General features: G+C 31.2%; 48 protein-coding genes, 1 tRNA gene, 1 pseudogene and 1 riboswitch (1 of these 51 only partly in view). Of the genes and pseudogenes, 15 read left to right on the top strand and 35 right to left on the bottom strand.

The window, feature by feature from the left end; all coding sequences use genetic code 11:
* On the top strand, positions 1-1,582 hold the 3' portion of the coding sequence (locus QHG34_RS09215; protein ID WP_282629883.1) for a flavohemoglobin expression-modulating QEGLA motif protein. Its footprint begins 425 nt before the window's first position; the window shows 1,582 of its 2,007 coding nt (coding positions 426-2,007); its start codon lies beyond the left edge, outside the window; it ends in the stop codon at positions 1,580-1,582.
* Positions 1,583-1,628: 46 nt separating this feature from the next.
* On the opposite strand, the gene QHG34_RS09220 is transcribed toward QHG34_RS09215, so the two are convergent.
* The 5 genes from QHG34_RS09220 to QHG34_RS09240 all read right to left on the bottom strand — a co-directional run bounded on the left by QHG34_RS09220 (position 1,629) and on the right by QHG34_RS09240 (position 7,917).
* Positions 1,629-2,915: an APC family permease gene (locus QHG34_RS09220; RefSeq protein ID WP_282629884.1), complete on the bottom strand. Its 1,287-nt coding sequence runs from the start codon at positions 2,913-2,915 to the stop codon at positions 1,629-1,631.
* Between the two features lie 68 nt (positions 2,916-2,983).
* Positions 2,984-5,374 carry a TonB-dependent receptor plug domain-containing protein gene (locus QHG34_RS09225; RefSeq protein WP_282629885.1) on the bottom strand — a complete coding sequence of 797 codons (2,391 nt, stop codon included), beginning with the start codon at positions 5,372-5,374 and terminating at the stop codon, positions 2,984-2,986.
* Between the two features lie 62 nt (positions 5,375-5,436).
* Positions 5,437-5,537, bottom strand: a riboswitch (SAM riboswitch).
* Positions 5,538-5,585: 48 nt separating this feature from the next.
* Positions 5,586-6,194, bottom strand: a complete 609-nt coding sequence (locus QHG34_RS09230) for an aminotransferase class IV (RefSeq protein ID WP_282629886.1) — start codon at positions 6,192-6,194, stop codon at positions 5,586-5,588.
* Positions 6,178-7,137, bottom strand: a complete 960-nt coding sequence (locus QHG34_RS09235; RefSeq protein WP_282629887.1) for an aminodeoxychorismate synthase component I — start codon at positions 7,135-7,137, stop codon at positions 6,178-6,180. Before QHG34_RS09235 ends, QHG34_RS09230 begins: the two co-directional genes overlap by 17 nt.
* Positions 7,138-7,152: 15 nt before the next feature.
* Entirely contained in the window at positions 7,153-7,917 is a 765-nt protein-coding gene (locus tag QHG34_RS09240; RefSeq protein ID WP_282629888.1) for a DUF2189 domain-containing protein, read from the bottom strand.
* A gap of 72 nt (positions 7,918-7,989) precedes the next feature.
* On the opposite strand from QHG34_RS09240, the gene QHG34_RS09245 reads away from it, so the two are divergent.
* Positions 7,990-8,562, top strand: coding sequence for a nitroreductase family protein (locus tag QHG34_RS09245; protein ID WP_282629889.1), 573 nt, complete (start codon positions 7,990-7,992; stop codon positions 8,560-8,562).
* Between the two features lie 56 nt (positions 8,563-8,618).
* Here the strand turns inward: QHG34_RS09245 and QHG34_RS09250 are convergent, their stop codons facing one another.
* Positions 8,619-9,233, bottom strand: a complete 615-nt coding sequence (locus QHG34_RS09250) for a hypothetical protein (protein ID WP_282629890.1) — start codon at positions 9,231-9,233, stop codon at positions 8,619-8,621.
* A 128-nt stretch (positions 9,234-9,361) separates the two neighbouring features.
* Between QHG34_RS09250 and QHG34_RS09255 the strand changes: the two genes are divergently transcribed.
* From QHG34_RS09255 to QHG34_RS09265, 3 genes are all read left to right on the top strand, one after another.
* A complete protein-coding gene (locus QHG34_RS09255) occupies positions 9,362-10,186 on the top strand; it encodes an alpha/beta hydrolase (RefSeq protein WP_282629891.1) in 825 nt (274 codons plus the stop codon).
* 54 nt (positions 10,187-10,240) lie between these two features.
* Positions 10,241-10,690, top strand: a complete 450-nt coding sequence (locus QHG34_RS09260) for a hypothetical protein (protein WP_282629892.1) — start codon at positions 10,241-10,243, stop codon at positions 10,688-10,690.
* A 78-nt stretch (positions 10,691-10,768) separates the two neighbouring features.
* A complete protein-coding gene (locus QHG34_RS09265; protein ID WP_282629893.1) occupies positions 10,769-11,839 on the top strand; it encodes a Kelch repeat-containing protein in 1,071 nt (356 codons plus the stop codon).
* Positions 11,840-11,874: 35 nt separating this feature from the next.
* Here QHG34_RS09265 and QHG34_RS09270 read toward each other — a convergent pair whose 3' ends face one another.
* Positions 11,875-12,372, bottom strand: coding sequence for a GNAT family N-acetyltransferase (locus QHG34_RS09270; protein WP_282629894.1), 498 nt, complete (start codon positions 12,370-12,372; stop codon positions 11,875-11,877).
* Between the two features lie 6 nt (positions 12,373-12,378).
* Positions 12,379-12,840: a DinB family protein gene (locus QHG34_RS09275; RefSeq protein WP_282629895.1), complete on the bottom strand. Its 462-nt coding sequence runs from the start codon at positions 12,838-12,840 to the stop codon at positions 12,379-12,381.
* A gap of 134 nt (positions 12,841-12,974) precedes the next feature.
* Between QHG34_RS09275 and QHG34_RS09280 the strand changes: the two genes are divergently transcribed.
* The 3 genes from QHG34_RS09280 to QHG34_RS09290 all read left to right on the top strand — a co-directional run bounded on the left by QHG34_RS09280 (position 12,975) and on the right by QHG34_RS09290 (position 15,262).
* Entirely contained in the window at positions 12,975-14,075 is a 1,101-nt protein-coding gene (locus QHG34_RS09280) for an Mrp/NBP35 family ATP-binding protein (RefSeq protein WP_282629896.1), read from the top strand.
* Positions 14,076-14,088: 13 nt separating this feature from the next.
* Entirely contained in the window at positions 14,089-14,382 is a 294-nt protein-coding gene (locus QHG34_RS09285; RefSeq protein WP_282629897.1) for a NifU family protein, read from the top strand.
* A 109-nt stretch (positions 14,383-14,491) separates the two neighbouring features.
* Positions 14,492-15,262: a DUF3108 domain-containing protein gene (locus tag QHG34_RS09290; protein ID WP_282629898.1), complete on the top strand. Its 771-nt coding sequence runs from the start codon at positions 14,492-14,494 to the stop codon at positions 15,260-15,262.
* Positions 15,263-15,294: 32 nt separating this feature from the next.
* On the opposite strand, the gene QHG34_RS09295 is transcribed toward QHG34_RS09290, so the two are convergent.
* The 3 genes from QHG34_RS09295 to QHG34_RS09305 all read right to left on the bottom strand — a co-directional run bounded on the left by QHG34_RS09295 (position 15,295) and on the right by QHG34_RS09305 (position 16,814).
* Positions 15,295-15,690: a DUF1398 domain-containing protein gene (locus QHG34_RS09295; RefSeq protein WP_282629899.1), complete on the bottom strand. Its 396-nt coding sequence runs from the start codon at positions 15,688-15,690 to the stop codon at positions 15,295-15,297.
* A 15-nt stretch (positions 15,691-15,705) separates the two neighbouring features.
* Positions 15,706-16,338, bottom strand: a complete 633-nt coding sequence (aat, locus tag QHG34_RS09300; RefSeq protein WP_282629900.1) for a leucyl/phenylalanyl-tRNA--protein transferase — start codon at positions 16,336-16,338, stop codon at positions 15,706-15,708.
* Positions 16,339-16,442: 104 nt separating this feature from the next.
* Positions 16,443-16,814, bottom strand: a complete 372-nt coding sequence (locus tag QHG34_RS09305; RefSeq protein WP_282629901.1) for a DUF3127 domain-containing protein — start codon at positions 16,812-16,814, stop codon at positions 16,443-16,445.
* 117 nt (positions 16,815-16,931) lie between these two features.
* Here QHG34_RS09305 and QHG34_RS09310 point away from each other — a divergent pair.
* Both QHG34_RS09310 and QHG34_RS09315 read left to right on the top strand, forming a co-directional pair.
* A tRNA-Leu gene (locus tag QHG34_RS09310) sits at positions 16,932-17,013 on the top strand.
* A 354-nt stretch (positions 17,014-17,367) separates the two neighbouring features.
* Positions 17,368-17,550 (top strand): annotated as a pseudogene (locus tag QHG34_RS09315) (CsbD family protein); the annotation flags it as partial.
* A 111-nt stretch (positions 17,551-17,661) separates the two neighbouring features.
* On the opposite strand, the gene QHG34_RS09320 reads toward QHG34_RS09315, so the two are convergent.
* The 14 genes from QHG34_RS09320 to QHG34_RS09385 all read right to left on the bottom strand — a co-directional run bounded on the left by QHG34_RS09320 (position 17,662) and on the right by QHG34_RS09385 (position 31,833).
* Positions 17,662-18,780 (bottom strand): GNAT family N-acetyltransferase, encoded by a 1,119-nt coding sequence (locus tag QHG34_RS09320; RefSeq protein WP_282629902.1) that lies wholly within the window; start codon positions 18,778-18,780, stop codon positions 17,662-17,664.
* 44 nt (positions 18,781-18,824) lie between these two features.
* On the bottom strand, positions 18,825-19,346 hold the full coding sequence (locus QHG34_RS09325) for a DUF4833 domain-containing protein (RefSeq protein WP_282629903.1): 522 nt from the start codon (positions 19,344-19,346) through the stop codon (positions 18,825-18,827).
* A gap of 48 nt (positions 19,347-19,394) precedes the next feature.
* On the bottom strand, positions 19,395-19,994 hold the full coding sequence (locus QHG34_RS09330; RefSeq protein WP_282629904.1) for a hypothetical protein: 600 nt from the start codon (positions 19,992-19,994) through the stop codon (positions 19,395-19,397).
* Entirely contained in the window at positions 19,994-20,638 is a 645-nt protein-coding gene (locus QHG34_RS09335; protein ID WP_282629905.1) for a DedA family protein, read from the bottom strand. The genes QHG34_RS09330 and QHG34_RS09335 overlap by 1 nt, the downstream gene beginning before the upstream one ends.
* A gap of 44 nt (positions 20,639-20,682) precedes the next feature.
* Positions 20,683-21,360 carry a DedA family protein gene (locus tag QHG34_RS09340; protein ID WP_282629906.1) on the bottom strand — a complete coding sequence of 226 codons (678 nt, stop codon included), beginning with the start codon at positions 21,358-21,360 and terminating at the stop codon, positions 20,683-20,685.
* A gap of 9 nt (positions 21,361-21,369) precedes the next feature.
* The gene (locus tag QHG34_RS09345) at positions 21,370-21,735 is read right to left on the bottom strand and encodes a YraN family protein (RefSeq protein ID WP_282629907.1); all 366 of its coding nucleotides are present in this window, start codon (positions 21,733-21,735) and stop codon (positions 21,370-21,372) included.
* Positions 21,736-21,744: 9 nt separating this feature from the next.
* On the bottom strand, positions 21,745-22,380 hold the full coding sequence (gene upp / locus QHG34_RS09350; RefSeq protein WP_282629908.1) for a uracil phosphoribosyltransferase: 636 nt from the start codon (positions 22,378-22,380) through the stop codon (positions 21,745-21,747).
* Positions 22,367-23,323 (bottom strand): S66 peptidase family protein, encoded by a 957-nt coding sequence (locus tag QHG34_RS09355; protein ID WP_282629909.1) that lies wholly within the window; start codon positions 23,321-23,323, stop codon positions 22,367-22,369. Before QHG34_RS09355 ends, upp begins: the two co-directional genes overlap by 14 nt.
* A gap of 90 nt (positions 23,324-23,413) precedes the next feature.
* Entirely contained in the window at positions 23,414-25,933 is a 2,520-nt protein-coding gene (locus QHG34_RS09360; protein ID WP_282629910.1) for a TonB-dependent receptor, read from the bottom strand.
* Between the two features lie 474 nt (positions 25,934-26,407).
* Positions 26,408-27,268 carry a carboxylating nicotinate-nucleotide diphosphorylase gene (nadC, locus tag QHG34_RS09365; RefSeq protein ID WP_282629911.1) on the bottom strand — a complete coding sequence of 287 codons (861 nt, stop codon included), beginning with the start codon at positions 27,266-27,268 and terminating at the stop codon, positions 26,408-26,410.
* Between the two features lie 6 nt (positions 27,269-27,274).
* Complete coding sequence (locus tag QHG34_RS09370; protein WP_282629912.1) at positions 27,275-27,997, bottom strand: hypothetical protein; 723 nt, start codon at positions 27,995-27,997, stop codon at positions 27,275-27,277.
* A 135-nt stretch (positions 27,998-28,132) separates the two neighbouring features.
* Positions 28,133-29,698 (bottom strand): L-aspartate oxidase, encoded by a 1,566-nt coding sequence (gene nadB, locus QHG34_RS09375; protein ID WP_282629913.1) that lies wholly within the window; start codon positions 29,696-29,698, stop codon positions 28,133-28,135.
* A complete protein-coding gene (gene nadA, locus QHG34_RS09380) occupies positions 29,698-30,702 on the bottom strand; it encodes a quinolinate synthase NadA (protein ID WP_282629914.1) in 1,005 nt (334 codons plus the stop codon). The genes nadB and nadA overlap by 1 nt, the downstream gene beginning before the upstream one ends.
* A 12-nt stretch (positions 30,703-30,714) precedes the next feature.
* On the bottom strand, positions 30,715-31,833 hold the full coding sequence (locus QHG34_RS09385) for a C1 family peptidase (protein WP_282629915.1): 1,119 nt from the start codon (positions 31,831-31,833) through the stop codon (positions 30,715-30,717).
* Between the two features lie 269 nt (positions 31,834-32,102).
* On the opposite strand from QHG34_RS09385, the gene QHG34_RS09390 reads away from it, so the two are divergent.
* Positions 32,103-33,458 (top strand): orotate phosphoribosyltransferase, encoded by a 1,356-nt coding sequence (locus QHG34_RS09390; protein ID WP_282629916.1) that lies wholly within the window; start codon positions 32,103-32,105, stop codon positions 33,456-33,458.
* Between the two features lie 61 nt (positions 33,459-33,519).
* Here QHG34_RS09390 and QHG34_RS09395 read toward each other — a convergent pair whose 3' ends face one another.
* The 8 genes from QHG34_RS09395 to QHG34_RS09430 form a co-directional block, all read right to left on the bottom strand.
* Positions 33,520-35,121 (bottom strand): class I SAM-dependent methyltransferase, encoded by a 1,602-nt coding sequence (locus tag QHG34_RS09395; RefSeq protein ID WP_282629917.1) that lies wholly within the window; start codon positions 35,119-35,121, stop codon positions 33,520-33,522.
* Positions 35,122-35,249: 128 nt separating this feature from the next.
* Positions 35,250-35,852 (bottom strand): PepSY-like domain-containing protein, encoded by a 603-nt coding sequence (locus QHG34_RS09400; protein WP_282629918.1) that lies wholly within the window; start codon positions 35,850-35,852, stop codon positions 35,250-35,252.
* 87 nt (positions 35,853-35,939) lie between these two features.
* A complete protein-coding gene (locus QHG34_RS09405; RefSeq protein ID WP_282629919.1) occupies positions 35,940-37,319 on the bottom strand; it encodes an alpha-amylase family glycosyl hydrolase in 1,380 nt (459 codons plus the stop codon).
* A gap of 93 nt (positions 37,320-37,412) precedes the next feature.
* Positions 37,413-38,432, bottom strand: coding sequence for a LacI family DNA-binding transcriptional regulator (locus tag QHG34_RS09410; RefSeq protein WP_282629920.1), 1,020 nt, complete (start codon positions 38,430-38,432; stop codon positions 37,413-37,415).
* 133 nt (positions 38,433-38,565) lie between these two features.
* Positions 38,566-39,282 carry an LOG family protein gene (locus tag QHG34_RS09415; RefSeq protein WP_282629921.1) on the bottom strand — a complete coding sequence of 239 codons (717 nt, stop codon included), beginning with the start codon at positions 39,280-39,282 and terminating at the stop codon, positions 38,566-38,568.
* Positions 39,283-39,353: 71 nt separating this feature from the next.
* Positions 39,354-40,058, bottom strand: a complete 705-nt coding sequence (locus QHG34_RS09420) for a Bax inhibitor-1/YccA family protein (RefSeq protein ID WP_282629922.1) — start codon at positions 40,056-40,058, stop codon at positions 39,354-39,356.
* Between the two features lie 66 nt (positions 40,059-40,124).
* On the bottom strand, positions 40,125-40,808 hold the full coding sequence (gene pnuC / locus QHG34_RS09425; RefSeq protein WP_282629923.1) for a nicotinamide riboside transporter PnuC: 684 nt from the start codon (positions 40,806-40,808) through the stop codon (positions 40,125-40,127).
* An 89-nt stretch (positions 40,809-40,897) separates the two neighbouring features.
* The gene (locus QHG34_RS09430; protein ID WP_282629924.1) at positions 40,898-41,527 is read right to left on the bottom strand and encodes a 4'-phosphopantetheinyl transferase family protein; all 630 of its coding nucleotides are present in this window, start codon (positions 41,525-41,527) and stop codon (positions 40,898-40,900) included.
* Between the two features lie 75 nt (positions 41,528-41,602).
* Between QHG34_RS09430 and ahcY the strand changes: the two genes are divergently transcribed.
* Together ahcY and QHG34_RS09440 are read left to right on the top strand one after the other, a co-directional pair.
* Positions 41,603-42,916 (top strand): adenosylhomocysteinase, encoded by a 1,314-nt coding sequence (gene ahcY / locus QHG34_RS09435; RefSeq protein WP_282629925.1) that lies wholly within the window; start codon positions 41,603-41,605, stop codon positions 42,914-42,916.
* A gap of 118 nt (positions 42,917-43,034) precedes the next feature.
* A complete protein-coding gene (locus QHG34_RS09440; RefSeq protein ID WP_282629926.1) occupies positions 43,035-44,177 on the top strand; it encodes an acyltransferase family protein in 1,143 nt (380 codons plus the stop codon).
* A gap of 117 nt (positions 44,178-44,294) precedes the next feature.
* Here the strand turns inward: QHG34_RS09440 and trmB are convergent, their stop codons facing one another.
* Positions 44,295-44,972 (bottom strand): tRNA (guanosine(46)-N7)-methyltransferase TrmB, encoded by a 678-nt coding sequence (gene trmB, locus QHG34_RS09445; protein WP_282629927.1) that lies wholly within the window; start codon positions 44,970-44,972, stop codon positions 44,295-44,297.
* A 136-nt stretch (positions 44,973-45,108) separates the two neighbouring features.
* Between trmB and QHG34_RS09450 the strand changes: the two genes are divergently transcribed.
* Positions 45,109-45,522 (top strand): hypothetical protein, encoded by a 414-nt coding sequence (locus tag QHG34_RS09450; RefSeq protein WP_282629928.1) that lies wholly within the window; start codon positions 45,109-45,111, stop codon positions 45,520-45,522.
* A gap of 177 nt (positions 45,523-45,699) precedes the next feature.
* Positions 45,700-46,173, top strand: coding sequence for a DUF6702 family protein (locus QHG34_RS09455; protein WP_282629929.1), 474 nt, complete (start codon positions 45,700-45,702; stop codon positions 46,171-46,173).
* A gap of 50 nt (positions 46,174-46,223) precedes the next feature.
* Here the strand turns inward: QHG34_RS09455 and QHG34_RS09460 are convergent, their stop codons facing one another.
* Positions 46,224-47,132, bottom strand: coding sequence for a D-alanyl-D-alanine carboxypeptidase (locus tag QHG34_RS09460; protein WP_282629930.1), 909 nt, complete (start codon positions 47,130-47,132; stop codon positions 46,224-46,226).
* Positions 47,133-47,306 lie beyond the last annotated feature (174 nt).

Below are 47,306 nucleotides of genomic sequence, written 5' to 3' on the forward strand. Positions count from 1 at the left end.
TGAAACTAAATTTAAGTCGTGTTTGGTTTATGATATTCATTCGTACAACTGGAAACGTTGGGATCGTCCAGTTCCTGTATTCAATATTGGTGCTGAACGAGTTGATAACGAACGTTACGGAAATTATGTAGAAAGTTGGCGCGATGAATTGGCGAATATTGAGTTAGAAAATATTCACAATTATTCAGCGATTAACGATGTATTTTATGGACGTGGATATTTGTTAGAATTTGTCACAAATCGATTCAAAAATACATTGGTTTTAGCCACAGAAGTTTCAAAAATTTATTGTGATGAATTAACAGGAGAATCTTTTCCAGAGATTATTAACCAAATAAAAGAAGGTTTCAAATCGGCGATTCTTCATCATGCATACGAATTTGTAAAGACGGAAACGACGTACAAAGTAGGCTCTAAACAAGTGAATATTTTGCACAATGAATTAGAATCTGATTTGGTAAAAATTGATAAACAATTGTATCAATTGGTTCAGAATTTTGAGTTATTAAGTGTAATCAATCCGATTAATTTAGAGTTTGAGAAGAAAAAATTCTTAGCTTCAAAATATACATACGAACCTCAATTTAAGTACAATCCACTTAACATTGATCCATTCGAATTTAAACGAAAATTATCTAATATTAAGGTTGAAAAAATAAATGATATCAGTATTCAAAATATGTATGTTAACACGATTAACGCTTATTTTGATAAGGTAGATTTGTTAGCAAATCTTGGTACGGATAAATTTTTGTACAATTCGTTGCGTTATTTTGGTGAGCCATCTAAAAAAGATATCGAAAACGCAAACTTTATCCTTTATTGTCCTGAGTTTAGAATGGATAAACAAGGAAATTATACTGAGGAAGAAGTGGTTAATCTTTTTAGAAATGCAACAAATGATTACGGTTTCAAATTTGATATAGAAGTTTCTGACGATATTGCATCAAAAGCTCTTGTAATTAACAGCAAAAGAAAAGTTGTGATTAAGCGCGGTGTAAAGTTTGACAAACGTTTTACAAATGGATTAATCGAGCACGAAATCGGAGTTCATATGGTTACTACGATGAATGCGTTGGATCAACCATTAAAAATCTTTAGTGTTGGTTTACCTGTTAATACGTTAACGCAAGAAGGTTTAGCTATTTTAAGCGAGTATTACTCTGATTCTATTAATCATAGTCGATTAAGAGAACTTGGTTTACGTGTAATGGCGGTTCATATGTTGACAAGTGGAAAATCTTTCAACGAAACATTTATGGTCTTGATGGAAGAATATAAAATGACGCCAGAAGATGCATTTTATCTAACAACTCGCGTTTATCGCGGTGGAGGTTTCACGAAAGATGCGCTTTATTTGAAAGGATTGAAAACAATTCTAAATTATGTTGATCAAGGACGTGCATTAGACAATCTTTTAATTGGTAAAACTTCTGTTGAATACATTGATACAATTGATGAATTAGTTGAACGTAAAATGATTAACAAACCAAAATATTATACCAAAATTTTCAAGAAACATCTTGAAAATCCAGAAATAAACCCATTATTACAATACATCTTTAATGGAATAAAAGATTAAAAATAAAAACCCACTCAAATTTGAGTGGGTTTTGTGTTAGTATAAATTAATTTTCTTTCTCAATCCGTTTATCAAAATAGAATAAAATAATTCCTAATGCAATAATACCTAAACCAAATAAACTTTCTTTTGGTTTCTGCATCAAAACGAAATAACAGATATATAAACTAAAAGCTAGAAAGATCGTAGGTAATACATAAAAGAATTTACTTTTAATAATGGTTAATTGATCTTGTTTAATGAAGAACGCTGTGCAAACTGCCAATGTTGCTAATATTTGTAAAACAAAAGATGTGTAAGTGAAAATCACTTCAAAATCTCCAGAGAAAATGAGTAAAATACTAATTGTTGTATGTACCCAAATTGCTCGAACCGGAATTTTGTTTTTGTTCTCTTTCGCCATAAAATTCCATAACTTATTTTCGCGCGCTGTAGCTTGCGTCAAACGAGAACCAATCCACAAATAACCACTAATTGTCGCAATTAATTGTAAAGCAATAAAGCAACTCACCCATTTCACATTATTTCCAAGTAGATTACCAAACGAAATATTCGCTACATTTTCTTGTCCAGCTAAAGATGCTGATGACGTATGTTTCAAAAAAACATAATTTAGCAAAACATAGGAAACTGTCACAAAGATAACGCCTATAAATAATGCTTTTGGTAAGTTTCGTTTTGGTTGATCGATTTCTTCTACAATATAAGAAGCCGAATTCCAACCTGTATAAGCGAAAGTTACATAAACCAAAGATGTGGCAAATGCTGGAAGTAATAATTCATTTTTCCAAGTCGAGTCAATAAGTATCGCATTCGGCTCAACTGCTGGAACAAAATAAAGACCTAAAGCAATTAAAACAATGATAAATACAACTTTTAAAATGGTAAAAATATTCTGAAATTTACTACTCAAATTTAGGCTGAATGATTGAAAAACTGCAACAATCAAAATCATTGCTATTGCAAATTCTTTTCCTAAATCTAATCCAAAAACATTGAGGTATTTTCCCATTGCCAAGGCTGCTAAAGATATTGGAGCAGAGAAACCAACGAATAAAGAAATCCAACTTGATAAATAACCAAAAACGGGATGAAATGTCCGAGATAAATAAATATAATCTCCACCTGATTGTTTGAATTTTGACGCTAATTCCGAATAAATGAATGCACCAATCAACGCTAGTAATCCTCCTATTGACCACAATAATAAGATCGAAGTTGTGTTTTTAAGATCAGAAATTTGATAACCCAAACTGGTAAAAACACCTGTTCCGATCATATTCGAAATAACTAAAGCTGCTGCGGTTTTCCAACCAATTTTTGAATGTGCCATACACAAAAAAGTGCCAATTAAATGTTGAATTTACATTAAAATTGACACTTTAAATATTTTATTAATGATTAAAATTTAAAACTAGCTCTAGCAAAATAATACGCTCCTGTCATCCCCATTTGAACCGGCGCATACGAAAAAACTCCATAATAAGAATTTTCGTAAACTTGCTTATCTGGAAAAACATCGAACAAATTATTTGCACCTATCGTAAAGTTGAATCTCTTTGTGATATCATAACCAATCGAAGCATCCGTCACCACTTTTCCCGTGTGCTCTTGGATACTTCCCCAAGGATATCCATCTTTAGTCACTTTTCCAAAATACGTGTTACGTACCATAAAATTGAATCCAGAAATGGCATAATTCAATCCTAAAGTTGCTTTTGTTTTTGGGCTTAATGATTCGATAATATTGACTTGATCAGGACCAAAAAATTCTTTCGTTGGAATTGTTAAAGCAGTTGGAAAATGATAACCGACAATCTTCGTTTCGTTGATATTTCCTGATAAACTTGCATTCAATTTTCCTCGACCTAAACGTGTATCATAGGAAATAACTAAATCCAAACCTTTGGTTTCAGTATCAATTGCATTTGTAAAAATACGCGCTGTCGCAACATTATATTTTTCTAAAGCAGGATCTGTAATATCAGAAGTCAAAACAATTCGGTCATCAACTTTTATAAAATATCCATCTAATGTGACGAATAATTTTGAAGTCGGACGAAATGTTAAACCTAAACTTGCATTAATTGATTTTTCTTCTTTCAATTTATCCAAACCAATTTCTTTCGACAGTTCAGACTCATTTCGGATAATTCCTTTTGTTACCAATACTTGATCACCATTACCATTTAAGAATAAATCAGTATATGAATTACTGAAGTATTTTTGTTGTAACGAAGGCGCTCTAAATCCTGTCGAAATCGCTCCACGAACCGAATATCCTTTTGCGTATTCATATCGCATTGCTAGTTTTCCGTTGATTGTACTTCCAAAATCTGAATAATTTTCGAATCGTCCAGCTAAATCAGCCGCAAAATCTCCAAATTTCAATTCTCCATCTACATAAGCAGCAACTGAATGACGATCTCCTTTTACAGCATTTAATGGAGAAAATCCTACAAAAGATTCAGATCCAGAACCTGCGTAAGAAGCTTCATCTCCAGCTTCGATTTTATATTGTTCAAAACGATATTCTCCTCCAAACGCTAAACTAACATTTTGGTTGATTCGTTTTGAAAAATCTAAATTGACTGTATTTTGTAAAAATTGATGTTTCCCTGCGTAAAAATCGGTTGGAGAATTTAAGCCTAATGATTGATTAATTGAATTTTCTAAATCATATTTGAATGAATTTAAACCAAAAGTATTACTCAAGTCAACTTTCCATCCATCATATGAATAACGTAAACCTGTCGAATTTGAATAATCATTTACATTAGATTTTAACGTTGCTTGAAAACCATTTGGATAAATTTTTAACGCATCTTCAGACAATTCGCTTGGCAATCTTCTAAAACCAAATCCATTCCCTTGGCGTAAAGAAACACCTCCAAATGAATAAAAATCTAATCGATCATTAATCGCCGTTTCAGCATTTACAAAAAATTGTTGATTTTTGATTGCCGCATCTCCAATTTGAAATCTAAAATCTTTTCTCGAAAGTCCTAAAGAAGCAATTTTTGTGTCATCCGCAGCTCTTGCTGCATCTGGATCATCTGCAAAATCGTATGCGAAATTATCTCCAAAAATATCTAAATTATGATCTTTTGAACGATTTGTTTTCTTGCGCTCACTTACAACTGCCGAAAAAACAATCGACCCCGATTGTCCTAATTTCGTTCCGTAACTTCCATTAATATTGTACGTTTCTCCATCATTTCGAGAAGTCTGACCGTATGTCAAAGAAGCGTCACCACCTGGTTTTGATTTCAAAACAATATTTACAACTCCCGCAATTGCATCAGAACCATATTGCGCGGCCGCTCCATCGCGTAAAACTTCAATTTTATCAATTGCTGAAATCGGAATCGCGCCTAAATCTGTTCCAACAGAACCATTCCCTACCGTATTTTGGTAATTCACCAACGAAGTTGTGTGACGACGTTTTCCATTAATCAAAACCAAAACCTGATCTGGTCCCATTCCACGTAACGTTACAGGATCGATATGTTCTGTTCCATCTGATGCAGATTGTCGAACTGAGTTAAAGGATGGAATAATATAATTTAGGATATCATTTACAGACAATTGAGGTGACGATGTTTTGAGTTTTTCGACATCAATAATATCAACTGGTACCGACGAGTTAACAACGGTACGTTCAGAAGTTCTCCCACCAATCAAAACGACTTCGTTAAGACTTGTTTCTTCTTCTTTCTCAACTTCTTGAGCAAATAATGTAGAAGTGCCTAAAATAGCAAATGTTGCAAGTAAAAATTTGTTTCTTTTCATTATATATAATCATAAATCCTCAAGAAACCAACGCAAAAAAGTAGAACAAAAGTGATTTGCTTCTCTCATCTTTTCCTTTATAATAGGTTGGATTTAGCACCTTGACAAGTGTCTGGTTGCTAAGGTTTCTTTGGGCCAATCCCTCCACCTTTCTTGATAAGTTATGCAAATATAATGTTAAATTTCAAGATTCAGAAATAAATCTCTATTATTATTGTAGAGTTTTAATCAACTGTCTAACATCAAACTCCTCACTTTCTTCCAAATTCATCATCGCATTGATTCGTTTGAAAGATCTGAAATTAGCTAAATCTGAAACTTTTATATTCTTCTGTATAATTTCGCCTGATTGTAACAGAGCTTCGCGCATTGTTCCTTTCAGGAGAAAAGTTCGTGGCGTGATCCATTGCGATCCATCAAAAAAAACAATATTCGAATAAATACAATCTGTAATGTAATTTGATTTTACCAAAACCAAATCATCAGTTTTTGACTCTTTTAAATATTCATCAAAAAACCAACGATCTAAGTATTTGTAAGTATAATTTATTTTGGGATCGATTTCAAAAAGTTGAATACTTTCAATTGGTTTAATTTGATAGGGTTGAAATTCTACCGATTGAATTTCGCGATCATACACAATTCTAACTTTATATTTTTCATCTGTTAAATCTGACGGAAACTTAATCATTTCGTCTAATAAAATCGGATTAATTTCGGTAAAATTATCATTTCTTGTTCGATCAAATCTCGCTTGATGAAATTCTAAATTTCGAAGTTGTTTATTCACACAACAAATCGATTCAATAAATTGGAACATAAACTTTTTGTATTAATTCTTCGTACTCCGCTTTCGCTTTGCTTTTTGCGGTAATTCCTCCTCCACTCTTAAAAAATAATTCTTCATCATTTTTCTCTATGAAACGAATCATCACAGCACTATCTAGATTTTCGCCATCAAAAACGCCGAAAACTCCAGTATAAAAATTTCGATGATACTTTTCGGCTTCTAAGATAATTTCGACCGTTTTCTTTTTTGGCGCACCACAAATAGAGCCAGCTGGTAAAAGTTGATCGAAAATCGTACCTAAATTCTCTAAATAATCATCATTTAATTCACCACGAATTTCCGAACTAATCTGCAACAATGTTTTATCATTCGTTTTTACCTCATCAATGTATCGGTAATTGGTTACCTCAACATTTTCTGCAACCAAACTCAAATCATTTCGGATTAAATCAACAATTGTCGCATGTTCTGCTTTCTCTTTTTTATCTTCTAAAATAACATGTTTAGCATTTTCAATCGAAGCATCGATTGTACCTTTCATTGGATTTGAAAAAATAAATTGATTTTCAATTTTCACAAAACGTTCGGGAGAAAAACAGACAAACTCATCTTTATATTTCAATTTATATTTAGCTTCAGAAAACTCGAAAATTTCGTCCAAAGATAAATTTGTACTAATTTTTGTTGGATAAGTTAAGTTGGTCAAATATGAGTTTCCGAACAATAAATTATCATGAACAATTTTAAATTTCTGTTGATATTCCGAGAAAGTAAGCGGAAATTTATCAAACTGAAAGCTTCGATTAATGGATTGACTTTTTGAGGAATTAAGTTCAAATTTTATTTCGTCCGAAATTTCAGCTAACGGAATAACTTCTCCATTTTCTTTGAGAAAATCAATCATAAAAAAAAAGGGAACTTTTGTAGCTCCCAATTCATTCATTTTATTAAAAATCGAATGTTTTGCTAACATTCGCTAAAATTAAGATTATTCTTGGTTTGTTCCAAGCATATCTATTTCGGTCTTATCATCATCCGTCAATAACATATCTTTTAACATATAATAAACCATTATATAACCAATTGGATACGTTGCTACTGCACCAATATAACAAGCAAACATTCCCATAGATGAAACTAGCCCTGTTATAATAGAAAATAATAAAAACCACCAAAAATTCTTTTTTACAATTGCATAAGACGTTTTCATAGCATCAATAGCGCCCATATTTCCGTAATGAATAAGATAAGGCGTAAGAAACATACATGCCTGAAAGACAAATAAAACTAAAATCGCAAAAAGCATATAAATAATACTTAAAAATACACTACCTATAAGAAAACCTTCGCTAATTGAACTTTGGTCTTGACTAAAAATGAATGGAATAAGATTAAGAAATATATAAGGAGACAAAACAATTAATGATAATATGGTTGTCATAATGATAAATACAAAATAATTTCCCAGATGTTTAAAACCTCCAAAAAAGTCAGCTAATTCTAATCTCATTCCGCTGTCAGCACGTTCTGCTCCGATTAAAAAACCTATTGTTAGTGGAAAAATTACTAACAATAAACCAATCAGTGTAAAATAAGAAATGATAAAAATTCCTGCTCCAACCAAAGAATAAATTACAAATGGTTGCCAGTTTTTCTGAAATAATTCAAATGATAAATTAAAATATTTCCCTAAATCAAATTTAAATTTGTTGTTTTTGTAGTATTCTACTTTTCGTAAGTCTAATGTTTTCATGTTAATGTTAGTTTAACCGAATTTAACGTAAATTTGCTTTATCAGTAGAATTTAATGGTAAAAAGTTACAACATGAATGCAAACGATTTATTATCAATCATAAAAGAAAGACGCTCAATCTTTCCACCTCAGTACAATACAGAAGAAATTACACGCGAAGAATTAATGCAAATTTTTGAAGCGGCAAACTGGGCTCCGTCTCATAAAAAAACAGAACCTTGGCGTTTTATTGTTTTAGAAGGACCTTCGAAAGATCGTTTCCGTGAATATGTGAAGCGTGTTTATGTACAAGGAACGCCGACAGATCAGTTAAGTGATAGAAAAATAAATGCTTTGATTGAGAAGTGTGATAAATCGAATAAAGTTGTTTTAATTAATTTTATCAACACAGAAAAAAATCCTGAATGGGAAGAATTAGCTGCAACTTCTATGGCTGTTCAAAATATGTGGTTAATGGCTTCTGCCTTAAAAATAGGTGCTTATTGGTCTTCTCCGGCAAACATTATCGCAAATGTAGACGAGTTTACAACTATGGAGGAAGGTGAAAAATGTGTTGGTGTTTTCTACATGGGAAAATTTGATGGTGAATCGCCAGAAGCGGTTCGTCAACCAATTGAAGATAAAGTCAAATTCTTGGATTATTAAGAATTTTCATAAAATAACAAAAGGTCGCTAATTAGCGACCTTTTGTGTATTTATACCTATTGAAGTTTAAATTTATAACTCAAATTTCCGTAGAAAACAAATTCATTATTTGTTTTCAAATTTGTTGGAGCTGCAACAATTCTCGGAAAAATATCTTTGGCAGAAACTGCGCCTAAATTCATGTTTTTTCCATAGAAAGTTTCTTGTGTTTCAGTATTTACAACATTGTATGTAACAAAATTTTTATAAAATGTCAACTCTTTCTCATTTACTTTTTTACCTAGAACTTGCTTTCTTTCGTCATCTGTAATGATATTTTCATTTTCAATTCTGAATTTAAACTTTGTTGTCACTTGTTCTTGTGTAATAATAATTGAATCTTTTGTCAGCGTAATATTTTTAATAGACGGATCTGTGTATGTAGACCATTGCGATTTAAAAAATGTTTGTGCCTCATTTGTATACTCTTTTCCATCTGGTCCTTTGTAATATTTTAACTCTACAAAATCGTAAACATTATCAAATACGTAAACTGAATTTTCAGTTGGTGTTGGTGTAGGATTTGGTTCAGGAATAACAGGGGTTACTGGTTTCTCAACTTCAAATATTTGCTCGTCTTCTTGACAAGAAAAAAGAATAAAAATAAGAGGTAGTAGTACTAACTTTTTCATTATAAAATTTTTAGGTAAGTAAAATTACTATAATTTCATGATCAATTCCAAGGATAGATATCATGTAGAGCAAATAACTTAAAAAGAATAAATTGTATATTTGATTAAACACTCTTAATATGAAGCACATGAAATCGATTTTTAATTACTTATTACTTGTAATTTTTATTAGTTTTTTCACAAACTGTAAAAACTCTAATCCTCCCACTTACAACGATCCAATTCCGAAACATGAAACCTTTGCGATTGACTCTAAAATTCTGAATGAGAAGCGTATCATCAATGTTTGGACACCTAAAGAATATACAACTTCTAAAGACTCATTAACAATCCTTTATATGCCAGATGGCGGAACAAAAGAGGATTTCCCACACATTGCGAATACTTTAGATAGTTTAATCAATTCAAAAAAAATAAAACCTGTTATTTTAGTTGGAATTGAGAATATACAACGCCGCAAAGATTTGAGTCCACCAACCGAAAATGAAGAAGATAAAAAAATAGCAGCAGTAGTTGGAGGTTCTGCTGAATTTAGAAAATTTATTAACGATGAATTATTTCCTGAAGTTGATAAACGTTATCGAACTAAGAACGAAAAGGGAATTATTGGAGAATCTCTTGCAGGATTATTTATTATGGAAACTTTTATGGAACAACCAGAAATGTTTGACTTTTACATCGCAATGGATCCTTCTCTTTGGTGGAACAATCAATCATTAGTCAAAAATGCTCAACAAGATTTAGCTAAGTTTCCATCAACAGCAAAAAAATTATGGTTTGCCGGTTCTGGCGCATCTGATATTTTACAATACACAAATCAACTAAAGACAATTCTAAATCAAACAAATATACCTAACCTAAAATGGAATTATTCGCCTGAAGCCAAAGAAGATCATGCTACAATTTATAGAGCTACAAAACAAAGAGCTTTAATTTGGAGTTTAGGAAAATAATCTACTAATAACCTCTCTACTACTATGGACAATCGAATCGAAAAATTAAAATCAATGCAGACCAATCTGTTAATTGATGTCGTAAAAAATTACAAACAACATGGATATCCTGTTGAATTGAGAAATGAAGCTTTACAAATTCTTGATGAAAGAGGAATTAAAATGGATCAATTAGAGTTAACAGGTAAGCTAAAAAACGTGAAATACGATGAAGCAATGGCTGAGTATCAAAAATATACTATATTATCGACAATCGCCTTAATTCTAAACATCCTTACCATTTTTCTAATAAAAGATTTATCCTTTTTTACGATTGGTTTATACATTGTTTCTTTAATTTTTATTCTATTATCCTTTTCAAGCGCAAGAACTTTATCAATTATTTTGAAAGATGAATCAATAGATTTTTCTTTTATCTATATTTTGATGGGAATGATTTTATATTTCATTGTCTACTTTATTACACGAAAACAAATTAAAGAATCTATAAATGCTATTCGGTAAAAGAAACTTCAAATTGTTAATTCTGAAAAAAGTAAAATATTTTACGATTTTTTTTACGTAAATCAAGCATTTAAAATCATGAAACTAAGATTATCATTTTTTATCATCAGCTTTCTATTTATTTTTTTGATGCAATCAAATAATTCATTTGCGCAAGAAAAAATAGAATTAGAAGAGGTACAAATCAATGCCAATACTAAATTAAACAACTCTATACAATACGAAAAATTAAAAAACATGCCCGAATCTGGTGTATTTTCTTTTGGAGTTACAGTAGAAAACGATAAACTATATGTAATGAGTGGCGATGTTTCTAATGTTGGTGTGAGAACTGAATATAAAGGATTTAGTAATAAAATTTACATTTATGATTTAGAGAGAGGTTTTTGGAAGACCTCAAAAACTAAATCTTCTACCATTGCAAATAATTCTACCATTAGTCACAATGGTTTACTTTATAGTTTTGGAGGAAGAAGATTTGGAAATAACAGAAATCGAGAACTTTTGAACAATAAAATAGATGTATATGATGTAAAAAGAGATACAGTGATAATTGATGATGTAATGGTGCATCAAGCTGTCAATTCTGCAACTGTAAAAGTTGATGACAAAGTCTTATTCTTCGGTGGGTCTACGAAAAAAAATCTTAATGGGACAAAGTTCTTCACAAATAAAGTGAGTATGTACAATCTTACTACTGGTTATTGGTATGAAATGGATCCGATGCCAGAAGCTAAAGAAGCTCCAGGGATTTTAGTTGACAATAAAGTTTATTTGATTGGAGGCAACAAAAATCATTCAATAAAATCAATTGATTCATTCAATCTAAATGATGGTAAATGGACAAAAGAATTTGAACTTCCTACTGCGATGAGTAGAGCATCATTAGCAAAAAAAGAACACATCATTTATATCTACGAAGACGGTATATTTTATACCTATGACACCTATGATAAAGTTTTGAAAGAATATGCGCTAAACAATATATTTGCTGTTAATGGAGAAATTTTTATTTACAAAGATTTTATGTATATTCTTGGAGGAGTAATTGATAATAAAGACCTTTCAAATGAAATGTATAGATTTAGCTTAAGTGAATTTAACAATACCAAAGTCAAAAGAGAATTAAAGCTCAAAAAAGTAGACTAATAAAAAAAACTCACTTCAAATAAAGTGAGGTTTTTTTATGCGATTCGTTTACCCAAAATAGTTAAACTTCTTTCTGTATCATCTAAAACTGCTATGTTTGGTAGATTAGCCCATTCCTCGAAACCAAAATGTTTGAATAATTTCAAGCTCGGTTCGTTATGCGAAAAAATAAAACCTAAAATCGTTTTAACTCCAAATTCTGGCGCTCTATTTATACTATACTCCAAAACTTTTTTTCCCAAACCTTTTCCGCGTTGCGTAGCGTCCAAATAAATACTAATTTCTACAGTTGCATCATAAGCTGGTCTTCCATAAAAAGATTGGAAACTTACCCAACCTACAATTACGTTTGCTTCATCTTCTACAACCCAAAGTGGTCTTTTATCAGGCGAATGTTCGTCGAACCATTTTACTTTACTTTCTACCGAAACAGGTTCTGTATCGGCAGTTACTAATCGCGAAGCAATTGTAGAATTATAAATTTCTGTAATTCTTTCTAAATCGCTTCGTTTAGCATCTCTGTAACTCAACATTTAGTATTAAAAAGGAATATTTTTTTTCATAGACAACATATAGCCCAAATGCATTGCCTCATGAATGTTGTTGTACAATATAGCATCTTCTATCGATTCTAACGTCATTCCAAAACTCGTCTTGTAAGATCTATAATAAGATAGTTTTTCCGAACGATAATCTTTGAACATTTGCATTGGCGTACTTTCTAACATTTCTTTCAACTCTTTTACATCGTCTTCCGTTACCTCTGTATTACCAATAGTCCCTTTTTTGTACTTCTGTATAAAGTTAATATCAACCAACATTCTATTATCAGTCAAATAATAGTGTATTAATTGTTGGGTAGCCAAAACATGTGCAGCATTCCAAAACAAATTGTTTTTGTAACCTACCGGAATGTAAAGAAGTTGTTTTAGAGAGTGTTGTTCAAGCTCATCAATGATCTGTTTTCTTATATTCGTCAGATAAATAATATGCTCTTCCATAGTCAGATTTAAAGTTTAAATATACATCAAATTAAGTCTATTTATCAAATTATAAAGCAAAACAATTAAAATCACGTTTTTAGATTCTCTAAAGTCTTTGATTCTTTGTAATTTTGTCTAAATAAAATTATAAGATGGCTTATACAAGAGATCAAATATATCAAGTATTAGAGGAATTAGGTATTCGTAATTGGATGCGTAATGCACAAGTGATGGGAAATGATATTATTTTGGACATTGTTTCTCCTTCTCCTGCAATGCACGAGCGCAAAAGATTAGAAATTGCCTTAAAAAATGCATTCAAAGAAAATTTACCAGAAGCAAACGTAAAATTAAATATCTCTGTCGAAGTTGAAGAGAAAAATCCAAACGAAATCAAAGGATCTGAGTTACCAGGTGTAAAAAACATCATCGCAGTAGCTTCAGGTAAAGGTGGAGTTGGTAAATCTACTGTTTCGTCAAACTTAGCTATTAGTTTAGCTAATATGGGTTTCAAAGTTGGTTTATTAGATGCTGATATCTACGGACCTTCTATGCCAATTATGTTCGATTGTCAAGATGCTCGTCCATATTCGGTAGAAGTAAATGGTAAAACGAAAATTAAACCGGTAGAATCTTACGGAATCAAAATCTTATCAATTGGTTTCTTTGCAGATACAGATCAAGCAATTGTTTGGAGAGGTCCAATGGCTGCAAAAGCATTAAATCAAATGATTCGTGATGCACATTGGGGAGATTTGGATTTCTTATTAATTGATTTACCTCCGGGAACAGGCGATATTCATTTATCTATCGTTCAACAAGTTCCAATTACAGGAGCAGTTGTGGTTTCTACACCTCAAAATATTGCTTTAGCAGATGCGCGTAAAGGAGTTGGTATGTTCCAAATGGAAGCGATTAATGTTCCAGTTTTAGGAATTGTAGAAAATATGGCGTACTTTACACCAGAAGAATTACCTAACAACAAATATTATATCTTTGGACAAAATGGTGCAAAGAACTTAGCAGAACAAATTGGTGTTCCTTTCTTAGGAGAAATTCCAATTGTACAATCTATTCGCGAAGCTGCTGACGTTGGTCGTCCAGCTGCATTGCAAGAAGATACTGTTGTAGCTAATGTTTACAAAGAAATTGCACGTAACGCAGTACAAAGTTTAGTAGAACGTAACAACACTTTGCCTCCTACAGAAGCTGTTCGTATTACAACGATGGCAGGTTGTTCGGCAAAAAATTAAAAAAGAAAAGATCATGACTCCAGAAGAAAAATATTCAGAAGTTGAAAAGGCCTTAACTGAAATTAGACCATTCTTAAATTCAGATGGAGGCGATATCGAATTAGTATCTGTAGAAGATAATATCGTTAAAGTTCGTCTTACAGGTGCTTGTATAGCATGTTCTGTCAACCAAATGACCTTAAAATCTGGGGTTGAGATGACCATCAAAAAATATGTACCCGAAATTGTTTCAGTAATCAATGTTTCTGACCTTGAAACTTCTACTGAAGCTGATCAAATTTCGACACTTGCAAATGAAGAAAACTAAAATTTAGTTTTTTTACAATAGAATTAAAACGTCTTTATATCAATTTATAAAGACGTTTTATTATTTTTGGCAAACAATTTGAATCTTAACCATCAAACAAAAAAATGTAATGAAAAAATTCATCTTATTTTTTACTTTAATCTTATTTACATTCTCTATAAAAATTAGCGCGCAGACAAATTATAAGTCTGGCGAATTTCTAAAATTTAGAATTCATTATTCTGGATTAAATGCCGGTTTTGCTACAATTGATGTGAAAGATGTTACCTTAAATGGAAAAAGCCACTATCATATTGTTGGAAAAGGAAATTCTAGCGGTGCTGTACGTGCATTTTTTAAGGTAGATGATTTGTACGAATCTTATATCGACAAATCAGATTTAAAACCAACAAAATTTGTTCGTAATATCGTAGAAGGAAGTTATAAACGTCATCAAATTGTTTATTTTGATCACGCGAATAAAAAAGCTAAAATTGAAAATAAACGAGATGGTAAAACAACAACAGAACCTATTCCGTTTGATGCGCAAGACTTACTTTCTGCCTTTTATAGTATGAGAAATGCAAATCATTCTAAATTAAAAACAGGAGATTTCTTAAACGAAAACATCTTTTTGATGGACGAAACTTTAAAATTTAAATTAAAAATTTTGGGGCGTGAAACGTTGAAAACTAAATTTGGTAAGATCAATACTATCAAAATTCGTCCTTATGTACAATCTGGTCGTATTTTTAAAGAATCAGAATCTGTTACGATGTGGGTTTCTGATGATGATAATTTAGTGCCACTGAAAATAAAAGCAGGATTATTGGTTGGTTCGTTGAATGCAGATTTGTACGAATATAAAAACCTAAAATATTCAATTAACTTCACAAAATAATTGTGATCGTATAATAATTTAAAATCCCACTGTTAATGTGGGATTTTTTCATTTAAAATTGTATTTCCTTTTTTGTCAAAATAAGTACACGTATAATTTTCTATAGAAACAAGCCATTTTTCTACACCAGTTTCAGCACAATGTTTACAAAACATCAAATAATCTGTTTCACCATTTTGATGAATTTTTAGATACGCTATAAACTTTTCAATATTTACATCATCTACAATCATTAAATCATCGTATTGCGCATCAGAAGTTATTTCAAAATTATCTGTTCCAAAATAATTGGTATGACTATCTACCACCCAAGTCTCAAATGCGATAACACCTAAAAACTTAATCTCTTTGATATAATTCGGAAAATCTGCTCCAGATTTTACTTTCTCGTGTGCTTGCTCTATATCGGCAACTGTAAATTTTTTCATTTTTATTTTGGTTGACTATTGTTCTAAATATTCCAAAAAAACGTCACTCGGAATTTCAATAGCGCCCAAACTCGCTAAATGTTCAGTATAAACTTGACAATCGATTAATTTGTACTTTTTATGGTATTTTGCTACAAATTGTATGAATCCTGCTTTTGAAGCATTGCTTACTTTTGCAAACATACTTTCTCCACAAAAAATAGTTCCCATTTCTACGCCATAAAAACCACCCACTAATTCGTCATTCTGCCAAACTTCTATACTTTTTGCAATTCCTTGTTTATTCAATTCACAATAAGCTTCAATCATATCAGTTGTAATCCACGTTCCGTCCTGATCTTTTCTGTACGCTTGCGAACAATTTGTAATAACTTCACGAAACGCTTTATTTTCTGTAAATGTAAAAAGCTGATCTTTAAAAACTTTTTTCATTGATTTAGAAACACGTAAATTTTCTGGAAAAAGAACAAAACGATCTTGCGGAAACCACCAAATAATTGGATCTTCTTCATTAAACCACGGAAAAATCCCTTTCTGATAAGCCAATTTTAAGCGCTCTACCGAAAGATCTCCTCCAATTGCTATAATTCCTTCACTATTCACTTCCGAGTAATCAGGAAAGACTAAATCGTTACTTAACCAATACATACAATCGCTTTTGTGTTGTAAATAAGTTTATTTTTAATTGATAAAATTAAAAAAACGTGTCCAATCCTGAACACGTTTTGTATCAAACTTAGATTTTTTCTTAATTAGAATGGTAAATCGTCGTCATCTCCGTTAGAAAAAGTATCTACTGGAGGAGCTGGCGCAAAATTATCATATCCTTGAGGAGCTTGAGCAGCAGCATTTGCTAAATTCTCAATTCTCCATGCTTGAATTGTATTGAAATATCTTGCTACACCTTCTGGATTAACCCACTCACGACCACGAATATTGATAGAAACTTTCACTTCATCACCAGGTTTGTAAGCGTTCAATACATCTGTTTTATCTTGTGTAAGCTCAATTAAAATATCTTGTGGATATTGTTCTTGCGTTGTCACAACAAATTCTCTTTTCTTGAAACTTGCAGTAATATTTTGAGTTTCAAACACTTTTTTGATTTTTCCTGTAATTTCCATTTTTGTAAAAGCTTTGTGCAAATTTAAAGTGTAAAAAAAGATTAAAAAAATTTTATTTCGAAATTTTGTTAGAAAGAAAACTTGTGTATATTTGCAATCCAAATCGGTTAGATTTATGCGGGCGTGGTGGAATTGGTAGACACGCTAGACTTAGGATCTAGTGCCGCAAGGTGTGGGAGTTCGAGTCTCCCCGCCCGTACTAAAAGGATTTAAACAAAATTGTTTAAATCCTTTTTTTATTCAATTACATTTTAAGTATATTTCAAAGAATTGATTATATTTAACCTTTAAATTGGTTGGTTTATGTATTCTAAAAGAAAAAGAAATTTAAAATCTGGAGGAAGCAATATTCCTTTTTTAGAGTTAATTCTTGTTGTAATAGTGATTATTATCTTAATACTCGTTTTTGCTGTATAAAGCATAATTTCACGTTTGTCTGCTACCTTTTTTTCTACATCTTATTATTTAACAATACTTTATTACAACTTTTTCTCACTCATTTTATTTTTAATGTATATTCGATAGACAATCTATTAACTAAAAAAATAAAATTATGGACAAATTAGAATTAGAAGGAAAATGGAATCAAATCAAAGGATCTGTTAAACAAAAATTTGGTGATTGGTTTGATAACGATGATACTTTTTTGAACGGAAAATTTGATGAAATCGTAGGAAAAATTCAAGAAAAAACAGGAAAAACGGTTGACGAAATTGAAGATACAATCAGAAATTGGGTAGACAATGATGATGAAGCACAAGATCAGAATGATGATTTAAAAACGCCGCAAGCGTAATTTTATCAAAAGATATAAAATAAAAAGGTTCGGAAATATTTCCGAACCTTTTTATAATGGTTTACTAAATGTTTTTCGTCGTTTATGAATTACTGGTTCAAAGTTTTTCCACAATTGCTGTATTTTTAGATTTTCCTCTAAAAGTGGATTCGTTTCTAAAGTTTTTATGCCACGTGCTGTAAATCGATCATACAATTCTTTAAAAATTAATGCATTTACGCCTTTATTTTGATAATGGGGATCAATTCCGATGAGATAAAACTCAACATGATCATTTTTCTTCTGAGCTTGCATTAAATGCCACCAACCAAACGGCAACAATTTTCCGTTCGTCTTTTGAAATGCTTTTGAAAAGGACGGCATTGTAACTGCAAACGCAATCATTTTACCATTTTTATCTTTTACACATGAGATGAAATCTGGATGAATAAATTTTAGATATTTCTTTTTGTAATGTTCTACTTGGAATTTCTCTATCGGAACAAAGCTTTGCAATTCAGCATAAGTAACATTCAACAAATCAAACATTTCGTCTACATACGGAAGCATTTCTTTGATAGAAGCAAAATGATACGTATCAATCTCGTAACGTTTTTTCAACATTTCGCATAATTTATCCATTTGTTGTACTTTTCCAAGATTGGATAACTCGATCGAGTATTCTAGCCATTCTGCTTCTGGTTTGTATCCTAAACGCTGAATGTAATTCGGATAATATTCAGGATTATACAAACCAATTAATGTTGCAATTTTATCAAATCCGTCTGTTAACATCCCAGCTTTATCCATATTCGAAAATCCCATAGGACCCTCTATATAAGTTAATTGCTTTTCTTTTCCGATGTTTTCAACAGTTGTTAATAACGCTTTTAAAATGTTAATATCATCTTTAAAGATCAACCAACCGAAACGAATTTTAGGTTTCCCTAAATCTTTTACTTCAGTCCAGTTGATAATCGAAACAATTCGTCCTACGATTTCATTATTTTTATAGGCTAAGAAAAACTTTGCTTCAACCGTTCTAAATATTGCATTATCAGGTTCAAAACACGCTAATTCATCTTTTTTCAGCGTAGGAACCCAATACGGATTGTTTTTATAAACTTCAAAAGGTAAATCAACAAATTGCTTCATTTCTTTAGCCGATTTCGCCTCTTTTATTTGAATCATATATTCTTTATAATTTGACTTACTCTAATTTATGAAGTTTTATTTTAGAGAGCAATTTTCTCTTGTACAGATTTGCCATTTTTGTCTTTCCCGTAAAACATGATGTAATCTAATTTTACCGAAATTCCTGTTGTTCCTTTTTTCTGTTTCAGAAAAACTCTATTCAACGTCATCAGTTTATTGTTAACCGTTGTTTGTACAATAGGCTTGTGACTCGAATTTAATTTCAATGTTAATTTTTGATTTGGATAAGATACAAGAGTTAACTCGTAGACATTTTTTTCTATTTTTTTAACATTCAATCCATACGCTAACTTTCTCTGAATAGAAGAAAGCGGTTTTTTTTCTCCATTCTCAGCATATAAAATGCGGTAAATATCAACTGGATCAGAATCATCTAAAACACCTTTACTCGCAAAAACAGCATCGTAAACAAATGTATTTTTATTCTCGTTGTGTTGAATGTAAAATAATCTATTCTCCGATTTTGGTGGTACCGGATAGCCTTCTTGAGCATTCACAATAAAAGAAAAAAGTAAAAAATAGGTGTAAAAAAAATATTTCATAACAATATGTTTAATTTTTAAAAGTTATGAAATTTTTAGGCTAAAACCTTAAATCCAGATAAAAATTTTAGTCAATTTGACTTGAATTATATCATTTTGATCAAAAAAATCTTGCGGAAATTTGATTAAATCTGAAACTTCTATTTTTTCATCATCCTTAACAAATATGTATTTGCTATGAAATGAATTTGATCTTTTCCAATTCTTGAAAGTAATATGTTCAATTTGAAGAGCTGAATCATTTAAATCAATCTTTTTGACAATCTCTTTTTCTTTAATTAATAAATAATTTTCTTTTCTATTGTAATAAATCGCTCTTTTAGACTCTTTCCAATAATGATTATACGAGTTAAGAAGTGGGAAAATAAAAATAGTTCCAAAAAATAAAGCGACAATTCCAACTAAAAAATTAGTCAAAGAAAAACTTCCAAATAACATTGTAAAAGAGATAAATAAAAAAACTAAACTTAACCCGAAAAACATCAACGAATTGATGATAGAGAAGTAATCTAAAAATCCAATTTTTAATCTTAAAACTTCATCATCAATGTGTTTATTCTCTCTTTGGGAAGATATTATTAATAGTAAAATAGGTAGAAATATAATGCAAAAAAGTAGGGAGAGTACAATTATATTTTCTGTACTCATTATACTTTTCGCTTACTTTTTTCTTTGATAAATTCTACAATAATCGGAACTAAAGAAAAAACAATAATTGCCATGACAACAATTTCGAAATTGTTTTTGATAAATGGAATTGTTCCTAAAAAATAGCCAGCTAATGTTATTCCGATAACCCAAATTGTTCCACCTAAAAAATTGTATTTGATAAATGTACCATAATGCATTTTAGAAATTCCTGCAACAAAAGGCGCAAGCGTTCTTACAATCGGAACAAAACGAGCGATGACAATTGTTTTAGAGCCATATTTTGTAAAGAAATCTTCGGTTTTCTGAATAGCAGAATCTTGAATGATTCGTCTTCCGAAAATTTTGGCTGTAACTAATTTCGTTCCTAAGGTTTTCCCAATCGTATAATTGACTGTATCTCCTGCAATCGCTGCAACCCAAAGCAATGCTAAAACGATGTAAATATTAAGTTGATCTGGAAATGCAGCAGCCAACATACCTGCCGCAAATAAAAGCGAATCGCCAGGTAAAAAAGGCATGACAACCAAACCTGTTTCGATAAAAATTAAGAGAAATAAAATTAAATAAAACCAATTTTGATATTCGTTCAAAATGGTTTCTAAATATTTATCGATATGTAGTATGTAATCTAAAATTTCCATGATTTAAAGGTATAAAAAAACTCGACCGAAGTCGAGTTAAATTTTTATTCTTGTTCTTGTTCAGCTATCTTTTTTTTGCCGAACTTTTCTTTTATTACTTCTATTACAATTGGAAGAACTGAGGCAATTGTGATTCCTAAAATTACTTTAGAAAAATTGTTTTGCACCCATTCTATATTTCCTAAAAAGTATCCAATAAGTGTTAAACCAACAACCCATAAAATAGCTCCGATCACATTATAAGTGATAAAAATAGAGTATCCCATACGTCCGATACCCGCAACGAAAGGTGCTAAAGTACGTACAATTGGTACAAAACGAGCAATTACAATCGTTTTAGAACCGTATTTTTCGTAGAATTCGTGCGTTTTATTGATATGTTCTTCTTGGATGAAATTTTTACCAAAAATCTTCACTTTAGTTGCTTTATAACCAACTTTCTTACCGATTGTATAATTCAACGTATCACCGAGTATGGCGGCTACCAAAAGAATTGCAATCATAATCCATACATTCATATCATTTGTTTCTTGCGCAGCTAACATACCTGCCGCAAACAATAGTGAATCACCAGGTAAAAATGGCATCACAACCACACCTGTTTCCACGAAAATGATTAAAAATAAAATTGCATAAAGCCACAAACCATATTCGTTAGCAAACTCTGCTAAATGCTGGTCGATATGCATAATAAAGTCAAAAAGACTCATAAATACTTCCATAAAAGTTGATTAAATTTCTGAAGCATCAAAAGCATTTTTGATATGATTTACGCTCCAAGATTGTTGTTTTTTTAAAAGTGCTAAAATATCAAATCTTACTTCAGAAATAAAATTATTTTTCTGAATAAAATCATCTGCAGCAAGAATTAACAATTTCTTTTTCTTTACATTAACTGCTTCTTCTGGTTGAGAAATATAATTTGAAGTTCGACTTTTTACTTCTATAATAACAATTTCATTTTCGTACTGAGCAATGATATCAATTTCAGCTTTTCGAAAAAAGTAATTTCTTGCCAATATTTTATACCCATTTTGGATAAGATAATTCGCTGCAAATTCTTCTGCTTCTTTACCAAAATCGTAGCTCGTACTCACACTTATGTCTTATTTTGTTCCGTACAAACGATCTCCAGCATCTCCTAAACCTGGAACAATGTAACCGTTTTCGTCTAACTTTTCGTCTAAAGCTGCTAAGAAAATTGGAACTTCTGGGTAAACATTTTGTACTGCTTCCACTCCTTCTGGGCAACCTACTAAACAAGCTAAACGAACAGATTTTGCTCCTCTATCTTTCAAAATTTCGATTGCTTTAATCGCAGAACCTCCAGTTGCTAACATTGGATCAACCAAAATTACATCGCGAGAATCTAAATCTGTTGGCAATTTACACAAATACTCAACAGGTTGTAACGTATCATGGTCACGATAAAGTCCAATATGACCAACTTTAGCTGTCGGAATTAATTGATGAATTCCTTTTACCATTCCCAATCCGGCACGTAAAATAGGAACGATAGCCATATCATTTCCTTTGATTTTAAAACCGATTGTTTTAGTAATTGGCGTTTCAACTTCAATTTCTTCTAACTCAAGATTACGCGTAATTTCATAACACATTAAGCCAGAAATTTCGTCAACTAATTCTCCAAATTCTTTCGTTGTCGTATTTTTATCACGCATTTGAGTGATTTTAGCTTTCACTAATGGGTGATTGATGACGTTTAAATTATCTGTTTTCATATTTGTTTGTATAATGTTGCAAAGTTACATTTTTTGAGGTTACATTAAGCTGAACTTTCGCACCCATTTTTAAAGAAATATTATGCCCTGTATGTCCTGCAGGAAAACCAAAAGCTACCGGAATATTTAAGGTTTTTGTAAAACTATGAATGACTTCATAGGTTTTTGGATCAAATGGAAGATTGTAGTTTTCAGCATTTTCTTCTTCAGTATCCATGTGAGTAAAACTTCCGAGGATAATTCCTTTTACTTGAGTAAGAATCCCGTTACGTTTCAGGTTCATTAACATTCGGTCGACTGCGTACCAATTCTCGAACCAATCTTCTAAAAATAAAATCTTATCCGAAGGATTTATTATTGCAGATTCGCTACCCAAAAGTGAATATACGATTGAAAGATTTCCTCCAACTAATTCTCCTTCTGCTTCGCCTAAATTATTGTATGAATGTGTTTGAATTTCGTAATTAAGCTCATTCCCAAACAACGCTTCGTAAACACTTTGGTAAGATGATGGATGATATTCAGTATTTGCTAATTTCTTCGCTGTAACGCCGTGCAAAGTCTGAAATCCTAATCGATTAAAATGATTGTGAAAAACGGTAATATCAGAATAACCAATAATCCATTTTGGTGTTTTTTTGAATTTAGTTAAATCCAAATCGTCAATAATTTTGACTGAACCATATCCTCCACGCGCACACCAAACTGCTTTTATTTCAGGATCATCTAAAGCCCACTGAAAATCTTCGGTTCTTAACTCATCTGTTCCTGCGTATTTGTAGCCAAAATCGTATTCCGCATAAATATTTTCCCCAAGAACTGGAATCAATTTCCAAGATTTTATCAACTCTATTGCTTCATCTAATTCGCCTTGTAGCATTCGTTTTGCTGGGGCAACTATTGCTATTTTATCACCTTCTTTTAGAAAATCGGGTTGAATCATTATTTCTATAAAATTTATGTAAAGTTAAAAACAAAAAAAAGACGAACTACAAGCGTTCGTCTTTTTGTTATGATAATGAAAAATGTTTCTTTAGAAATTGTAAGTTACACCTGCATTCCAAGTTCTTCCATTCCCCCAGAAGTAACCGTAGTTATCTTTACGAGAAATGTATTGATCATTGAATAAGTTTTTGATGTTACCTCTAAATTTAATAGACTGACTATTTGTAATCTTGAAGTTATACGACATTCCTAAATCTACAGTTGCAAATGGGTTAATACTTGCATTTTTGTATTTATCTCCTTTGATATTTGCCTTTGCAACATCAGCAACATTTACGTTTTCGTATAAACGAGCGTAGTAATTAAAGTCTGTATCAAAAGATAAAGCTTTTGTTACTTTTACTTTAGTACCCATACCAAATGTAAATTGAGCAGCATTACCAACTCTTACACCGTCTAAGTTACCTTTTCCGTTCTCTGTACCTGCAACAATTTCTTGTGTATCAGTATCTTGAACTTGGTAAGTAAAATCTCCTTGGTATCTCCAATCTCCTGCAGACGCATAACCTCTAATTGTCCAATCACGTGTTACTTTAGCATCAAAATCTACCTCTAAACCTTTGTGTACTTGAGATAAATTATTTAATAAGTAACGTACATTTTTGTGAATTTGATTATTAGAGTCTGTAAAATCTTTATCATTATAAGTATCAGCTCTATTATCCCATTCAGTATAATATGCATTAATATTAACTCTTAATGTACGAGTTTTGTAACGGTAACCAGCTTCAATACTTTGAATTTCTTCGTTTTTAACTGTTGGCTCAACAAAAGTAACTGTATTACGTACAAACATATTATTTAAATATGGTTGACGAGAGTATTTACCTCCATTAACAAAAACGCTATTTTCTTTATTTAAATTAATAGAGAAACCAGCTTTTAAATTATAACCAATTTCTGTGCGCTCACCTGAATAAGCTTTACCGTTTTTAAATTTGATACCTTGTTTTTCTGCAGATTCTGCAGTATAGTTCCAGTTATCATATTTTTCATACTCTTGCCAAGATAAAGCACCTTGGAAGAATGCTGAGAACAATTCGTTTGAGTATTCAGCTTGTCCAAAGAAACCTTGATAGTTAATTCTTTCTGAATTATCAAATCCTATTCTTTCGCTGTGTTTAGCTTTATTGAATAAAGAATTCCAAGGGCTTGAGCTAAATGTTTTGTCAACTACATAATCTTTTGAACGTTGTACATTAGATGCAGCACGACCAGAAGCTCCTAATAAATTATTTAATTGCTGATAGTGTTCACCTTCGTAAAAACGAATATCAGTACCTACATTGAACGTTAATCCTTTCTTTGTATCGAATGTTAAGTTAGAAACTCCTCCATACCAGAAGTGATTGTTAACAGAAGATGCTAAAACAGTACCGTTATTTCCATTAGAAATTCCGTTTGTTAAGCCTTTATTCATTGTAGCTAATACATCCCAATCAATCTCTCCGTTTGCTTTATAACCACCATCAGTATATCCAGGTCCGTTACCTAAAGTACCAACACCTCCACCAGTACCAGTAGATGCATAAATTACTGTAGATAAAGATAAGTTTTCATTAATCGCAAAATCCCAGTTTAAGTTAGCAACTGGCTTGTGATAATAATTTGTTCTAGCAGATAAAGCCTCACCATTATAGAAACCGTAATTAGAGTTTCCTAAACGACCTGTAATATCATAACCTGGAGTAGCAATAATACTTTTATTAACTCCATTTACTTTAATGTTACGGTATTGAGTATCCATTGGTTTAGAAAAATTCTGACCGTGTTCTTGTGGAGCACCAAAAATCATAAAGTTAAATGTATGACGTTCGTTTGGCTTAAATCCAACAGAAACAAAGTAAGATTGTCCTTTACCTTCTGTACCACGTGCAAAACTTCTGTGAGCAGACCAGTTATCAAACATGAAAGAAGCTCCCCACTTACCTTTCATACCTGTATTATAACCAATTGTTTGTTTTTGGTAAGAATCATTTCCTGTTAAATAACGTACAAAACCACCTTCTTTTTTATCAGTTGCTTTTGTTACAATATTCACAGTTCCACCAACTGAAGAAATTGCTAATTTAGACGATCCTAAACCACGTTGAGAATCAATTACATTTGCAATATCAGAAACTGATTGCCAGTTTGACCAATATAAACTTCCGTTATCCATTCCATTGATAGGTTGCCCATTCAATAAAAATGCAGTGTTTGATTGATCAAAACCTCTCATATACATTTTTGCATCACCAAAACCTGAGGCTTGATCTGCAACATAAATAGATGGTGAATTTTTTAATAATTCAGGAAACTCAACATTCCCAACTCCTTTATCAAGGATCTCTTCACGAGTAATAACTGTAGATGCAACAGGAGTCTTACGATTTTCTGCAACATCGATTACACCTTTACCAATAATTAATGTCTCGCTTAAGTTTACGTTTTCTTGCTCTTGTTCAACCTTTGTAGAATCTGTTGGTTCAACAACTTGAGCGAAAGATAATGATGCCGTTAAGGCAAAAGCTCCTACCAATAAAAGCTTTACTGAGTTTAACCTCATCTCTTGAAATAGTTTAAAAGTTTACTGACGCAAATTTCTACACTTTAAATGAGATTATTGTTAAATTATCGTAAAATTTTAAAAATTTAGTTAACAACTCTTCTTATAATTGTCAATTTATCTATTTTAATTACTTAATAATACAAATAACGCAATATTAAAGACTTCTTTTTACAAAATTTAAATTTTTCTTTAACATTTTATTGAAAATAAACATTAATAATACGTTAAATTTTAACATTAAAAGAGGTTTTTAAAAGATGATTTTTCTAATAAATTTTAAAATAACGAATTTTATTCAACTATTTAGAATCAGTTTTAATAAGTTTCGTATATAATCAACGAATTAATTTACAATAAAATAATCAATTACAGCCAACAAATAAAAAAGAGCTTAATCAAAATAAGCTCTTTAATACAATATTATATAAATGATAATTTAATAATTCATCTACAAATGTTAAAGAAAAACATCTATTTAATCGCTTTTAGACTCAAATCAAAGTTTGGAGCTGAATGAATAATTGCTCCTGACGAAATAAAATCTACACCCGTTTCGGCAATCTCACGAACAGAATCTTTTGTAATTCCACCCGACGCTTCGGTTTTTGTTTGTCCATTAATATAAAGAACGGCTTCTTTCATCGTTTCTAGATCAAAATTATCTAACATGATAAAGTCTACATTAGCTGCAAGTGCTTCTTTAACCTCGTCCATATTTCGTGTTTCCACTTCTATTTTTAGATGTAAATGATGTTTTGACAAATAGTCTTTGGTTTGCGCAACAGCCTTTGTGATATTTCCACAAAAATCAACGTGATTATCTTTCAACATCACCATATCATATAATCCAAAACGATGATTTTCTGCTCCACCTATTTTAACCGCCCATTTTTCTAACATACGGAAATTTGGTGTCGTTTTTCTTGTATCCAAAATCTTTGCATTCGTTCCTTTTACCAACTCCATCATTTCATGCGCATAAGTAGCAATTCCTGACATACGCTGCATACAATTAAGTGCTAAACGTTCGCAAGTTAAAATAGACTGTGAAGATCCTTTAATTTTGAAGGCGATATCTCCAAACTGTACTTTATCACCATCATTTTTATAGGTCGTAACAGTTAAAGACGGATCAAAAGTGGCAAAAATTATTTTAGCTAATTCTATTCCAGCAATTATTCCGTTATCTTTTACTTTTAGTTCAGCTTCCTGAATTGCATCATACGGAACTGAAGCTAATGTAGAATGATCGCCATCGCCAACATCTTCTAAAAAAGCCTGACGAATAAATTGTTGTAGTTTTTCGTGTGTGATATATTGTGGAAAATCCATTTTTAATTATCTATAAGTTAATTGAGAAAATATTGATTGATTAAATTCTTTTTTGGTTTTGAATTCATGATACTCAGCCCAAGATCCATTTTCTATCCTAAAAACGGTAATTAATACTTGAACTGAAGGATCGTTTTCGAAGAAATTTTTAATCTGCAAAACATACTCTTTATCATCAATTTTACCTTTTGTAATATCTATAACTCCAGATTTGAACGCTTTGTCAAAAGCAGTTGCATAAGGTTCTACAGAAGCCATCTCGAATAAATTAGAGTATTTCCCTAAATAGTATTCGCGTTCATCTTTGTGTCCGTAAGTTGTTAAATTAAATTCTTTATCTATTCTTACTTCTATTGCTTCTTCGTCGGTTTGTAAAGTAAACAAAACACGATTTTCTGATGGAAATTGATTGAAGTCGTTGTTCGTTTCTGCTGACTCATAACGAACAGGTAAGTTAAGATAAACATCTGTTGGTTCATTTTTATCATCTTTACCAGGAGTAATATGTAGTTTATTACGATCCATCTTATTCTGCATCAAAATAATACTCGACATCGCAACACTATTAAAAATAGGATTTGCTCCATCTGTAGATAAATTGGTAAAACTACCTTCTTTACTTATCGCAAAATTTAATTTAGATTGAGCCGATTCTATATGCAAATAATCTGCAATATTAGAAAAGAAAGCGATTTGAGATTGCACATCTTGATTCAGATTCTTATTCATACATGATACAAGATCTTTATTCTCAGTAAAAGTCTCACACCCAAAATAAACAGGCATTTTCTTAATACTCGATTTAGTTTGAGCAAAACTCAAAGACGAAAAAAAACATGTTACGAACAGAAAAAAACTCTTCATTTATTTAAAATCTTTGTTGTAAAAAGTTCCACGATTTTCTTTTTGATTGATACTTTGCTGAATAATTAATTGCGCCACATCAACCAAGTTTCTCAATTCTAACAACTTTGGAGAAATAATAGAGAAATTGTAAATCTCTTTGACCATTTTTTCAATTTCATTGATACGTTGTTGCGCAATATCCAAACGAGAATTACTACGTACAATCCCGACCAATTCGCTCATCATCGCTTGTAATTGTTTACGCAAATACGAAATCAAAACTAATTCTTCTTGTACTTTCATTCCTTCAGCATTCCATTCTGGGAAATTGAAATCATAAATTCTGAAATGATTTTTCTCTAATTTATCAACCGTTTTTAATGCTGCACGATGTCCAAAAACCATTGCCTCTAACAACGAATTTGACGCCAAACGATTTGCACCATGCAAACCAGTATTAGAACATTCGCCAACTGCAAATAAATTATCAATGGAAGTTTTTCCATCTAAATCAACATCAATTCCTCCACATAAATAATGCGAAGCTGGCACAACAGGAACCAATTCTGTAAACATATCATATCCTTCGGATTTACATTTTTCGTAAATATTAGGGAAATGTTCAAAGAATTTTTCTTTGTCTAAATGACGACAATCAATGTAAACATAATCATCACCACGCAATTTCATTTCATTATCAATTGCTCGCGCCACAATATCTCGCGAAGCTAACTCTTCACGCTCATCATATTTATGCATAAACAATTCGCCATCTTTTGTTCGCAATTTTGCTCCAAAACCACGAACAGCTTCCGAAATCAAAAATAGCTGTCCATCAAACTCACTGTAAAAAGCAGTAGGATGAAATTGAATAAATTGCATATTAGAAACCGAGGCATGCGCACGACGAGCCAAACCAATTCCATCGCCAGTCGCAATAATTGGATTGGTTGTATTTTTATAAACATGCCCAACCCCTCCCGTTGCAAGCAACGTTATTTTGGCTAAATGACGTTCTACTTTTTCAGATTTTAAATCTAAAATATAAGCGCCATAGCATGTTGTTTTATCTGTTTTATCTTGACGAAGATGATGCTCAGTAATTAAATCTACCACAAAATGATGCGTTAGCATCGTGATATTTGGATAAGTTTTGATGGTCTCTAACATGGCACGTTCAATTTCCCAACCCGTAATATCTTTATGATGAACAATTCTATTTTCGGTATGACCACCTTCTCTACCTAAATCATAAATACCATCGTGATTTTTGTCGAAACGAACACCCCAATTTATAATTTCATTAATGCGTTCTGGCGCTTCTTTTACGACAACCTCAACAGCCTCTAACTTACACAAACCATCTCCTGCACGAAGCGTATCCTCGATATGTTTCTCAAAACTATCTTTCTCAAAATCGCTCACAACCGCAACTCCGCCTTGTGCGTATTTGGTATTTGTTTCGTCTTCGTTGGCTTTTGTTACAATTGTAATTTTAGCATCTGGATAACGAATGGCAATTTTTAAAGCGTAAGAAAGCCCAGCAATACCAGAACCGATTACTAAAACATCTTGAATCGCCATTATTTTATTTTTTCAGATAATTCTAACATTCTATTAATTGCAGCTAACGCTTTAACACGTAACTCTTCTTCGATTTGTATTTCTGGCAATTCATATTTCATGCACAGATATAATTTTTCTAATGTTGATAATTTCATGTAAAAACATTCAGAACAATTACATGATTCATCTTGAACTAATGCTGGAATTAATGTTTTATTCGGAGCAAGTTTTGCCATTTCGTGCAAAATTCCTTCTTCCGTTGCCACAATAAATTCTTGGGCATCATTTTCTACCACATAATCTAACAAACGAGAAGTTGAACCAATGAAATGCGCAAACTTCAATAAATCCTCTTGCGCTTCTGGATGCGCAATTAATTTCGCATTTGGATGATCTGCCATTTGTTGTGCAATTCTTTCTAATGAAAACGCTTCGTGCACCATACAAGCTCCGTCCCACAAAATCATTTTACGATTACAAACTTGATTTAAGTATCGTCCTAAATTACGATCTGGTGCAAAAATAATTTCTTGATCTTCTGGCAACGAATTAATAATTGCTTCTGCATTCGAAGAAGTCACAATAATATCTGATTCGGCTTTAACACCTGCATCACAATTGATATAACTTACCACAATTGCATTTGGATGTTGCTCACGCAAACCACGCAAACCTTCTGCTGAACATGAATCAGCCAAAGAACAACCTGCTTTTGTATCAGGTAAAACAACTTTTTTGGTTGGATTAACAATTTTTGCAGCTTCAGCCATAAAATGAACACCACAAAAAACAATCATATCAGCATCTGTTTTTGCAGCAGCACGCGCTAATTGTAACGAATCGCCCAAATAATCGGCTAAATCCTGAATTTCTCCAGATTGATAATAATGCGCCAAAATCACTGCATTTTTCTCTTTGCGTAATTTGTTAATTTCAGCAATTAAATCGGTTCCTTTTGGAATTTCTACATCCAAATAACCTCTATAATCTAATTTTTCTATCGCTTGTTCTAATGTATTCATTTGTGAGTGTTTTTATTTTATACCTAATTGCTTTTTCACTTCTTTTGACAATGCATCTTTGTGCACTGTAAAAGCAATTGACTTCATTCTGAAAAAAGGTTTCGACATATAAATATGACCATTATTTCCTAAATCTGTTGTTCCCCAAGAATTTTTAACATCATAATATTGATTTCCCAATTGATCATTCAAAATTCCCGTAATATGCATTAAATGGTCATCTTCTGTCGAATAATCTTCGAAACCTTTTTGACGTTCATCAGCAGAAACCCATTTTTCAGGTAAAATCTGAACAAAATAATCTGATTCTAAACCTTCTGAAGGCCATATTGCCATTCCATATTTTTTAGAAAATGTTTTTTCCGAAACATCTGTATCAAAAGCCGCTGTGTATCCTTTATATAATGCTTCATCCAAAACTTTCATGTATTCATCTAACGGTAAATTATAATATGAACCATTTGAGAAATTATCTGGCACTTGTAAAATAAATTGCGAATAATATGGCGCTTGCTGAAAAGATGTTAAGGTTACATAATCATCTGGATTAATTTTCAGAAATTTTGCAAATTCTTGCGGTGTATATTCTTTTCCTTCGAATTTGAATTTTGTCGGAGGAACACCTAATTTATCATTCAATTTTTGATCAAATTTTGATTTCCAATCTGCTGTTAAATATTTTTTAGGATTTTTTACAATCGAATCTAATCCAACTTTCAAATCCTTTACCAACATTTCGTGGTTATGTTTCACATCTGTTCCATTCGCAAAACCTGCATAAACTTCGTTTGGAACTAATCCATTTTTACGAACCGAATTTAAAACATCATGCGACAAACCACCTTCGCTAAATTGAGCTTTTCCTTGGCGATATACATAATTATACGCTTTTACAGGATAAGTAAAACGCACATTATACATTTCCGATAAATCGACATCTTTTCCTGTCAAACGTTTCACTTCCGATTCTAAAAAAGAAGTTGTCGAAAATGACCAACAAGTTCCTGTTTTTCCTTGCGAAATAATAGGAAGTGCAGAATTATTAACTAATTCTTTGAATTTGAAAGGTGTTTCTTGAGCGGTTGCTAAAAAGCTAACTAAAGCAAATGCTCCGAATATATATTTTTTCATTTGTGTTTGTATAGATTTCAAAAGTAAAATTATTTTATGAGGTTTTTAACGAAAGATGGAGGAAGTTTAGAATTACGATTTTAGAATTACGAATTATTACAAGTTTTTAACATTACTGGATTCTGCATTCAGTATAAAATTTCAGTATTCGAACAAATTATAAATCAAATTAGTATAAATATTCAATTTTTATTCATCTTAAAATTAATTTTCGTGAAAATGCCATAAATGACTCAAAAACCTATTAACTTTGCTCAAACATTACGCAAATGCAACCAAGAGAAGATTTTTTATTGAAAGCTTACGAGCTGGGAATTATAAAATTTGGAAATTTTACTTTAAAAAGTGGTATAGAATCTCCTTTCTATGTCGATTTAAGACCTTTAGCTTCGAGTCCACAATTACTAAAAACTTTAGCAAATAACTTATTAGATTTAGTTGAAGATGTAGAATACGACTTGATTTGTGGTGTGCCTTATGCAGCTTTGCCGATGGCGACTACAATGAGTTTAACATCGAATATTCCTTTGATTATCAAACGTAAAGAAAACAAAGGTTACGGTACTAAACGTATGGTAGAAGGTGTTTTTGCAGAAGGACAATCTTGTCTTTTGGTAGAAGATGTAATTACTTCTGGACAATCTTTGTTAGAAACAATTGATCAAGTTGAGCGCGAAGGTTTACGTGTAAAAGATTTGGTTGTTGTTTTGGATCGTGCGCAAGGTGGTTCTGAAAAATTGAAAGAACAAGGTTACAATGTGAAAACGTTATTTACAATTCACGAGGTAATCGATATTTTACATAAATATCACCGTTTGAGCGATGCTGAAGCGAAAAAAATCAAAGACTTTTTAGCTTTACCGCCAGAAGCAGTTCCTGCAAAACAACGTATTGCATTGGAGAACAAAAAAATTGTACATCCAGTTGGAAAACGTTTGGTTGAATTAGCATTGAAAAAACAATCTAACTTAATTGCTTCTGCAGATTTAATTACTTCTGAAGAAATTACAGATTTCGCTAAAAAAGTTGGTGATCATATTGTTGCGTTAAAATTACACTCAGATATTATTCAAGATTTTTCGGATAACTTAATTGTTGAGTTGAAAAAAATCGCGCGTGAAAAAGAATTCTTATTATTCGAAGATCGCAAATTTGGTGATATCGGAAATACGCAAGAATTACAATTTAAGAAATCGATTTACAAAATTTCTGATTGGGCAGATTTAGTAACTGTTCATCCAATTGGAGGTTTAGAATCGTTGAAAGTTTTCGAAAATACAGGAGTTATCACAATTGTTGAAATGTCTTCGAAAGGAACATTGACTGATGATTATTACTTTACAAAAGCAATTAATGTATCAGAACAATCTGGTAATGTTTTGGGAGCTGTTGCACAACGCCAAGTTCCGGATAACTTGTTATTGTTTACACCTGGTGTTAATATTTCTTCAACTGGAGATAGCAAAGGACAACAGTACAATACGCCAGAATTAGTTTTCAAAAATTACCACACAGATTTTATGATTGTTGGTCGTGGAATTTACAAAGCTGTTGATGTAAAAACTGCAGCAAAAGAATACCAAACTTTAGGTTGGGTTTCTTACCTACAAAGTTTGAATAACTAAGATTTAAACAAAATTTTAATAAAAAAATCCACTCAAAAGAGTGGATTTTTTGTTTCTATAATTATTTCTTCAAAAGATTAATACTTACTGTAGCTAATTCATTGTTCGGATATTTTTTAAACAATGAATGATCTGGAATTAAACCTGTTTCTTGACAAATGCGGTGAAAAACATCAACTTCAACAATATATTGATCAGAAAAACCATGCGTTGCATCATAAGCTGTTGCTGGAGTTTCTCCTAAATTTTTTGCTGTTAATTCTGGTATAATAGTATGTAACTCTATTAACAACAATCCAAATTTACCTACATAAGGCGACCATTTTTTGAGATGATTTAATAAGTTTTGCTCCACATCGTTATTTGATAAACGTTCTCCTCTAAAAGCAAAAGCTCCGGTTGAAGTACTTATTTTAGATGTTTCTACATCTTTTACATCTTCCCAAATACGGTTATGGTCTAAAAATGTTCTAATATTTAATAAATCACTCAATTCAATAGAATAATCATTCTTCAAATCATCTGCTAAACGATCTGGATCGCCAATATCTCCCCAAATTACTTTAGCCCAAATATCATTTTTAATCAAATTTGCACGAGTCACTTTTAGCGCCGCCTGATTATAATCTGCACCAACTAAAAACAATGGATAATCGTCCAAATGTTTTCCTCTCAGCGTTTGTCTTTCGATAACATCATACAAATGTTGCAAAAGCGCACCATTGCCACATCCCATGTCCAAAATACCTTTGGGTTGTTCTTCTAACGGACGATTAAAGATATCAATGATAAACTCATCTACCACTTTAAAATAGGTTGAATGCGCACCGCCACTACCCCAAACGTTCATTTCTCTATTTACATGTTGCTCATCTTCACCTTCAGCAATTTCACGAAGTTTGGTTGGTGAACCAAAAAGCAAATCATTCAGCTTTGCAAACATTGGTAAATAAGAAACCGTTACTCCATAAGAAGTTGCTCTACGAGCAAAAAACAATCCTTCTTCTGTAAATTTATAATTCTTTTCCTGTCTTGTAAACCAGCCTAATTCTGCTAAACGCTCTAAAACTTTTTCAAAAGCTTGAGGATTTTTATGAAATTCATCTGGATTGAATGATGCTTCCATAAAATATTTATGAAATAAACCACTCATTCCCATTCGGACAATAATTGGTCCTACTAAAACACCTTCGATATGTTTGGTAATTTGATAATGAAGTGGTTTCTCCAGAAATTCTTCATCCTCAGCAGTCATTAAATAGGTTTTATACTTGTCAAATAGTTTTACCCACTTTTTACAAAACTCATCCGAAAAATCATGTTGCTTCAACACTTCATCTTCAGCTAAAAAATTAGCTAAATCCTGGTAAATATCAATATTTGTAAATGCTCTATCAGAATATTTATTGGTCTGTATTTCTACTGTATTGCTTTCGTTGTTCACAGAATATTCAAGCATATTTTGCGATGCCAAAACACGCAAAGCTACATTTAGATAACCTTCGTTTGATTGAAATTCTTTTGTCAATTCATCGATCATCATCGATTTATGTTCAACAATATAGTGCAACACACCTTTGCTCGCTAACGCATTTAAAACTGGAGCAGTAACCAAACCATCAAGATGTCTGAAAATTAACGATCTCAAATATTTTTTATCCATTTAGGTTTATTTTTCTATTATAAATATATTGAATATTGCAATACAAATACGTGAATGAAATTCTAAAATTTGAATTATTTTTCATAAAAAAAACCACTCAAATCATGAATGGTTTATATGTAATTGAATTAGCTTTTTGCGACGAAATTTCCGTTTAAATCAAACTTTAATGTAGGCGAATTGTGTTGTAACAATTCTACTTTTATTTCTTTCTGATCTTTTTCTATTTTCTCTATTCCTACTTTAGGATAACTTTTTCCGATATACTCTACAATTGATTTTGGTATAAACTCAGTCGGAATTGGATTATTCAGTTCACTCTTTACTTCTTTCCATTCTCCGTTTTCAGAAAACTCAACTTTAATTCCATTTTCTAATTGAATTTTATAAGTAGAAGTCGTACGCTCTGTTTCTTTTAAACTATGTAGAAACTTTACATTTCCTAAATTCTGAGCAATAAAATTTTGAGCTGCGACTGGTAATTCATTCCCCGAAATCAGCTTTTCGTTTGCGTCTAATTTCTCTGTTTTCTGTTTTCCTTTATCGTCTAAAACTACGTAAGAATCTTGAGGTGTCTGTGAAGAATCTGCAATATCATTTTCTGAAACCAAAGCATCTTCTGGTAATTCAGTTTTGCTAATTTCTGTTGAAGTTGTTGTTTCTTTTTTAGACTCACACGAATAAAAAGTAAAAAGTGAGAGACTTGCGGCTATTAATACTATTTTTCTCATAATTGTTGATTTCGAGAAAAAATATCAAGCATTATACCACAACAAAAAAGCCGATTAAAATTTAACCGACTTTTAAGATTTTATCTTTTAATATTTCTGAACTAAAATTAGATATTCCCAAGGTTTTAATTTCAGTTTTGTTGTTTCATCAAATGTCACTTCTTCATTATTCATAAAATTCTTGTAAAGTCCATGAATAGGAACTGTAATATCTGTAGTCGTTTTGGATAAATTAGCTATAAAATATGCTTCTTTCGCAGCTTTTTTTCGTTTGAATGCCAAAATTGATTGATCATCAGAAGTTTTAAGTCTTTCATATGATGCAGCTTTTTTAGCACCATTAAATGCTTCATTTGTGATTTTAAGTTCACCTAATTTCTCATAAACACCACGCATTTTAGCCGTTGGATTACGATCAATTGAATCTTTAGCATCAAACTTTAAACGTCGATTAAAATCTTCTTCTTGTCCATTATAAATCATCGGAATCCCTGGTAAAGTATAGGTCAAAGCTGTAAAAACTTCTACAGCATTTCCCATTCTTTCATATTCTGTTCCTTTCCAAGAATTTTCATAATCATTAGACGTAAATAACAATCTATAATCATCTGCTTGCCATTTTTCTGAAGTAGATTTCATATATGTATCAATAGCCGAAACGTTTTTCTTGCCTTTCGCAATATCATTCATAATATGATATAATTGTGATCCATATGCTACATCAAAAGCATTTACTAAAAGTTCTGATTTCTCTGTTTCTCCTAACATAAAAATTTCACGAGATTTTGCTAATTGAGGTTTTGCCTCATTCCAAAAATCAACAGGAACCTCATCTGCTTTATAGCAATTGAAACCATCAACTTTAAAATTTTCTAACCAAAACTTCATTTCAGAAATCAGCTGACTCCTCATTTCTTTGTTATCAAAATTTAGAGTTACAACATCTTTATAATTTGATGTAGAAATTGGCTTACCTTTTTTATCTAATTTATACCAATCAGGATGCTGTGTAACCCAGACATGATCTAAAGATGTTTGATGAGAAACCCAATCTAAAATAACATACATACCATTTTTGTGCGCTTCATCTACCAACTTTTTGAAATCTTCTGCATTTCCGAAAGCTGGATTAATTCCTCTAAAGTCTTTAATCGAGTAATAAGATCCTAAACCTTCTTTTCCATTTTCTCCGATTGGATAAATTGGCATTATCCTAAGAATTTTGACTCCTAATTTTTTGATATTAGAAATCTCTTTGGTTACTGCTGCAAAATTTCCTTCTGGAGAAAATTGACGAATATTAACTTCATATACAACAGAAGTTTCTGCCATCTCCGCAGTAAACGGTAAAATACCTTGTTCTTTTAATTCTGATTTTACTTCTTCTGATTTTGTTTCTTGTTTGTTTGTACAACTCATCAAGAATAAAGTTCCTAAAACTGTAAAGACAACTATATTTTTCATCATAAATCTTCTGTTAACCAATCAACTATCTATATAAGTAATAAAAGAATCGTGCCATTATTTAAAATAACTCTTACTCAAACGAAAAAACAAGGATTATGGAATTGTCGTTTCTCTATGTAAAAGCTCTGTCCCGATAACTTCTGTAATATAATGTTCGTGCTCATTTTCTGATTCAAGTTTTTTAATCAAAAGTCGAGCAGCAATTTCTCCCATTTTAAAAGCATTCTGCTTTACTGTCGAAATACTTGGAATTGAGTTTTTAGAAATCACACCATCTGTAAAAGCAATTAAGAAAAGATCTTCTGGAACTTTAATTCCTCTTTTCAAGGCATTTCTTAATACATTTACAGCATACAATTCGTTTACAGCCATAATTGCATCAAATTCATTGTTCTCAAAAAACTCATCAATCATTACATCCATCTTACTTTCGTCCTCAATACGTAAAATTAGATTTTCATCAACTTCAATTCCGTTTACTTCTAGTGTTTTTTTGTAACCTTCTGTACGCAAACGTCCTACACTTATATAATCTGGAGTTGTAATGAATCCTATTTTTTTTCTTCCTTTACTAATAAAATATTGTATTGCTTCTTGCGTTGCAAGTACATCATCAATAATTACTTTGTCTGTATAAACTTCGCGCGTTACGCGATCAAACATTACAACAGGCATTCCTTGATTGATAATTTCTTTGATATGATGATAATCTTTTTTGGCTTGAGTTTCCTTTGATAGCGAAATAACGAAACCATCAATACTTCCTGCTGCAAGCATTTCCATATTAATAACTTCTCGCTCATAAGATTCGTTAGACAAACATATTAACACATTATAACCCAAATCGTTTGCTAAATACTCTATTCCATTGATAACATTAGCAAAAAAGTCATGAATAATTTCTGGAATGATTACAGCAATCGTTTTTGATTTTCGATTCTTTAAACTTAACGCAATACTATTCGGCTTGTAATTATATAATTTAGCAAAAGCTTGTATTTTTTGACGAGTAGCTTTACTTATTTCACTACTATTATTCAATGCTTTAGAAACCGTAGAAATGGACACATTTAGTTCTTGTGCAATATGTTTTAATGTCAAATTTTTCCTCATAAAAACTCAATACTTCAAGTAGCTAAAATTACTTATAAAATTGTATAAAACTTACTTTATAAAAGCAAATAATGTATTTTACTTTAGTAATTAAACGACTTCATTAAAATTTGGACAATTATATTTTATTCGTTTAAAAATTAAGCTTGATATTGTATTTTTCGTAAAAATTCTGAATGTGAGCAACCGCTTCTTCAGCTGTGTCTACAATTCGGAAAAGATCTAAATCTTTCTCAGAAATATAACCTTCTGTCAAAACTGTTTGTTTAATCCAATCAATTAAGCCAGACCAATATTCGGTTCCGACTAATACAATCGGAAAACGTCCCGTTTTTTTGGTTTGCACCAATGTCATTGCTTCAAATAACTCGTCCAATGTTCCGAAACCACCTGGCATTCCGATAAATCCTTGCGAATATTTAACAAACATTACTTTACGCGCGAAGAAATAATCAAAATTAATTTCGTATTCTCGGTCGATGTATTTGTTAAGAGAAGTTTCAAAAGGTAAAGAAATTCCCAATCCAACAGATGTTCCTCCTCCTTTTTGAGCTCCTTTGTTTGCAGCTTCCATAATTGCAGGACCTCCGCCAGTAATTACACCAAAACCAATTTTAGTTAATTGATAAGCAATATCTTCTGCTAATTTATAATATGGATGATCTTGAGAAGTACGAGCCGAACCAAAAATAGACACACAAGGTCCAATTTTCGACATTACTTCGTAACCATTTACAAACTCTGCCATAATCTTGAACAATGCCCAAGAATCATTAATTCTAATCTCGTTCCAATCTTTTGGTCGAAACGGCGATTTTATTCTATCGTCTTCTTTTTCTTTATCTGTCATAGTATTTTAAATAAAAAAACCGCAACAACAATGTTACGGTTCAATATACAAATTTTATTGTTTCTTAATGATTAATCTCTACTCATAAAAATTCTCAAAATATACCAGAACAATAACATTAATGAAGCAAATAACGATAATGCCGCTGCTACATATTGTTGTGTTCCGAATTCATATTTTAGTTGGTGAGTGTTATACAAAATTGCTCCACCAGCTAAAGCACACATTCCTACTGAGAACCATAATCCTAAATCGAACCCGAATAACATTCCTGCAATAATCAATCCAAGTGCTAAAAAGAATCCGATTGTTAAAGCTCCACGTAAAATAGAGAAATCTGCTTTTGTTAAAAATACAATTGCTGATAAACCAATAAATAATCCGCCTGTTACAACTGCTGCTTGTTTGATAACAAAAGTTCCGCCATAATTTAATGCAATTGCTAATAACGGAATAAAAATAAATGCTTCTGCAATAATATATAATAAGTATCCTAAATATTGTTGTGATTTAGAAACTGATCCGTACGCCATTTTTTGTGCGACCCAAGTAACTCCCATAAAACCAGCTAATAAAATAAGCCAAAGATATCCTTGTGTTAAACTCAACATAAAATTAACCAAAGCATCTGATTTTAGAAGCAATGATTCGATCAATACAAATACTAAAACTCCACCTGCAACATGTCCGTAAGTGTGTTTATAAAACGTTGCTCTCTCTGCACTTGTTGCTTCGGCAACCAATTGATTTTGATGATATACTTGTTGATTTTCCATAGTCTATTTATTATTAAGTTAGATGATTTTAATTATAATGCTAAAATACTAATTTAAAATTATTTCTTAACTCACTATTTTCTGTGAATTTTTGACTGATTTTATCCAATCTTTTAATCCAATTATTGATAAAATCAACAAGACAATATATTGCACCGAAGTGATGACTGCTCCTTTATAAATCATTAATGGAATCATGATTAAATCACCGATAATCCAGAAATACCAATTGTCAATTTTTCTTCTCGCCATCATCCACATACCAATCAAAAAGATTGCGGTTGTAGATGCATCTACAAAATCAATTTTGGTATAATGCAATTTACACTGATTGATAAAACTGAAATCAAAACCATTTTGAATGACTGGACGGAAATAATAAATCGTCAAAATAAAGAGAAAACTCAATGCGAAAAGTAATGTCGCGTACAAATATTCTTTTTTCGTTGCCCACGAAACATCAACATGTTTATGATCTGCTTCAAGATTTTTTTGCCACAAAATCCAACCATAAATTGCCATCGAAGTATAGTAAATATTGATAATGGTTTCGCCATATAATCCCCAATTAAAAAATAAATAAATGAAAATAAATGTCGAAATAATCGTAGTTGGATAAACCCAAATATTACGTTTGTAGGTATAATAAACGGAAATAATTCCGAACAAAGTTGCTATTATTTCAAGCAAGATATTCAGTGTAGAATAGGTTTTGTAAGGCGCAAGGATATAATCAATAAAATCGTTCATTGTTAAGTTGTGAGTTGTGAGTTGTGAGTTAAAAATAATTCTTTCTAAATCGTAAATCTAAATTCGTCATTCTAATTTCTAACTTCGATCTATTCATAATCCAGTACCCAAACCAAGTAATAATCTTCAATCATTTTGTAGAAAGCATGATATTTTCGAGACTTCACATCATCCGAAATCCAACAAATAAATTGCTTATTCTCTATTAATTCAAATTCTTCTGCACGATAATGATTCAAAAAATTCCAAAGGTTTCCTCCATTCAATTTGTACAAACCTTCTTTCATTCCCCAAATCACATGCAGATATTCGGTTTCATTTTCTTGAGGAATCCAAGCCAACTCATCTGGACGTGCAAATTTATGTTTGATATTCAGAATTTTTCTTGGACGAGATAGCTCAATATCAATCCCGATATTGAACGAACTTACACCAACTGAGACCAATCCATACGAATGAGTGATAGAAATTTCTTTGTTTGTAGGCAAATAAGGCTTTCCATTTTCGGTATAATTTACATCATAATTTAAGCCTAATTCTTTTAGACAGGCTCTTAATCCAAGATATTCGCGCGCTTGTTTAGGACGTAGATTATTGTATTTCTCTAACCTATATTCTTCCAACTGAAGATACTCTAGTAATTCTTCGTTCGTTTCAGTCACATTCCACGTTACAATCTTAGTTTGATTATGATTGTTAATATAATCGATAACAGGCATTTTTAAAATCGAAATTTGTTTGTAAATTTGTTGCTTATAAACTTTAATTAAAAAGTTAGTTAAATATATCAATTGATGGATACAAAAACGCAATACATTCCATACAAAGTTAAAGATATTTCTTTAGCAGAGTGGGGAAGAAAGGAAATTACGTTGGCTGAGGCTGAAATGCCTGGGTTAATGGCTATCCGTGAAGAGTATAAAGCTGCTCAACCTTTGAAAGGTTCTCGCATTGCAGGTTGTCTACACATGACAATCCAAACTGCAGTACTTATCGAAACGTTGGTTGCTTTAGGAGCTGATGTTACATGGTCTTCATGTAATATTTTCTCTACACAAGATCATGCTGCTGCTGCAATTGCTGCTGCTGGGATTCCTGTGTATGCTTGGAAAGGGATGAATGAAGAAGAATTCGATTGGTGTATCGAGCAAACATTATTCTTCGGAGAAGATCGCAAACCATTAAATCTTATTTTAGATGATGGTGGAGATTTAACGAATATGGTGATTGATCGTTACCCAGAATTAGTTGCTGAGATCAAAGGATTATCAGAAGAAACAACTACTGGAGTACACCGTCTTTACGAAAGAATGGAGAAAGGTACATTGCCTATGCCTGCAATCAACGTAAACGATTCTGTAACAAAATCTAAATTCGATAACAAATACGGATGTCGTGAGTCTGCTGTTGATGCGATTCGTCGTGGAACAGATTTAATGATCGCTGGTAAACGTGTTGTAGTTTGTGGTTTTGGTGATGTTGGTAAAGGTACTGCAGAATCTTTCCGTGGCGCTGGAGCAATTGTTACAGTAACAGAAATCGATCCTATTTGTGCTTTACAAGCTGCAATGGAAGGTTACGAAGTAAAAAAATTAGATACAGTTGTTGCAAACGCTGATATCATTATTACAACTACTGGTAACTTTGGAATTGTACGTGCAGAGCACTTCGAGAAAATGAAAGACAAAGTTGTTGTTTGTAACATTGGACACTTCGATAACGAAATCGATATGGCTTGGTTAAACTCAACTTACGGAAACACAAAAGAAGAAATTAAACCTCAAGTTGACAAATACAACATCAACGGAAATGATATCATCATTTTAGCTGAAGGTCGTTTAGTAAACTTAGGTATTGCAACAGGTCACCCATCTTTTGTAATGTCAAATTCATTCTCTAACCAAACTTTAGCTCAAATCGAATTATGGACTAATTCATCTGCTTACGAAAATAAAGTGTACACTTTACCTAAGCGTTTAGATGAAAAAGTTGCTGAATTACATTTAGCTAAATTAGGAGTAGAATTAGAAGTTTTATCTCAAAAACAAGCAGAATACATTGGTGTAGCGGTTGAAGGACCATTTAAACCAGAATATTATAGATACTAATTAATTTTAATTTAGAATTTATTTGAAAAAATAACACACTTAACTAGTTGCCCTCGCCCTGAACAAGCGAGGGCTTTTATATTTTATTATTTTTTATTATTTTTACAATAAATTTAACATGAAAATTGACAGCTACTTATTTATTACTATAATATATTTTGTAATATTTATTTCTGGGTATTTTTTAAGTAAAATTGTTAATTTTCAATCCGAAACTAATAGATTTGAAAGTATTGATGGATTTAGAGGATTACTTGCCACAGGGGTATTTATTCATCATTCTATAGTTTGGTATAATTATATTCAATTTGAAAAATGGGAAATACCTAATAATTATTTAGGAATTCATTTAGGAGAAAGTTCTGTTGCTTTCTTCTTTATGATAACAAGTTTCTTATTTACAAATAAACTTTTAAATTCAAAAAAACAGGATCTTCAATTTTGGAAGAAAATATTATTTTCTAGAATATTTCGCTTGGTTCCACTTTATTTTTTAATCATTACTTTTTGTATTTTATTTGTATTAACAATTGACAAGTTTATTCTTAACTCTAGTTTCTATGTATTTTTTATTAAATGTTTAAAATGGTATTCATTTACAATTTTAGGCTATACAGAAATCAGTACAAATATTAGTATCGGCAGAATGCTTTCTGGAGTAACATGGTCATTACCATATGAATGGTTATTTTATTTTTCTTTGCCTCTTATAGGTTTAATTTTAAGAAAAAATAAAAATATTTTTGCAATTACAATTTCTATATTATTTATACTTTTCTATTTAAAGATTAATCAAATTAGATTAACACATCTTATATCATTTTTAGGAGGAATGATACCTGCATTCATACTATATTTTAAACCTAATATTAATTTAAATAAGAATATTTATTCTTTTATTGCTGTATTTTGTATAATAATTTCTTTTAGCTATAATACAAGTAATGATAATTATTTTTCTAAATTATATTTAGTAGTCACATTTACACTTATAGCACTCAAAACCGATATATTTGGAATATTAAAAACTAATTATTTAAAATATATTGGAGAAATCTCTTACAGTACGTACTTAATACATGGTATTTTATTGTTTAGTACATTTTATTTCATTGGATTTAAAAACATAAAAACCTTAAATACTTATACTTATACAATAATTGTATCTGTTATTTCTATTTTATTAATCTTTACATCTACAATTACGTTCTATTATATAGAGAAACCATTCATGAAATTGTATTACAAACATTTTAAATAATTGCTTAAACAAGCGAGGTTTTTTTTTGTACAAATAAGCGCAAAAAAAAATCATAACAAGAGAACTCGTTATGATTTTAGTATTCTAAATATTTTCTGCTTAATTCAAACAAATGAATTAATATTTTAATCGGAACTTTATATAGGTAATCTTTTTACCTTCTTCCAAAAACATCGATTCGTAATACGTTTGTACTTCCGTTACAATTGCAGGAATGTCGGAATGATCTGGATGATAAACATCGTGCGTAGAACGAATTACTTCGTGTCCTTCGATATGAATAACGCCGTGTGTATAACCATGTAAAAACTCCGAATCTGTTTTTAGATTAACCGTACCTTCTGGTTTCAAGATTGTATTATAACGTCTCAAAAATTCAGGATCGGTTAAACGATGTTTTGTTCTACGAAATTTAATTTGCGGATCTGGAAAAGTAATCCAAATTTCACTAATCTCGTTTTCTGCAAAAAGATTATCAATTATTTCTATTTGTGTTCTTAGAAAACCTGCATTATCAATTCCTTCATCTAAACAAGTTTTTGCACCTATCCAAAATCTTGAACCTTTAATATCTACTCCGATAAAATTTCGATCTTTATCACGACGAGCCATAGCAACAGTATATTCACCTTTTCCACAACCTAACTCTAATACAATTGGATTATCATTCTTGAAAAAATCCTTATTCCAATTTCCTTTTAGTGCAAAATTATTAATAGCCTCGTCGCGTGTTGGTTGAACAACATTCTGAAAAGTTTTATTTTCGTTAAATCTTCTGATTTTATCTTTTCCCATTTCGGATTTTATTTTGCGCGAAATTACGAGATTTTGATTAATCTAAAAAACTGCTTTAAAAACACATAAATTTCTACAAATAGTAATTATGTAAAAAGGTTTGTTATTTTTGTACTGAAAAATAAAAATTAGAAAAATGGATTTTATCAAACAATTTCATAGCGGTTGGGCTTATTTAGTAATTTTAATGGGAGTTATTTTTGTGATTTCTACCTTAATTTACGCTATTTCTAAAAAAGATACAAATGCAACAATCAAGAAAATTGGTTTATTTACAACAATTGCATTTCACGTACAAATGTTGGTTGGTTTAGTATATTATATCATGAAATTCTCTGCAATGGAGCCTTCAAATATTATGTCTGATTCTGGTTTACGTTTAACTTACGTAGAACACCCAATGATGATGATTGCTGGTATCGTTTTTATGACAATTGCTAATGCTAAATTAAAGCGTTCTACAACAGTACCTATGAGTGTTGTTATTTTTGGATTAGTTGGATTAGTTTGTGTATTAAGCAGAATTCCTTACAACGTTTGGTTAGGATAATTACACAAAAAGTAAATAATCGAAAAGAGTATTAATAATTTGATACTCTTTTATTTTCTACACCTCTACATAATTTTTTAGACCTAAATCCGTTAGTTCTAAAATAAATCATAAATTCTTTTAAGTTTTTATTAATCTTTGGCACTTCATTTGAATTGCTCTTATAAAATAATCGAGATGAAATACTTTAAATATTTATTTTCTTTGCTTGCCGTTTTTGTTACATTAACTGTAGGCGCTCAAGATTTTCATACTGCAAATATAAAAGTTGATTATGAACAAGAAACAGGTACGTTAAATATAACGGCTCGTATCTTCACTAATCAATTAGAGAAAGCTGTTGGTGCAGATGTAGGAAATAAATCTAATTTTGAGAACAAACTAAAAGCTTACGTTAGCAATAATCTTGATCTTAAGGTTAATGGAAAATCTTTAGGAACTTCTTATTATGGATACCAAGTAAACGATAAGTCTACGCGAGTTTTCTTTAAGTTTGATAAAATTTCTGATATAAGCTCTCTAGAATTAAGAGTTGGTTTATTAAATGATGTTTTTAGCGATCAACAAAATATCGTAAATGTAGATATTAAAGATACACGCAAAACATATCCTTTAACAAGTAAAAACGAAGTAATTAAAATTACTTTCTAAATAATAAAATAATAAAAAAGACCTTCTGGTGAGAAGGTCTTTTTTTATGTCTAAAAATTATCTCGTACAAGACGCAATAACTTTTCGTTTTCATTTCGAATTAAACTCAAACTTTTTGTCGAATTATTATTCATTAAACTAAAAATTAAGGTCTGTCCAGATTTTGTTTTTATATATCCACTCAACGTTACATTATTATTTAGTGTCCCCGTTTTAGCAAAAATATAAGGTGTAGCCGAATCTCTATACCTATTTTTTATGGTTCCTGTTTTACCACCAACCGGGAAAATAGAATGCAATCGTTCTTCAGGAAATTCGTTGTACATTTTCTCCAAAACCTGCACAAAACTTTGCGGCGTAAACAAGTTATAACGCGAAAGCCCAGAACCATCAAACCATTCGGGTTGTTGTTTCAAGCTTTTCAAAAAACTTTTTTTTGCATAATCAATCACTTGAGTCGAACTCAACTTCCCATTCATTGTGCTTGATGCTAATATCAATAAATGTTCTGCCAAAAAATTATCACTATTCTCCATCATTTCACGGTAAACATCATCCGATTTTTGACTATAGAATATTTTCGGATTAGTAACCATTGGCGTTTTTATCATATCAACAGGTTTACCTAAAATTTCTGACAATGATTTTTCTATCACCGTTTCATTCACAATAAACGGAACTTTCTCTGACCTTTTTTGTTGATTGATGTAGAAATTATTGTTGTAAAAATCTCGTGGCTCTATCATTTCTTTAATTTGAGTAAATTGCTCAAAATAAGTAGGGAAAGTTTTGACTGAAGATCCTGTTTTCGAAATTGAAACCATGTTTTCATTTATCGGAAATTGACTACGTTCGGGTGAATAATCTTTTCTAAAGTCGTCCCAAGTCCAACCTGGTAGAAAAGATTCTTCATCAAAATTATTCCAATGAAAAACGATTTTTGTTCCATTATTCTTCAAGAAATCTACAGCGCGATTGTTCTTGTATTTTGGATGTAGAAAAGTAGGGTCACTGTAATCTTCCCCTTGTTAGGAACATTTAAAAGTATAGTTTTTATTTAATATTATTGTATTATTATTTTGATTAATTTGAAATGTAGGAAAATCATTAGGATTTTTGACCTTACCATATTT

Origin of the sequence: Empedobacter sedimenti (genome assembly GCF_030005555.1) — a bacterium.
Lineage (GTDB): Bacteria > Bacteroidota > Bacteroidia > Flavobacteriales > Weeksellaceae > Empedobacter > Empedobacter sedimenti.

Bases quoted from the DNA above. Each gene is read 5' to 3' on its own strand.
- QHG34_RS09220 (WP_282629884.1), bottom strand. From the start codon at position 2,915: ATGGCACATTCAAAAATTGGTTGGAAAACCGCAGCAGCTTTAGTTATT.
- QHG34_RS09225 (WP_282629885.1), bottom strand. From the start codon at position 5,374: ATGAAAAGAAACAAATTTTTACTTGCAACATTTGCTATTTTAGGCACT.
- QHG34_RS09230 (WP_282629886.1), bottom strand. From the start codon at position 6,194: ATGTTCCAATTTATTGAATCGATTTGTTGTGTGAATAAACAACTTCGA.
- QHG34_RS09235 (WP_282629887.1), bottom strand. From the start codon at position 7,137: ATGTTAGCAAAACATTCGATTTTTAATAAAATGAATGAATTGGGAGCT.
- QHG34_RS09240 (WP_282629888.1), bottom strand. From the start codon at position 7,917: ATGAAAACATTAGACTTACGAAAAGTAGAATACTACAAAAACAACAAA.
- QHG34_RS09245 (WP_282629889.1), top strand. From the start codon at position 7,990: ATGAATGCAAACGATTTATTATCAATCATAAAAGAAAGACGCTCAATC.
- QHG34_RS09250 (WP_282629890.1), bottom strand. From the start codon at position 9,233: ATGAAAAAGTTAGTACTACTACCTCTTATTTTTATTCTTTTTTCTTGT.
- QHG34_RS09255 (WP_282629891.1), top strand. From the start codon at position 9,362: ATGAAATCGATTTTTAATTACTTATTACTTGTAATTTTTATTAGTTTT.
- QHG34_RS09260 (WP_282629892.1), top strand. From the start codon at position 10,241: ATGCAGACCAATCTGTTAATTGATGTCGTAAAAAATTACAAACAACAT.
- QHG34_RS09265 (WP_282629893.1), top strand. From the start codon at position 10,769: ATGAAACTAAGATTATCATTTTTTATCATCAGCTTTCTATTTATTTTT.
- QHG34_RS09270 (WP_282629894.1), bottom strand. From the start codon at position 12,372: ATGTTGAGTTACAGAGATGCTAAACGAAGCGATTTAGAAAGAATTACA.
- QHG34_RS09275 (WP_282629895.1), bottom strand. From the start codon at position 12,840: ATGGAAGAGCATATTATTTATCTGACGAATATAAGAAAACAGATCATT.
- QHG34_RS09280 (WP_282629896.1), top strand. From the start codon at position 12,975: ATGGCTTATACAAGAGATCAAATATATCAAGTATTAGAGGAATTAGGT.
- QHG34_RS09285 (WP_282629897.1), top strand. From the start codon at position 14,089: ATGACTCCAGAAGAAAAATATTCAGAAGTTGAAAAGGCCTTAACTGAA.
- QHG34_RS09290 (WP_282629898.1), top strand. From the start codon at position 14,492: ATGAAAAAATTCATCTTATTTTTTACTTTAATCTTATTTACATTCTCT.
- QHG34_RS09295 (WP_282629899.1), bottom strand. From the start codon at position 15,690: ATGAAAAAATTTACAGTTGCCGATATAGAGCAAGCACACGAGAAAGTA.
- aat (WP_282629900.1), bottom strand. From the start codon at position 16,338: ATGTATTGGTTAAGTAACGATTTAGTCTTTCCTGATTACTCGGAAGTG.
- QHG34_RS09305 (WP_282629901.1), bottom strand. From the start codon at position 16,814: ATGGAAATTACAGGAAAAATCAAAAAAGTGTTTGAAACTCAAAATATT.
- QHG34_RS09320 (WP_282629902.1), bottom strand. From the start codon at position 18,780: ATGATTCAAATAAAAGAGGCGAAATCGGCTAAAGAAATGAAGCAATTT.
- QHG34_RS09325 (WP_282629903.1), bottom strand. From the start codon at position 19,346: ATGAAATATTTTTTTTACACCTATTTTTTACTTTTTTCTTTTATTGTG.
- QHG34_RS09330 (WP_282629904.1), bottom strand. From the start codon at position 19,994: ATGAGTACAGAAAATATAATTGTACTCTCCCTACTTTTTTGCATTATA.
- QHG34_RS09335 (WP_282629905.1), bottom strand. From the start codon at position 20,638: ATGGAAATTTTAGATTACATACTACATATCGATAAATATTTAGAAACC.
- QHG34_RS09340 (WP_282629906.1), bottom strand. From the start codon at position 21,360: ATGGAAGTATTTATGAGTCTTTTTGACTTTATTATGCATATCGACCAG.
- upp (WP_282629908.1), bottom strand. From the start codon at position 22,380: ATGAAAACAGATAATTTAAACGTCATCAATCACCCATTAGTGAAAGCT.
- QHG34_RS09355 (WP_282629909.1), bottom strand. From the start codon at position 23,323: ATGATTCAACCCGATTTTCTAAAAGAAGGTGATAAAATAGCAATAGTT.
- QHG34_RS09360 (WP_282629910.1), bottom strand. From the start codon at position 25,933: ATGAGGTTAAACTCAGTAAAGCTTTTATTGGTAGGAGCTTTTGCCTTA.
- nadC (WP_282629911.1), bottom strand. From the start codon at position 27,268: ATGGATTTTCCACAATATATCACACACGAAAAACTACAACAATTTATT.
- QHG34_RS09370 (WP_282629912.1), bottom strand. From the start codon at position 27,997: ATGAATAAGAATCTGAATCAAGATGTGCAATCTCAAATCGCTTTCTTT.
- nadB (WP_282629913.1), bottom strand. From the start codon at position 29,698: ATGGCGATTCAAGATGTTTTAGTAATCGGTTCTGGTATTGCTGGGCTT.
- nadA (WP_282629914.1), bottom strand. From the start codon at position 30,702: ATGAATACATTAGAACAAGCGATAGAAAAATTAGATTATAGAGGTTAT.
- QHG34_RS09385 (WP_282629915.1), bottom strand. From the start codon at position 31,833: ATGAAAAAATATATATTCGGAGCATTTGCTTTAGTTAGCTTTTTAGCA.
- QHG34_RS09390 (WP_282629916.1), top strand. From the start codon at position 32,103: ATGCAACCAAGAGAAGATTTTTTATTGAAAGCTTACGAGCTGGGAATT.
- QHG34_RS09395 (WP_282629917.1), bottom strand. From the start codon at position 35,121: ATGGATAAAAAATATTTGAGATCGTTAATTTTCAGACATCTTGATGGT.
- QHG34_RS09400 (WP_282629918.1), bottom strand. From the start codon at position 35,852: ATGAGAAAAATAGTATTAATAGCCGCAAGTCTCTCACTTTTTACTTTT.
- QHG34_RS09405 (WP_282629919.1), bottom strand. From the start codon at position 37,319: ATGATGAAAAATATAGTTGTCTTTACAGTTTTAGGAACTTTATTCTTG.
- QHG34_RS09410 (WP_282629920.1), bottom strand. From the start codon at position 38,432: ATGAGGAAAAATTTGACATTAAAACATATTGCACAAGAACTAAATGTG.
- QHG34_RS09415 (WP_282629921.1), bottom strand. From the start codon at position 39,282: ATGACAGATAAAGAAAAAGAAGACGATAGAATAAAATCGCCGTTTCGA.
- QHG34_RS09420 (WP_282629922.1), bottom strand. From the start codon at position 40,058: ATGGAAAATCAACAAGTATATCATCAAAATCAATTGGTTGCCGAAGCA.
- pnuC (WP_282629923.1), bottom strand. From the start codon at position 40,808: ATGAACGATTTTATTGATTATATCCTTGCGCCTTACAAAACCTATTCT.
- QHG34_RS09430 (WP_282629924.1), bottom strand. From the start codon at position 41,527: ATGCCTGTTATCGATTATATTAACAATCATAATCAAACTAAGATTGTA.
- ahcY (WP_282629925.1), top strand. From the start codon at position 41,603: ATGGATACAAAAACGCAATACATTCCATACAAAGTTAAAGATATTTCT.
- QHG34_RS09440 (WP_282629926.1), top strand. From the start codon at position 43,035: ATGAAAATTGACAGCTACTTATTTATTACTATAATATATTTTGTAATA.
- trmB (WP_282629927.1), bottom strand. From the start codon at position 44,972: ATGGGAAAAGATAAAATCAGAAGATTTAACGAAAATAAAACTTTTCAG.
- QHG34_RS09450 (WP_282629928.1), top strand. From the start codon at position 45,109: ATGGATTTTATCAAACAATTTCATAGCGGTTGGGCTTATTTAGTAATT.
- QHG34_RS09455 (WP_282629929.1), top strand. From the start codon at position 45,700: ATGAAATACTTTAAATATTTATTTTCTTTGCTTGCCGTTTTTGTTACA.